The following is a 54,869-nucleotide window of genomic DNA, read 5'->3' on the forward strand; positions in this document are numbered from 1 at the left end:
TTCAGCAACGCGATATACGTCGGCATGGTCCTTCACCTCCATGAAGAGACTCATCGTAAGGTCAATACTGGGCATAATGGCTGGAATCGGCATCAGGTGTGCACCCGCCGGTAGACCCTCGGCGCGTGCCGGGTGCGGCCGGCGCTCCTGGCAACGGGGGGCACACACGGGGCACAAGACACCGTGAAACGTCGTGAAGTAGCCATCAATGATGGAAGCCCGAGACGCCGTATGAGCAGGCGTCGCATGCTGTTTCTGCCGATGGCGGGACAGCCACTCTAAGTTCCGCTTCAACCTATGTAGGTGGGATGCCGGGGCAAGCAGACTTGGCCCAGACTGTCGGGATGGACGTTGAGCTGAGGCCGGTGCGTCGGGACGATGCAGCCCGCGTGGCGGTGCTGCTGACTCAACTTGGTTACCCGACCGAGGAGCCAGAGGCGTCGGTGCGGCTTTCCTACTGGCTCGACGACCCAGAAAGCGTTCTCATCGGTGCGGAGGTCCGGGGGGAGTTGGCCGGCGTCGTGGCCCTGCACGTGTGCCCGCTCCTCGAAGTCACGGGCAAGTGGGCTCGTCTCGTCGCCCTGGTCGTTGACGAGGGGAAACGCAGCAAGGGCATTGGACGGAGGCTCGTTGCGGCTGCCGAGAGTCGTGCGAAGGAGCTCGGCTGTCTTCGCATGGAGGTCACAAGCAGTCGGAAGCGAGACGACGCCCATCGTCTCTATCGCCGGCAGGGATACGAGGATGTCTGCGAGCGATCGGCGCGTTTCATGAAGCTCCTGCGGTAGACCTCTATGTATCCGGCAGTCGGCAGCAACACTGCCAACAAGATCATCAGGCACAGATCCGACACAAGTGCGGGTGAGAAGGCATATCAACCGTCGAGAAACGTTGAGCGCGACACGCCAGGTCAGCGGGACGACTAGTCCAGATTCAGCCGATCTTCGAGCCACTTGCGTCTTAGGGGTTCAAGTCCGCGCCAGCGCGGGAGGGGGCTAAGGCTCAGCGGGTGTCGGGTTTGGTTGGAAACGTGTGCGGGCAGCGAGGAACCAATGCGCGGCGACCAATGGGATGACGCCGACGGGGTACCAGGCAACATCAATGAGGTCGAACTGGGCGCCTAGCAGCTGGCGGGCGAGCCAGCTGCGTTGGGAGAGTGCCGCGGGTATGGGGGTGAGCTGTGCAAACTCGATGAACCAGCAGTATGCGATCGCGGCGCTGCCGGCGGGAAGTGGGGAGATCAGCGGCCATATGAAGATCACTATCGTGTAGACGATGGCCGCGGACAAGGCGGCGCCTGAGTACTGTTCGATAGGCCCGTCCATCGCGGCGCGGATTGCGAAGGCCGCGCCTATAAAGCCGGCTGCCGATACCACCATCAGCAGCCGAGTCCAGCGCACTGCGAGCGACATCGGGCAATCATAAGTGGCAGCGCAGGAGAAGTGCCTCCCACAGGTGAGCCTGGGTCAGACGGGTGAGTGAGGCAGCCAGGAGGCAGCGAAAGCAGCAGCAACGGCCAGCGGCGGCCGACACGGGATGGCGAAACAACCATGGCCGGCACCACAGAACGGTGCGCGACAGCACCCAACGGTGGGCCCCACCCGCGTTCACACCGAAGAGGTCACTGGTTTCGATCCCAGGGATCACGTCGTTTGGGCTATCTCCGCCGCTTCGGACACAAGTTGAACCTCGGGCCTGGCGCGGCAAGATCGTCGTCGCTGTGAGGTCCAGGGCTGCTCCGCTCGCCGTCGGATGGCAAGATCGCGTCTCGTGATCGATGATTTCGCTAAGGACGATCTGCACGGCCAGCTCAGGTCGATACGTCAGGCGCTGATCTGGAAGCTCGGTGGGGACGCCGTGAGAAATCCGGATCTCGTGGAGGTTCGCCCGTGAGGGCGGTCATCGTCGCGGCCGCGGTCGCGTTCATCATCTCCCTGTTCGGCACGCCGGTGGCGATTCGCGTTTTCACCGCGCTCAAGGCCGGCCAGCCGATCCGATCCATCGGGCTCGCCAGCAACCAGGGCAAGAAGGGCACGCCCACGATGGGCGGCGTCGTCTTCATCGTGGCGACCGTCTTCGCCTACGTCGCCGGGCACCTCGCCCTGACCACCCTGCCGGAGCGGCAGATCGCGCAGGAGGGGCCGACCATGACGGCCCTGGTGCTGCTCGGGCTGTTCGTCTTCTGCGGCGCGGTCGGCTTCTTCGACGACTTCCTCAAGGTACGCCAGCGCAACTCCGACGGACTGTCCGCCAAAGGCAAGCTGCTCGGCCAGGCGATCGTCGGCGGCGGGTTCGGCATCGCCGCGCTCTACGTGCCGAGCACCAACGGCCAGACCGTGGCCAGCGAGCACATCTCGCTCATCCGCGACATCAGCTGGCTGAACGTCGGCAAGGTCGGCGCGGTCCTGGTCATCGTCTTCGTGATCACGGCGATGTCGAACGGCGTGAACCTCACCGACGGCCTCGACGGCCTGGCCACCGGCGCGTCGATCCTGGTGCTCAGCGCGTACGCGCTGATCGGGTTCTGGCAGTACCGGCACTGGTGCGCCGACGACGCGTACGGCCGCGTGAACGAATATTGCTACCAGGTCCGCGATCCCCTGGAGATCGCCATGATCGCGGCGGCGGCGGCCGGCGCGTGCGTGGGCTTCCTGTGGTGGAACACGTCCCCGGCGCGGATCTTCATGGGTGACGTGGGCTCGCTCGGGCTCGGCGCCCTGATCGGCGGGCTCGCGGTGGCAACCCGCACCACGCTGCTTTCGATCATGATCGGCGGGCTCTTCGTCATCATCACGACGACCTGGGTGATCCAGATCGTCTCGTTCCGGACCACCGGTAGACGTGTCTTCCGGATGGTGCCGTTGCACCACCACTTCGAGCTGGCCGGCTGGAGCGAAGTCAATATTGTGGTCCGGTTTTGGATCGTGGCCGGCGTCTGCGTGGCGGTCGGCCTGGGCCTGTTCTACTCGGATTTCTTGGCGGTCGTTGGATAAAAGCCACGCGACAAGCCTGTGTCGTGCCACCGACGGTGATCCGCCGGGCAGCCTGGTTCCCCACCGGGGTGCCAGCGTCTGACAGCAGCATTGCCTAAGCCGGTGAGCAGACTGGGAGCGCCACGCTCCTGCCCTTGGGTTAGGCACATCGCCATGACCCTCGGCGTGCGTTCGTTGGGATGTCCTGCCTCGGATCCGTCGATTGGCAACGCCCACACGCGATGGCTTGATCGCAGGTCGCCCCGTTTTCGCAGGCCCTGACCCATCCGGTACCGATGGAGGAGACGACTGGGCGGCTGACCAACCGTCCGATCGAACACCTCCCGGAGGGTCCCGTTACGCAATCGTGACACGCCATCCGGTCGGTCGACTCCTCGCAGGACCTGCGCAAAGGCCTCGGCGCGGCGAAAGGTCGAAGCCCCGGACACCTGAGGTATTTGTACGGCCTGTTGACGGCAAAAAAAGTCCTACACATGCTGTTTTGCGCCATGGCAGCCATGGACGGCCCTCTACACATCCCGGGCGCAAGCACGAAGCGCCGTACCCGAACCACCTCGCAGACGTCCGATTCGGCCGGAGCGGGTTCCACGACCTCAGCGGGCGTCCAGGACGTCCACGGCCCCACCGACCTGGCCGCCCCCAGCGGCATGTGCCCAATCGTCGACAGGGCACGCACCAGAGACAGCAGGCACCACTCCCGTCGGGCAGGTATCGGCATTCCGGACAACGAAGGAGCACGTGACTGATGACCAGCACCAAGAGCGGGTTGCGCCGACGGACCCTGCTGGCCGGTGTCGCCGCCCTGGGAGCGGCGGCGGGCCTTCCCGTGGCTACCGCGCAGGCAGCGCCTGACTCCCCGGATGGCGCGCCGGGGCGCTACCCGTCGAACTGGCCCGACCCCGAGCCGTATGGCCTCGCGGACACCCGCAAGGACCTGTGGCCGCGGGAGGACAACTCCTTCGTCCTCCCCCTCGAGTTGCGCCCCCGCGACGAGGAGCTCGGCCGGGTCTGGATACGGGACACCTACGTCAACTGCTTCGTCGTCGACGGCCGTCCCCTCTACGTCGCCACCGGCACCAGCCGCGTACCCGGGCTCACCGCAGCCACCCCGTGGAACGACGGCATCTTCCTGTGGACGGCGCCGTCCCTGCACGGCCCGTGGCGGCTGGCCGACACCACCGGCATCCGGCCCGACGCCGAGAAGGGCAAGGTCTGGTCGCCGGAGTTCGCCGGCGAGAACCGGCCCGGGCGCACGGTCGTCGCCCCGTGGCAGGAGTACTGGTACGACGACCAGTTCGGCAAGCGGGGCAACGTCTGGGCGCCGGAGGTGCACTACTTCCGCGGCACCTGGTACATCGTCGCGTGCATGGGTGACCGCGCCCGCAAGGTCGGCTCGTTCCTGCTAGTGAGCCAGGGCGGCGTCGAGGGACCGTACCGCCTCGCCGACGGCAACCTCGACAAGCCCTTCGGCGACCCGCTCCCCGACGCACCGCACATCGAGCCCGGGGCGCGTTTCCGCATCGACGGCAGCCTCTACTCCGAGGGCGACGACGCGTGGCTGGTCCTGCACAACAACGTGTACGCCAAGTTCCGGGACGACATGGAGGACATCGTCCCCACGACCGACCTCCCGGCGTTCCAGCAAAAGCCCTACGCCCCTGAGCCCTACCTGGAAGGCGCGTACGTCTTCAAGTACGGCGGCAAGTACTACCTCCTGCACGCCGCGTGGGACCGCACCTCGACAGCCGCCGACGGCAGCACCCGCCACGCCTACGACCCGCCCGGCCTCGGCCGGACCCAGTACCAGTACGACGCGATCGCCGCCGTCGCCGACCACTTCGAGGGCCCGTACTCCCCCCGCTGGACCCTTGGCGTGGGTGCCGGCCACAACAACATCTTCGAGGACGCCGACGGCGGACTGTGGGCGACCTTCTTCCGCAACCCGAACTTCGGCTACTGGGCCGACCCGGCACGCATCGACGACGCCGCGGTGCCCGGCGTCGTCCGCCTGGAATGGACCGGCCCTCAGGGCAACCGCCTGTACGTCCGGCGCCAGAGCCGAGCCCATGCCATCAGCGAGTGAAAGCCCAAGACGACGTGATCTCCCCGTGCGGGGCGTCCGCCCACGCAGCGCACGGGCCAACTGATCCGCGTCTCCGACCGATTGCTCCGATCGCCTTCTCCTACCGGAAGGGGACACTGTGACCTGCCCGACCGCTCCGAACATCGTGTTCGTGATGACCGATCAGCTCCGCGCCGACTTCACCAGAGGCGTGGGCTTCGACCTGGACACGATGCCCTTTCTCGACTCCATCGCCGCCCAAGGCACCCGCTACCGCCGCGCGTACACCACCGCCCCGGCCTGCGTCCCGGCGCGCACCAGTCTGCTGACCGGCAGATGGCCCAGCACCCACCGTGTACGGCAGAACTCCAACACCAGCCCGGAGGATGTCGCGCGCGGCGACGACCTGCTCGATGTGCTGCGTGGCGCCGGCTACCAGCTGTTCTACGCCGGCAAGACGCACATGTACCGCAACAAGGCGGAGGAGTACGACGCCTTCTCCGAGTACGGGCACACGATGGCGCCGGACACCACCACCGAGCAGCGCGCCTTCACCGACTGGCTGAAGTCCATCGACATGGGCCCGACGAGCGCACCCACCCCGTTCCCGGTGGAGCTGCAGTATCCGTACCGGATCGTCTCCGACGCCATCCAGCAGATAGACGCCCGGGACCCCGACAAGCCGTTCTTCGCCTTCGTCTCCACGCCCGAGCCGCACAACCCCTACCAGGTGCCGGAGCCGTACTTCTCGCTGTTCGACGAGGACAAGATCCCCAATCGGCTCGCTGGCCCCGAGGCCGCGGAGGCCAAAGGCGGCGCCTACAAGTGGCTACGCGACCTGGTGGAGGAGAAGCGTCCCGGCTACGACAAGCTCTGGCGCCGCTACCGCGCCACCTACTGCGGCATGCTCCGCCTCATCGACGACCAGCTGCGCCGGCTCGTCGACCACCTGAAGGAGCAGGGCCTGTGGGAGAACACCCTGCTGATCTTCCTCGCCGACCATGGCGACTACGCCGCCGACTACGGCCTGCAGCGCAAGGGTGCGGGAATGCCGGAGGCACTGGCGCGCGTCCCGATGATCGTGCACGGCTGCGGCGTCGAAACCCAGGACAACAAGAAGGACTTCGTCTCGATCGCCGACATCCTGCCCACCGTGTGCGAGGCGATCGGCCGCCCCATCCCCCTGGGTGTCCAGGGCCGCAGCCTGTGGCAGATGCTCACCGGCGCCGACTACCCGGCCGCGGAGTTCGCCGACATCGTCACCGAGCGCGGCTACGGCGGCCTGCCCTATCCCGACGACGCCCGGCCACCGTTGCACTTCCCCTACGAAGGCACCAGGTACGACGAGCTGAACAGCGTGACCCAGAGCGGCTCGTCACGGATGATCCGGCACGACCACTACAAGCTCTACGAGCACGTCTCCGACCCCGGTGAGCTGTACGACCTCGAGAAGGATCCGATGGAACTGCACAACCGCTTCGACGATCCGAGCCTGCGCGACGTCAAGGCCGAACTCATGCGGCGACTGCAGCGATGGTCGGTCCGGCTCACCGACGACCTGCCGAAGGGGAAGTACGACGCCAGGCTCGCCCAGCACAACTGGTACCGGACCTCGGAGGTGCACGGAGCATGACCGAATCGATCCGCCGCAGCGACGGCAACCGGCAGCCTCCCCTCTCACGCCGTACGTTCCTGCGCGGTGCCGCCGCCGTCACCCTGGCCACGGCGGCCACCACCGCGGCCACCGCCAAAGCCGCTTCCGCGGTCGGAACCAGCCCTTCCCTCGCGGTCGTCGACTACCCCGGCGCGCAGTGGCTACCAGCCTCTCCCGCCAGCTATCGCCCCGCGCGGCGCCCTCACAACCATTCGATCGACTACGTGGTCATCCACGTCACCCAGGAGCACTTCGACGACGCCGTCGCCGTCTTCCAGAATCCCGACCGGCAAACCTCGGCCCACTATCTGGTCCGCTCGGCAGACGGCCACATCGGCCAGTGCGTCCGGGAGAAGGACATCGCCTGGCACACCGGCAATCCCGACTACGACAACCGCAGCATCGGCATCACCCACGAGGGCTGGGTCAATTCCACCGCATGGTTCACCGAGGAGATGTACGCCTCGTCCGCGGCGCTCACCGCGGCCGTGTGCGCACGCCATGCGATTCCACTGGAGCGAACCCACATCCTCGGTCATAACGAGGTGCCCAACGCCATCCACACCGACCCCGGAGCCAACTGGGACTGGGATCACTATCTCGAACTGGTCCGGAAGGTGAGAACCGAGGGGTGAGGCGGACCCCGAGGGGGCGGCGCGACCGCGCCAACCCGGGCGGCCCGGGGTCCTGCCTGCCGGCCAGTCTGCCACTCGTGGCATCTCCCTGTTGTTGTCTTGATCGATCGGACCAACTGCCTGTTGGCCGCGAAGCTCCCCGGTGCGCGGGAGTCCGCGGCCAGCAGTGTCTTCTAGAGGGCCCGGTCGAGGGCTTCGGTCAGTGCGACCGGGGTGACTACGAGGCGGTCGAAGCGCCAGCCATCCTCGGTGCGGCGCGCCCCGTAGCGGTGGAACCCGGCCGCGAGGGCCTCGGTCTTGTCGTCGATGACGAACACGGCGATGTCGTGGGCCCGCACCGTGGCGGTCTCGCCGTCGACCTCAATGATGAGGTTGGACTTGCTGTGCAGGGTGCGGACGTACGTGTCGTGGCCCGAGCGCACGAGTTCGATGAGCGCCGCGATGCCGCGGGCCTCCCCGCGCGGGGATTTGACGACGACATCCTCGGTGAAGAGCCGGTCGGTCTCGTCGTAGCGGCCCTCGTCGATCCACAGGCTGTGGCGGGCGACCAGGTCGGCGAGTTCGGCGCGGTCGGCGAGTGCGCGGATCAGCGTTTCGGTGCTGGTCATAATGGCCTCCTCAGGTAGTTGGACCAGCTGACGTTCGTGTCACTTGATGTGGTTGAGGAAGAAGTCCCGGATGTCCTCGGCGAGCAGGTCCGGCACCTCCATTGCGGCGAAGTGGCCGCCGCGCTCGAACTCCGACCAGTGCCTGATGTCGTACAGCCGCTCGGCCAGCGGTCGCACCGACTGCGTGATGTCGTGCGGCAGCACCGCCACGCCAACCGGTACCGGGCACGGCTCGATCCGCCGCGGGGTCTCGCGGGTCAGCCGGGCCGAGGAAGCGGCGGTGGCGGTCAGCCAGTACAGCGAGATGTTGGTGAGCATCCGCTCGTCACTGATCGGCGAGTGAGGGTCCGTCCACTGTGCGAAGCGCTCGGCGATCCAGACCAGCTGACCGACTGGCGAGTCGGTCAGCGCGTACCCGATGGTCTGCGGGGTGGTGGCCTGCAGCGTCTGGTACGGCGGGCGATTCGCCATCAGCTGCCTGACCTTGTCCAGCCGAGCTTCATCCGTTTCGGACAGCTCGATGTCGGCGTCCGGGATCGGCCGGGTCGGCAGGTAGTTGACGTGCACCCCGACGACCTGCTCGGGTGCTACCGCACCGAGCGCCATCGAGATGCCCGAGCCGAAGTCGCCACCCTGCGCGCCGTAGCGCTCGTACCCGAGCCGGCGCATCAGCTCGGCCCAGGCCCGCGCGACCCGGACGATGTCCCAGCCGCGCTCGTGGGTCGGCCCGGAGAAGCCGTAACCCGGGATGGACGGAATCACCAGGTGGAAGTCGCGCGACAACGGCTCGATCACGTCGAGGAACTCCAGGAACGAGCCGGGCCAGCCGTGGGTGAGGATCAGCGCGAGCGCGTCCGGTTTCGAAGACCGGACGTGGACGAAGTGGATGTTCTGGCCGTCGATCTCGGTGGTGAAGTGCGGAAGCTCGTTGAGCTTGGCCTCGTGCTCGCGCCAGTCGTAGCCGGTGCGCCAGTATTCGGCCAGTTCCTTGAGCCGTGCCAGCGGGAAGCCGTAGTCCCACCCGGCGTCGGCGACCTCGTTGGGCCAGCGGGTGCGGGACAGCCGGTCGGCCAGGTCGTCGAGGTCGGCCTGGGGGATGTCGATGCGGAACGGCCTGATCATGGCTACCTCCGGGAATCCATTCGGCGTCCAAACGTTCGCACGCCTAACGTTCGGTGCCCAAACGTTAGCACGATCATTAGTGCTCCGAACGGTTCGTTAGACTTGTCACATGGAGAACCCCGAGAAGACGGCCACCAGCTGGGAGAGCCTGCCCAGCTGGCTGCTCACCCAGACCGCCAACCACGCGCACCGCCTGGTGGCCGAGGGGTTCTCGTCCGTCGGCGCCCGCGGCTACCACTACCGCCTGTTGGCGACGCTGGAGCAGTTCGGCCCGGCCAGCCAGGCCGATCTGGGCCGCCGTAGCGGCATTCACCTCAGCGACATGGTTGCGGCGATCAACGAGCTCGCCGACCGCAAACTGGTCGAGCGCGCCCCGGACCCCGCCGATCGGCGGCGCAACATCATCACGCTGACCGCCACGGGCAAGCGGCAGCTTCGGCGACTGGAGAAGCGGCTGGCCGAAACCCAGGACGAGCTGCTGGCTCCGCTCTCACCCGAGGAGCGACAGCGGCTGATCGAGCTGCTGTCCAGGCTGTTGAACCACCACAACCGGCGAACCGGCACCCCCGACGAGCCGTGGCGCTGACCGGGAACGCGCCCCAGAATTTCTCGTAAGGCCCGCGCGGGTCCGCGAAGCCGTTGTCAGCGTTCTGCGTACCCTGGTGCGATCCGACAACTGATCTGCGCCGGATCTCCGTCAACTGATGCGCGACAGGTAGTGCGCGTGATCATGAGTCGCGTCTGGTGGTGGAAGCGCCGGCCCCAGGCGGGCGAGCGGGGACAGAGCCATCAGCACGGGTGACAGCATCATGCCGGCGGCCGTGACCAGTAGAGCCACGCGTATCCCGCAGTGTTCTGCGAGGATGCCGCCGAGCAGCGAGCCGAGTGGCGTCAAGCCCATGCCGGCGAAGGTGATCGTCGCGGCGACGCGGCCTTGCATCGTGTCCGGGGTGACGGCCTGCCGGACGGCCATGATGGCGACGTTGACCAGTTGGCCGAACGCTCCGAACACGATGTTGATGGCGATGAGCGCGGAAATGGTGGCCGTAGAGGTGCCGTGCAGCGCGGGCACGCACAGCATCACGCCATCACCGATGACCGCCGCCGCGACGAGTACCGCTCCGTAACCGAGGCGGCGCGGAAGGCGGGCGGCGAGCAGGGTGCCCACGAGCGCGCCCGGCCCCGTCGCGGCGAGCGCCAGTCCGATGGCGGTGCCGGACAGATGCAGTTCCCGTGGCAAGAAGAGCAGGTAGGTGGTCATCATGGCCGCGAAGGACAACTGGAACGCGGCCGAGGCGAGGCACACGGTACGGAGCAAGGCGTCGCGGACGACGAAGCGGAGGCCCTCATTGATCTGCCGCCAGATCCGCTGGGGACCGCCCGGGTGCTCCGGGATCGACTCGCGGTGACGGATACGGGAGATGGACGCGAACGACACCACGAAGAACAGGGCGCTGGCCGCGGCGGCGATCGGCGCCGAGAGCAGGGACGCCATCGTTCCGCCAAGGGCGGGTCCGCCGATCTGGGCCGCGGACCGGCTTCCCTCGATCGCGCTGTTGCCCTGCAGCAGCTGATCGCGTTTCACCAGGCGTACGAGAGAGGCTTGGTAGGCGACGTCGAAGAACACCGACAGGGCCCCGATGGCGAAGGCGACGGCCAGCAGTGCTGGCAGGTCGAAGCCGCCCGCGAGGGCGGCCACGGCGACTCCGCCCAGCGCCAGGGCTCGGCCAAGGTCCGCCAGGACCATGACGGTTCGGGTCCGCCACTTGTCCACCCACACGCCGACGAACAGCGCGAGCAGCAGCTGCGGTGCCTGCCCCACCGCGCGCAGGACGCCGAGTTCGTCCGCGCCGACGTCGAGCGCCAGGACGGCGATCAGCGGCAGGATCACCAGGCTTGCCTGCTCACCCAGCTGAGAGGCCGTCTGGCCTACCCACAGGCTGCGGAAGTCGGAGTTGCGCCACAGGCTCGGCGTAACGGATCGAGCGGAATCGGAGACGGCGAGGTAACCGGACGGCACAGAGACCCCTTGGATTGCTGAGGACGAGGCGCACCCACCGCCGTGCGACCAACGCACTGGCGGTGTGGGTGGGGAAGCTCGCTGTGCCGCGCGATTCAAGGGCAGCACGCGATGACCGGCCGATCACGGCCTAAGACGTCAACGCGTGCTCGGACGACCGGGCATGTCTCAGCTCCTCGTGGGTCACTCGCCGCCCCACACTAGCCACGGGGGCTCCGGCGGGAAAGGCGAATAGGAGTCCCAGGTCACCCGGCTGCCGCGACGCCTTCGGCATGGTGCGGAGGGGACACCAAAGCGATCTCGGCACCCCGGCGGAGGACATCACCAGCTTGGCCGCCGTGGCCGCGCGGGACGTACCGGTCAAGCTGGTGACCGATCCCAAGCCGCGGATGGGCGTTCCCGGTGTACTCAGTCAAGGCAGAATCTCGACGTACCCGTCGGTTCCGTGCACGCGGATCCGCTGCCCATCGAGGATCAGTCGGGTGGCATCCACCACGCCGACGACGGCCGGCAGGCCGTACTCACGTGCGATCACCGCGCCGTGAGTCATCAATCCTCCGACCTCCGTCACCAAGCCTGCGATGGCGACGAAGAGGGGCGTCCAGCTGGGGTCCGTGTGGGTCGTGACGAGGATGTCGCCCGGTTCGAGATCGGCCCGGGCCATGTCCAGGATGACGCGGGCCCGCCCTTCGACGGTCCCGGCGGAGACCGGTAGGCCGATCAGCGCGCCGGCCGGCGCATCGTCGCGTCGGTACGCCCCGGCGATGACCTCGCCATCCGACGTGAGCACCCGGGGCGGCGTGAGCGCTTGATACGACCTGAACGCGTCCTTGCGCCGGCCGATGAGCTGGTCATCTACGCGGTTCGTGCGCACGACGTCGTGGAGCTCCTGGAACGTGAGGTAGAAGATGTCTTCCTTCTCGCGGAGTACGTGGGCCTGCACGAGGCGCTCGGCTTCTTCCAACAGGGCCTGCTTGTACACGAAGTAGCGGCTGACCATGCCGTACTTCGGATACTCCCGGTACCCGATGAAGGTCCGGACCCGGTCGATCATCCGCTTCGTCTCTTCGGCCTTGCGCTCCCCGTCCGGCAGGGCCCGCAGGCGTTCCAGCAGCTCCTGCTCCTTCTGCCAGGCCTCCTGCCGCCCTTGTTCGAAGCGCCGCTCGCCGGCTCCCGGCTCGAAGTTCCTGATGTTGCCGAGGATCATGGGCACGAGCGTGGAGGGGCGTTCGCTCCAACGCGGCCGCGTGGTGTCGATCTCGCCGACGCAGCGCATGCCGTACTTGTCGAGCCAGGCCTCGATGGCGTCTCGCGCTTCCCGCCCGCCCGCGAGCTTGGGCAGCTCGTCCAGGAAGCCCTCGTCCTCGACGTGCTGCAGAAACGCCACCACGTCGGGATGCGGGCGGATCACGTCAGCGACGGCCAGGAGCGCCAGCCCCATCTCCGACGTGACGTTGTGGGGCACGGACTGCGTGAGCGTGTCCGCCGCGTTCTTCTCGCCCAGCCACGCCTCCAGCTGCTCGTTGAGCCACCACGTGGCCTCCAGCGCCGACATGAACACCTGGTGGCTCCGCGGATCGAACAGGATCCGCTTCAGCTCCTGCATGTCCTCCCGGATGAAGTCGAGCAGCGCCTCGCCGGACTTCGTCCGGATGTCGCGTGCCGCGGCGGCGACGGAGGCCTCGCTGCGCGCTATCAGCTCGGTGACGATGGCCGGGTCGGTCTCGATCGTGGCCGGCGTGCCGCCGGGCAGTGGGCCGGGGGCACCCTCGTGCGGGAGCGGCCGGATGAAGCCGTCGCGGTCCAGGACGGTCTGCACGGCGTCCCTGGTCAGCGGATCGGACCTGCCCATGAGCTCCAGGAGGGCGGCGCGGCTCGCCGGCGCGGCCAGCCGCTGGGTGACGTCGACGAACAGGCGGCCGCCGGCCTCCGCCATCGGCGCGGGGGTCGTCATCTGCCAGAAGGAGAGCCCCAGGGGCCGCATGGCGTCGGTCATCATCTGCTGATGGCCGACGGAGAGATAGACGTGGTTCTCCCGGTCGCCGGACTCGGGGATGGGGAACAGCGTGGTGATCGGCCGGCTCTGGACGATCTGGAAGCCGTCGTCGACCAGGCACCATTCGATGTCCTGAGGGCGGCCGAAGTGCGCTTCGATCCGCCGGCCGAGCTGCGCGAGCCGCACGACCTGCGCATCCGTCAGCGCTGGCTGCTCCTGCCGCTCCGGGTCGATCGCCTGTTCCTGCGTCCCGCCCGCCGGCGAGGCGTGAACCGCACGCTGCTTGGCGGCGATCGACTTGGCGACGACCTCGCCGTCGCGCACCTTGTAGACGTCCGGGTTCACCAGGCCGGAGACCAGGGCCTCGCCGAGGCCGAAGCTGGCCTCTACGGAGGCGACCTTTCGGTTGGACGTGACGGGGTCGGCGGTGAACAGGATGCCGGCCGCGTGCGGGAAGACCATCTGCTGCACGACCACGGCCATGTGGACCGTACGGTGGTCGATGCCGTTGCGCTGGCGGTAGGTCACGGCCCGCTCGGTGAACAGCGAGGCCCAGCACCGGCTGACGTGCTGGACGATCGAGGCCGGGCCCACGACGTTCAGGTACGTGTCCTGCTGGCCGGCGAAGGAGGCCGTCGGCAGGTCCTCTGCCGTCGCGCTGGATCGGACGGCGTAGGCGGCCTGCTCACCGAGCTGGGCGAGAGCGCGGGTGATCGCCGCCGCGAGATCGTCGGGGATGGCGATCCCTTCGATGGTCCGGCGGATCTCCGCGCTGAGCGTGCGGATCGCCTCCCGGTCGTCCGGGTTCAGGCGCGACAGCTGATCGAGCCGGCTGTCGATCGACGGCGCCTCCGCCATGATCCGCCGGAAGGCGTCCGTCGTCACGCAGAAGCCGGCCGGCACCCGGATGCCGTCGATCTGCGACAGCCCGCCCAGGTGCGCGCCCTTGCCGCCAACGACCGCGACCTGCAACTCGTCAACCTCTTGAAGATCCAACACGTACTGCTCGATCATCGCGACACCTCCGGGACCGCCGTGCTCCGTTGCCCTGCGCTGGCCGGTCGAATCACCGGCGTCTCGAGCTTTGTCGAACCTCTTGTCGGGCACGCCCACATCTCTCGTTGCCTTCCCTCTTTTGGTCCGGCCGACGATTCTGCAGCGCGCCCCGGGTCTTGCGGCAAGTCCCCCACTCCGCTATACGTTAAAAGTGGCAAGGAGTGTCCGACCGCTAGGCGATCCGGGCGTCACCTGCGAACGGTTCGACGGCTGACAGAGCCGCACTCCCTACTTGTCGTGCTGTCGGCGCACCATCTCGGTGATCCAGATGGGCGCGAACGGAGACGTGCAGCCCGGGGACGTCGGGTAGTCCTTGAGCACCTCCAGCCGCTCCCCGATGTCGATCGCGCGGGCGCGGTGCTCGGCGTGCTCGATCCCGATCTGAGCCAGGCAGTGGTTCATCGCCCACTGCAGGCGATCCGGAGCGTCTTTCATCTCCGCCTCGATGACGTCGAGCAGTCCTGCGAGGTCGAGGCCCTCGGGCTTCTTCGCCACGCGTTCGGTGGTCAGCGCCCAGCCGGCACTCGCGACCACTGGATCCGGGTCGGCGGACCAGGCCAGGCGCAGCTCCTCGGAGTGCGGGTTCTTCTTCACCACGTAGTTCACGAGCCAGTCGTGCACCTTGGGGGTGCGTGCCTCGCGCAACATGACGTCCAACTCGTCGCGCTCGAACGCCTTCGGGCGGCAGATCAGGATCGCCAGCAGTCTCGCCGCGCTGTCATCCGTCTCCCAGAGCTGGCGCGCGAGTTCCTGCTGCGTCTTCAGCCGCTTCGCGAGCGCGCGCAGCTTGCCGAGGTTCACACCGTGGTCGTCACCGTGCTTCTCGTTCACCTCGCGGGTCCTCGGGTCCGCGAGCTCGGCCAGCTCGGCCATCACCTCGGTCAGCGTCGTCCCGGCCACCTCAGGCTCCTGTCCATCACGTGCGAGATGCGGTCGAGGAGCCGATGAAGGTCGCCTTCGGTCCGTACCTCGCGGCCATCGAATTCGACGAGCACTCGGCTCATCCTCCTCCACCGGCAGTGAGCGGGACGAGTCCGGCGCGGCGTGGCCGACGCCGGCCCGTCGTCCTCCTGGTAGTCGCAGGCTGGTGCGGGGCGATGCCCCGCACCGTCTGCTATCGCCAGTCGGTGTCCGCGGTCTGCTTGCGGCCGACCGCCACCCGCATCACGACCACGGTGTACGCGCAGAGCACGGCGAGCCCGGCCCACCACGGCAGCGGGAAGTAGCCGGCCGACGGCGCGTAATGCGCGGTGACCTGCGGATACTCCTCCATCGTCTGCTTGACGGCGAAGGCGGCGGCCGGGGTGAGCCGCAGCAGCCACTCGGCGACCGTGTCGGGCAGTAGCGGGAACGCCGTGACGGCGTAGGGCAGAGCGACCAGCGAGAACCCGATGAGGATCGCCGCCCAACCGCGTCGCAGCCACACGCCGAGCCCGTACGCGAGGACGGCACAGAGGGCGAGCACCGCCGGCACGCCGACGATCACCCGAGCCGCGGTCAGCAGCGGCAGCGGCTGCACCGGGATGCCGTTGCCCTTCAGGATCGCCGTGCCCACCGGGAGGACGACGCCGACGGCGGCCAGACCGGCGACGAGGGTGGCCGCGCCGACGACGGCCGCCCGGGCGGCGATCACCTGCCGGGAGGCCGTCTCGCGAGCTGTCCGGGCGCCGTAGCGAGCCGCGACGATGAGCCCGATGATCAAAGCGACCAACAGGCCGGGCAGGGTCTTCTCGACGGTACGCCCGCCCTCCTCGCCGAGCGGCCCGATGTCGCCGGTCCCGCTGACCGTGATGACGCCGTTCCGCTCGGCGGCTCCCGAGGCGTTGTGGTACTTCTCCCAGTCGGTGTGGTTCATCTCGCCGACCGCGTCGCTGTGCCACGCGCCGGTGGCGCCGCCCTCGACGGCGACGTTGTCGAATACGCCGACGGCCTGGGTGAACCGGACCTCCTCGATCCCGCCGCCGAGGCCGACCTTCCGGAGCGTGAGGTCGCCGGGGGAGGTGGCGAAGAGGCCCACCTGCACGGTGTCCGGCAGCCCGTCGAGCTTCGCCGCCCCGACGGTGTGCCACAGCTCGCCGTCGGTCGACTCCGAGCCGGTGATGGTGTCGCCCGAGCGGGTCAGGCGCAGCCAGCGGGGGGACTGCTCCGAGACACCGCCTGCGCTTCCGGCGACGTCGTGTCGGTAGTCGTACTGGAAGCGCACGCCGTGGCTGCCGGTCATCATCACCGCCGCGTACCGCGAGCCCTGCCGCGCGCCGTCCTTGACGATGATCCCCGCCTTCGCCCACGGCACCAGCCCGGACACGATCCGGTCGTGGTTCGGCGGGGGGTAGGTGATGGTGCCGGTCATCGCGGTCATCCGGACCGTGATGCTGCCCTCGCGGCCCAGGTCGCGATGCAGGAACCAGAACCTGTCGCTGACGGTGGCGCCGTCGCTGGCCACGGGAGCGACCGGGCACGGCCCGGGGCAGGACGACCGGTTGCCGAAGGCGTACAACAGGCCCAGCGCGATGACGGTGAGGGCCGCGGCGGCCAGGGCGATCAGGCGGCCCGGGCGGCGGAACGCGGACCACTCCCGGCGGAGGAGTTGGATGGTCGACATGCCGTCGGTTCTACGGATCGGCGGGTAACGCGGCCCGAACCGGCTCTGTCATCCGGTTGTTAGGTCGCTCGGGGCATGCTGGAGGCATGCTCAGGCTGCCCAGCGGGACCGTGCGGGTCAGGTTCACGGTCCTCTATGCCGCGGTGTTCCTCGTGTCCGGTGTCGGGCTGCTGGGCCTGACCTTCCTGCTCTCCGGCGGCAGCATCAGCAGCGTCGCCCCCGCCGGAAATCCCCCGGCCCAGGGCAGCCCTGCTCCGGCGCAGCGTATCCGGCAGCTGGAGGAACAGCTGGCCGCCGTGCACACGCAGCAGGCCCGCCAACTGCTGGCCGGCTCGCTGGTGGCGCTGATCGTGATGGCGGTCGTGTCACTGCTGCTCGGTCGGCTGCTGGCCCGGCGCGTCCTGCGACCGCTGCGGCTCATCACCAGCGCCACGCGGCGCATCTCCGCCGACAGCCTGGATCGGCGGCTGGCGGTGAACGGCCCGGCCGACGAGGTGAAGGACCTCGCCGACACCATCGACGAACTGCTCGAACGACTCGAAACATCGTTCGCCGCGCAGCGCCGCTTCGTCGCCAATGCCTCCCATGAACTGCGTACGCCGCTGGCGACCATGCGGGCGTCGCTGGACGTCGCGGTCGCCAAGCCCGACCCGGCCCCCTCGACGGTGGCGCTCGCGGACCGTCTGCGCAGGCAGCTGGACCGGGTCGATCACCTGCTCGACGGGTTCCTCGTGCTGGCCCGCGCACAGCACGGCACGCTGGCCGACGCCACCACGGTCGACCTCGGCGACCTCATCGGCACGGCCCTGCGGGAAAGGACCGCCGAGAGGCAGACGAAGCGGCTGAGCGTGACGGTGGACGTACCACCGGGAACGGCGACCCACGGCAGCCCGGCGCTGCTGGCGCGGCTGGTGGCCAACGTCGTCGACAACGCCGTGACCCACAACGAGCACGGCGGATGGATCGGAATCACCGGATCCGCGAGCGAGGCGGAGACCGTGCTGGTTGTCGAAACCGGTGGTCGAGTTCTCGACCAACGGGAGGTCGACCGGCTGGCGCAGCCCTTCGAGCGGCTGGGCGGCGAGCGTATCGGCTCCTCAGGCCTGGGACTGTCCATCGTGGCCGCCGTCGCCGCCGCCCACGGTGGCCGGCTCGCCCTGCTCGCCCGGCCGGAGGGCGGCCTGCGTGTGTCGATCACGCTTCCGGTCGCGAAGGTGCCGGTGGCGGCATGAGGGTCCTCGTCGTCGAAGACGATCACGCTCTCGCCGAGGTCGTCGCGGAGGGGCTACGCGACCAGGGGATGGCCGTCGACCTCGCGCACGACGGGCTGACCGCCAGCGCCAAGCTCGACCTCACCGCGCACGACGTGGTGGTCCTGGACCGGGACCTGCCCGGCCTCCACGGCGACACGCTGTGCCAGATGATCACCGAGCGGGCGAAGCGGCCGATGGTGCTGATGCTGACCGCGGCGGGCGCGCCCGGTGACCGGGTCAGCGGGTTGACCCTCGGCGCGGACGACTATCTCGCCAAGCCCTTCCACTTCCCGGAGCTGATCCTGCGTATCCAGGCGCTGGCCCGCCGCAAGCCGGACGCGCGGCCCCGGACGCTGCACGCAGCCGGGATCGCACTGGACCCGGTACGGCGGACCGCCGTTCGCGACGGACGGCAACTCAACCTCTCGGTGAAGGAGTTTGCCGTGCTGCAGGCGCTGCTCCGGGCCAGCCCGGGCTTCCTGAGCACCGAGGCCCTGCTCGAGCAGGTCTGGGACGAGAATGCCGACCCGTTCACCAACACCGTCACCGTGACCGTGGGCCGGCTGCGACGCAAGCTCGGCAACCCACCAGTCATCGCGACGACGCCGGGAGTCGGCTACCGGATCGCCTGATCCACCGCCGGGCAGCGACACTCAAGCGACCGCCGGCCGGCTGGTCATCACGATTCTGAGGCGCTGCGGAAGGTGCGCCGGTAGGCGTCCGGAGGTACGCCGACGGTGCGGTGGAAATGCCGGCGCAGGGTCGTGGCGGTGCCAATGCCGGCCGCCTCCGCGATGGCGTCGATGCTGTCGTCGGTGTTCTCCAGCAGCTCCTGGGCCCGGCGGATCCGCTGCGTCGACAGCCACTGCAGCGGGGTGGTGCCGGTTACCGACCTGAAGTGGCGGGCCAGGTTGCGCGAGCTCATGTTCGCCTGGCGAGCCAGGTCCTCCACGGTCAGCGGACGGTCCAGCCGTTCCATCGCCCACGGGAACAGGTTGCCGAGGGGATGGTCGTCGCGGGCGGGCACCGGGGTGGTGACGAACTGGGCCTGGCCGCCGGCGCGGTGCGGCGGCACGACCAGGCGGCGGGCGACGGCGTTGGCGACCGTCGAGCCGTGGTCGCGGCGGATCAGGTGCAGGCACAGGTCGATCGCGGCGGCCTTGCCGGCAGAGGCGAGCACGTTGCCGTTGTCGACGTAGAGCACGTCCGGGTCGACCTGCACCCGGGGATAGCGGGCGGCCAGCGCCTCGGTGTGGGCCCAGTGCGTGGTCGCGCGCAGCCCGTCCAGCACCCCGGCGGCGGCCAGCACGAACGCGCCGGTGCACAGCGAGACCATCCGGGCGCCCGCCCCGTGGGCCGCACAGACGGCGTCGAGCAGGTCGGGTGGCAGGTCCGCGTCGATGTCCTCCACGGCCGGGATGATCACCGTGTCGGCGTGGGCGAGCCGGTCCAACCCGGCGTCGGGTTCCATCCGGAACCTGCCGATCCCGACCGGGCCCGGGCCGCAGACCACGAGGTCGTACCAGGGGTCGGCCAGGCCGGAGGGGTCGCGGACGAAGACCTCGCAGGCCATGGCGAGCTCGAAGTGCAGCATCCCGGCGGTGGCGGCGAGCGCGACAGTGGCCATGTCCGAAATTGTACGGGGCATGGCGTTCCAGACACTGGCCCGGGTCGGCCGCCGCCGGGAGGATCTCCTCAGTCGATCTTTCGAGGGGAAACTGCAGATGGGTACCGGTCAGACTGTGGCGGTGTTCGGTGCGTACGGACACACCGGGCGGTTCGTGGTGACGGAGTTGCGCGACCGTGGGTTCGTCCCGCTGCTCCTCGGGCGCGACGCGGGCAAGCTCCGGGCGCTGGCGGCGGCGCATCCGGGGCTCGAATACCGGGTGGCGTCGGTCGACGATCCGGCCTCGCTCGACCGGGCACTGACGGGCGCGGCGGCGGTCGTCAACTGCGCCGGCCCGTTCGCCTCGACCGCGGCCCCCGTGATCGAGGCCGCCCTGGGGGCCGGGATCCCGTACGTGGATGTGGCGGCCGAGATCGAGGCCAACCTCGACACGTTCACGCACTTCACCGACCGCGCCCGGGCCGCGGGCGTCGCGGTGGTCCCGGCGATGGCCTTCTACGGCGGACTGGGCGACCTGCTGGTCACGACGGCGATGGGCGACTGGACGGCGGCCGACGAGGCGCACGTCGCGTACGGACTGAGCAGCTGGCACCCCACGGCCGGGACCCTCGCCTCCGGCACCGTCTCCCGCGAACGGCGCGCCGGCCGGCGGGTCCGCTACACCGGTAGCCGGCTGGAGTACTACGCCGCCGAGCGCGACCTGCCGACCCTGGAATGGGACTTTCCCGCTCCGGTGGGCCGCCGCACCGTCCTCGGCGAGTTCACGATGGCCGACGTCGTCACCGTCCCCAGCCACCTGGCCATCCCCGAGGTACGCACGTACATGACCACCGACGCGGCCACGGACCTGGCCGCTCCGGACACACCCGCACCGACCGCCGTCGACGAGCGCGGCCGGTCCGCGCAGACGTTCACCGTCGACGTCGTCGTGCGCTCCGGCGACACGCAACGGCGCGTCGTCGCCAGCGGCCAGGACATCTACGCCATCAGCGCACCGCTGGCGGTCGAAGCGGTCCGCCGCATTCTCGCCGGTCAGACGAGGACGAGCGGCGTCGCCTCCGCCGGCAAGATCTTCGACGCGCCCGACTTCCTCCGCGCGTTGTCCGCGTACCTCTCGGTCGAGCCGCGCCACGGCGCCGGCGATCTGATCAGGAATCGAGAAGCGGCCGGGTGTCGTCGGGCCTAGCCTTCCTGGTGGCCGGCAGTTCGCCGAGCCTGGAACGTCGAAAGGCAGCCCGGAGATGTCCGCGAAGAATTCCACGACCGTGACCGCCGGCTTCAGCGCCGAGGAGCGCGCCGCGATGAAGGAGCGCGCCGCCGAACTGCGGGCAGAGGGCAAGAAGGGCGCCAAGAAGGCCGACGGGCTGGAGGCGGTCCTCGAGGCGATCGCGAAGATGGCGCCGGAGGATCGGGCGCTCGCCGAGCGCGTGCACCTGACGGTGACCGCGGCCGCCCCCGACCTGTCGCCGAAGACCTGGTACGGGATGCCCGCCTACGCGAATGCCGACGGCAAGATCGTCGTCGCCTTCAAGAACTCGGGCAAGTTCAACACCCGCTACTCCACCCTGGAGTTCCAGGACGCGGCCAACCTCGACGACGGGGACCTGTGGCCGGTGTCGTACGCCCTCCAGCAGTGGAGCCCCGCGGTGGAGAAGAAGGTCACCGAACTGGTGAAGGCGGCGGTCTCCTGACCGTCGGCGTCCGGCCGCCGGCCGGGCGCCGACGCCGCCGCAACCAATCGACGGTGGCGCTAAGCAGCCAGCCGGTGTGCAGCCGCGTTGAGCCGGCCGACCCAGGCGTGCGCCTCGGCGGACCCTTCCGCGGTGTCGGCGAAGCAGAGCAGGCCCTGTACGACGACCGCGGGTAGAACCGTCGTCAGGTGTTCGGCCGGTCCGTAGGCGGCAGTGACGGCGGCCCATTGGGAGGGGTCGACGGAGGACAGCAGGAGCCAGGCGAGGTCGGTGACTCCCGGGGCGGCGGAGACGTCTTCCCAGTCGAGAAGGGCCAGCTCCCCGGTCGGGCCGGTGCGGACGTTGACCGCGGACGCGTCGCCGTGCACGAGGGTGAGCGGGCCTGCCGAGGCGATCTCCTGCTCGACCTTCGGCACCTGTCCGACCAGTCGCTCAGCCAGCGTTCGCAGATCAGCGGGCAGGTCAGGGCGGGCTGCCAGGGTCGGCACCGTCCGGTCGAACAAGGCGCCGACCAGGTCGGCGGCGGCACCCACCGGGCGCAGCCACGGCCACCTCAGCGGAGCCAGCCCGGCCCAGCGCTGATGCAGGCGTGACAACAGCTGGGCATGGGCGATCGGATCGGCTCCCGGTTGCCACGAGGAGAGATCTTCGAGGACCAGCGTCGTGCCTTCCGGGGTCACCTCGGCGTGCAGACAGGTGGGCACCCGGACGCCCACGACCGGCGCGATCTCGCGATAGAAGCGCACCTCGGCACGGAACATGTCCAGGGCCTCGGGAATCGACCCCGGCTCCGGCACACCTCGACGCTTCACGAACCCCCGCACCGCGCCCATGCTACGAGACCTGCCCGAATCAGGCTGACCGTGCGACATGCCGCCGAGGGCGGCTCCGCGGTGACGGGCCCGATTTGAGCTTCCCGATCGTCCGTGGTTACGGAAGGAGGTGACGGGCCGCCGGCTGCGGCCCGTCACCTCCGCACTGCGCCTGTCAGGGCTTGGTTACTAGACGCCACCGGCCCGGAAGGCCAGCCAGGCGTCGCTCATGCGGTCCGCCTGGCCGGCGGTGAACATGTCCATGCAGGAGTCCTGCGTGTAGTCCATGAAGTTGTGGATCGGGTCCAGCCCGGGCGCCGTGCAGGTGTCCGCGCCGACGGGGCAGTTGAACTGCGGCGCCGCCTCCCGCGGGGTGTCCGCGACGTAGTCGCCGGAGGCGGAGCACCCGTGCGCGAAGGTGTGCTCCAGCATCAGCCAGTGCCCGACCTCGTGCGTGAGCGTGTCACCCAGGGCGTACTTGCCCGCCGTGCCGCCCGGCATCGACTCGTCCAGCATCACCACGCCGTCGATGTAGTCCCGGCCGTTGTTGTAGCCCTTGGGGAAGTACGCCCAGCCGAGGAGCCCACCGCCGATGTTCGCCGCGTACACGTTCAAGGTGCGGGCGTCGCCGGTGTACAGCGCGTGCTTCATGTCCCGCTCGTTCTTGCCCGGCACGACGGTGTACCAGTCGCTGTTCACCGTCCACGTCGTGTCGACCAGCGAGAACCGGAACGGCGTGTCGGAGGCGTCGGCCGCCGTGCGGCCCGCGAACGAGTCGTTGAGCACCGTCATCTGCGCCGCGATCATGGTGTTCCACCGGTTCGTCTCGGCCGCGGTGAGCGCGTGGTCCGAGATCATGTGGAACACCGTGGGGATGGTGACGCTGCCGTTGGACAGGCGCGGCGAATCCTTGATCACGCCGTAGGCGTTCGCCTCGTTCTTGGAGTACAGCTCCGGCTCCTGCGCGGTGGCGCCTTCGGCGACCCGCGCCGCGCTGTGCCCCTCGGCGCCCGGCGCACACGCCGCGACACCCGGCGAGGCGGTCACGGGCGCTGCCGAGGCCACCGCCCCGGAGGCCCCGCCCGCCGCCAGGAATGTCGCCGCGGTAGCCGTCAGGACTGTCAGTTGGAACGTCGATCTCTTGCGCATCGTTGCACCTTTCACGACTGGGGATCGACGGGTCAGCGAGCGGGACGGACGAGGCGTCGCCGCGACCAGGTCACTGACATCGTCGTCTCGGTATGAGAACACGCCATTGGCGTCGACGACAGCCCCACAAGCTGGTGGTCGACCTGGGCGGTCCGGGGCGGCGGTTGGACAGCGCCGGTCACCATGGCGACATGCGTGGATGGCACCGCCCCTACTCCCTCGACGTCGCGACGGGTTTCGCGGTGCTGGGACTGGTCGCGGCCGCTCCGGTCATCACGTTCCTCGTGATCGTGTATCTGCACGGGTGGATGCCGGCGCCGTCTGCGATCCTCTTCGGGGTATGGCTGGCCGGTGGCCTTGCCGCCACGGCGCGGCAGGCGATGCTCGGGGTCTACGTCAGTGACCACGGCCTCCGGTCCCGGTCCCTGCTGCGTACGACCACGGTGCCGTGGGCATCGGTGGCGGACATCCGCAGCGGCACGGCCAGCGTGGCAGGCCTGGACATGGGCCGCGTCGCGATCATCATCGAACGAACCGACGGGGTGCGGATCCAGACCCCGCTGCAGCGCGGCGACCTGTTCCGGCCGTTCACGTTCCGGCCCGAACTGGGCCGGCTGGCCACCTGGCCGGAACACTACGACGAGATCCTGGCGACACTGCGGGCACACCACCGCGACGCGCAGCGCCACCGGCAGGTCCCGGCCACCGGTCGCCTGGCCCAGCCCTCCGCCGCCGACAGCCGGCCGGCCAGCCCGCCGGCCGGAGGCAGCCGAATGCGCGTGGCCCGCGACGCCGCCCCCGCCGACAAGCGGCGCGACCTCCACGTGCTGACCCGGCAGCACCAGCGTGGCGAACTCACCGACGCGGAGTTCGCCGCGGCACTCGCGAAGATCCAGGGCGAGCCCACCCGCCAGGGCCGCGACCGCCGGTGATCCGCGCGCCGCGGTGCGGCGCGGGATGCCTTCGGGGGATCGCTCTTCCCGGCCGGGTCAGGTCAGCCGGTCGAGGAAGGCCCGCGAGCGCTGCACCACCAGCGCCGTCGCGTCCGCGTCGTACGACGGCAGCGAGCTGTCGGTGAACAGGTGCTGGTCGCCCGGGTAGACGTACAGCTCGCCCCGCTCGGGCCCGACGATCCCGACCAGCTCGCGGGCGGCGTCGAGGTCGCCCTCCAGCGCGAAGAACGGGTCCTTGTCCATGCCGTGGATCTGCACCGGCACCCCGTCGGGCCACGGCCCGAAGGCCCAGTCGCCGGTCACCGGGATGCAGGCCTCGTAGAGCAACGCCCCACGGGCACCCGGCCGGGTCTGCGCGAACCGCTGCGCCGTCGCGGCGCCCCAGGAGAAGCCGGCGTACACCACCCCCTCGGGCAGGTCGGCCACGGCCCGGTCGGCGCGCTCGGTCAGCGTCTCGTCCCCGATGCGGCGGGTGAGCGCGAGGCCGTCCTCCACGGTCGCCGGTCGCTCGCCGTCGAACAGGTCCGGCGTGTGCACGGTGTGCCCGCCGGCGCGCAGCTCGTCGGTGAACGCCCGGATGCCGTCGGTGAGTCCCTGCACATGGTGGAACAGCACGACCTCGGCCATCTCTACACTCCTGTCATCGGACGACAGTGATCGAATGATCCAGAATTCTAGAACGGTCGAGAAATGTCGGTCAATCAGCAGATCCCGGACTACGACCTCGACGACCTGCTCGTGGTCACCGCGCCCGAGCAGTTGCGCGCGCTGGCCGACCCGCTGCGCTCCACCCTGCTGGAGCTGCTGCTCGAGCGGGCGGCCACGGTCGGCGAGCTGGCGCAGGCGGTCGACCGTCCCAAGAGCAGCGTCGCCTACCACGTGAACCTGCTCGTCGACGCCGGCCTGCTCCGTGTCGTGCGTACCCGGCGGGTGCGGGCGATCGAGGAGCGCTACTACGGCCGGGTCGCCCGCACGCTCTACGTCGGCGTACTCAATCGCCCCGAGGACAAGCGCGTCGTCGCCGCCATCAACGGGCTCGCGGAGGCCGCCGCCGAGTCCGCCGCGGCCCACGCGGCCGACGAGCTGCGGTGCACCCTCGTGCACGCCCGCATCCCGATCGAGGAGGTACGGAACTTCTGGGCGGAGGTCCAGGAAGTGGCCCGCCGCTTCGCCCAGATCCCCCGGGCCGGCGACCAGGTGTACGGCTTCGTCGCCGGCCTCTATCCCACCGACGCGCCGACTCTCCCCGACGCCGAGCCCGCCGACCAGCCGGAGCGGCCGGGGTCGTGACCGTCGTCAGCGTCCCGGCGGTGGCAGGAAGAGGTGGCCGCGCCAGGCGCCGCGGGCGGTGCGGGCGGCGACGGTGGTCCACGCGGCCAGCAGGAGCAGGTACAGCGCGACGGCGAGCGCGGCGAGCAGGTCCGCACCGGTCCGCGTGGCCAGCCCCGTGGTGCCGGTGACCAGGGTGCCGACGGGGAAGGTGAAGCTCCACCAGGTGAGCGTGAACGGCAGCCCGCCGCGGGCGGCCCAAACCGTGATGGCGGCGGCGAGGGCGAGCCAGACCAGCGCGAAGCCGAGCGCGGGCACGCCGTAGAGCAGGGCGAGGACCTGCGCGCCGCCGGCGTACGGGGCGGGCAGGACCCCGCTGGCGGCGGCGCCGAGCAGGTGCACCGCGGTGATCGACTGGCCGAGCGGCCCGAGGACGATCCACAGCGTCGGGACCATCCGGGCGGCGCCGACCCGGTGGTGGACCAGCCGGCCCCAGAGCTGGGTGACGATGATCAGGGTCGCGAACAGGCTGATCCCGACCATCGCGTAGCAGGCCAGCAGCAGGTTCAACCGGGCCTGCCCGGCGGGCAGGTGGGGGACGAGCAGCGCGCCGTTCGCCGCGGACACCATGGGCGGCACCACGGGCATCAGCCAACCGCCGAACGCGGCGTCGGGACCGACCCGGTGGCGGGTCATCATCAGGTACGGGACGGCGACGGCGGTCACCAGCCCGCCGATGGTGCCCAGGGTCCAGAGCACCAGGTCGACGGCGACGGCGGTGGGCAGGCCGAGCCAGTCGCGACCCAGCAGCAGCGCCCCGCCGCCGACGGTCATCGCGGCCATCGGTGGCGCGCCCCAGAACTGCGCCAGGACGGGGTCGGCGGCGTACCCGAGGGCCGTGCCGCGATGGCGGCGCAGGTGCACGGCCCACGCGGCGGTGAGGGCCACCAGCAGCACCGCGGCGAGCGCCCACACCACGGTCGCGGCCGTCCGCAGGCCGCCGGGGCGTACCGGCAGGCCCGCCCCGGCGGTGCCGACGATGCCGGTGCCCATCACCACGGCGAACCAGTTCGGCGGCAGGTGGGCGAACAGCTCCCGCGGTTCCCGCAACGCGGCCAACGGCCCGCCGCGCCGCCGGCCGGGGGACCGGGACGGCGGCGTCCGCCCGGCGGTGGGGGAGTCGAGTACGACGCTCATGCGGTAACCCTGCGCGGGCGGCCGCCGGCCCGGTAGCCACCGGTCGCCTCTCGCGTCATAACCTGAGCTGATGCCTCTGCCGCCGCAGGTCACCGACCTGACCAGCTTCGACCTGCTGCTGTCGGTGGCCCGGCTCGGCAGCGTCGGACGGGCCGCCGCAGCGCACGGGATCTCCCAGCCGGCGGCCAGCGCCCGGCTCCGTCATCTGGAACGGCGCCTCGGGGTCACCCTGCTGCGGCGCAGCCCGCGCGGCTCCACCCTCACCGACGAGGGGGCGCTGGTCGCCGACTGGGCCCGCACCGCCGTGGAGGCCGCCACCGCCCTGGCCACGAGCGCCGCCGCGTTGCGGGCCGCCGCCGACAGCCGCCTGGTCGTGGCGGCCAGCCAGACCGTAGCCGAGTACCTGTTGCCGGGCTGGCTCGTCGCCCTGCACGGCGGGCAGCCCGGCCTGAGCGTGGCGTTGCACGCGGGGAACTCCGCCGATGTCGCCGCGCGGGTGCTGGCCGGCGACGCCGCGCTGGGCTTCATCGAAGGGCCGGACACCCCGGCGGGCCTGCACGCCGAGACCGTCGCGGAGGACCGGCTGATCGTCGTGGCCGCCCCCGGCCACCCGTGGGCCCGCCGCCGGCGCGGGATCACCCCGGCCGAACTGGCCGCCTGTCCGCTGGTGGCCCGGGAGGCCGGCTCGGGCACCCGCCGTGTCCTGGAGGCCGCGCTGCGCGCCGAGGGCATCGAGGAGATCGCCTCGCCGTCGCTGCAGCTCTCCTCGACCACGGCGATCAAACACGCGGTCGCCGCCGGCAGCGGCCCGGCCGTGCTCAGCTCCCTGGCCGTCACCGCGGAGCTGGCCGCCGGCATCCTCGTCGCCGTGCCGGTGACCGGGCTGCCGCTGCGCCGTCAGCTGCGTGCCGTGTGGGCGGCCGGGCAGCAGCTCACCGGCCCGGCGCGGGATCTTCACGCCATCACCGCCCGGCCAGCCCCGTCGGCGCCCGCCGGCCGGAGGTGACCCGGGCGCGGTGACGGCCGGCGGGACCGGTCAGGCCCCTCTCGCGGCCTCAGCGCAGCGGGCCGTCACCCGGGCCGTTCGGGTCGTCGACCAGGTGCATCGCGGCTTCCTCCGCGCTGGCCGCACCGCCGTCGATCCCGGCGTCCCAGGCGAACGAGTCCGCCTCCTCGTCCGCGCCGAGGCCCTCGTCGGGGGCGACCAGGCGTCCCGTCCGGGCCTCCCGCTCGTACCCCCGGCGGGTCAGCTCGTCCTCGTCGTCGGCCGCCTCGGCGTACGGATCGACATCCGGTTCCTCCTGGGCGAGCAGCTGCGCCAGGGACTCGCCGGCGCGCTCCTCGGCCGGGGTGGTGCCGAACCGGTTCGCCGCCGTCCAGTGATCCCCGGCGATGATGCCGGTGTCGAGGGGATCGCCGACGCGGTCGTCGTCGAGGGTGTCCGACGCGTCCAGGACGCCGTCGTCCTCGACCACGTTCCACTCGTCGGCGAAGTCGGTCCGCTCGGTCTGGCTCATGGCGCTCCCTTCCTGGTCACCGCCCCCGCGCTGACACCCCAGCCTAGGACCGTCCCGGGGACGAGGAAACCTCGGCTCGCCCGGTTCCGGAGAACGCCGCGAGGGCTCGGCCGCCCCGCTGTTGGTCCTGACCGGTGGGCGGCAGCAGACGCGCGGTGACGCGGCGCAGTAGCACGGCCGGCGTTCACCTGACGGTGATGACGACCTTGCCGAAGGGACTGGCCGACTCGTAGTAGCGGAACGCCGCATCGGCCTCCTCGAACGGGAACACCCGGTCGACGACCGGCCGGAGCCGATGGGCGGTGATCACCTCGTTCATGTGCAGGAACTGGGCGCGACTGCCGACCGCGAACGCCCGGACGGTGGCGGCGGCGCCGAACAGCAGGCGGGGGTCGACCGGCGGCCAGTCGCCCGACACCGAGCCGACCAAGGCGACGTGCCCGTCGACGGCCAAGGACCGTAGCGACCGGTCCAGGGTGCCTGCGGTGTCCACTACCCGGTCGACGCCGCGTCCGCCGGTGAGCTCACGAACGGCGCTGTGCCAGTCCGGCACGTCCCGGTAGTTGACCACCTCGTCGGCCCCCAGCTCGCGTAGCCGCTGCTCCTTGTCTCGGCGACCGGTCGTGGCGATGACCCGCGCGCCGAGGAGCTTGGCGAACTGCACGGCGAACAGGGACACCCCGCCGGAGCCGGTGGTCAATACGGTCTGCCCGCGCTGCAGCGCCCGGCCGTCGCCGGTGAGCGCGTTCCACGCCGTGACGGCGGCGCAGGGGAGCGTTGCGGCCTCGGCGTACGAGAGGTGCTCGGGGACCGGCACGAGGGCGTCCTCCGGGAGGACGGCCAGCTCGGTCAGCATGCCGTCGAGCGACCCGCCCAGCTGCGGCAGCCGCGCCGGGTCGAGCGGGCCGTCCAACCAGTTCGGGAAGAGCGTGGCGGCGACCCGGTCGCCGGGACGTACCCGCCGCACGCCCGGCCCCACGGCGACCACCTCGCCGGCGCCGTCGGAGACCGGGACCACGTCCGGCTTCACCGGCAGGACGTACTGGCCGCGCAGTACCAGCAGCTCACGGAAGCTGAGTGAGGTGGCGCGGACCGCCACCGCCACCTCGCCGGCCCCCGGCGGGCGTGGTTCGTGGGTCCGCAGCGACAGCCCGTCGATGCCGTCGCCGCTGGTGACGTGGTAGGCCCGCACGACCGGGGGCAGTGTCGTCGTCATCGCCGTCAGTCCTCGATGAACTGATAGTCGCCGACGATGCGACCGTCCGGGCCGAGCAGGAGGATCTCCAGCCCGACGCCGGCCACGCCGCCGCCGGCGCGCGGCACCATCTCCCAGTGGAACTTGACGACGTCGTGCAGCCGGTCCGCGTCGTCCCGGGACCGGAAGACGAAGTCGCCCGGCGCGACGAACTCCTGGTACGCGCGCGCCACCCGCACCTCCAACGCGTCGTGCCCGCGCGCCTCCAGCACCGGGCGGTCGAAGCCGAGGCCGGCAGCGATCTCGCGGATCTCCTGGGGCGGCTGCAGCACGTGGACGGCGTCGGCGGTCCACAGCTCCCGGATCGCGGCCCGGCGCTGCTCCGGATCGGGCTCGTTCCATACGGCGACGTACCGGTCGGTGAGTTTCCGCAGGTCGATGTCGGTCATCATGACTCCTCAGTCGGGGCGGGTCGGGACCGCCCACGACTGTGCTGCGCCGGCCCCGGCGCGACAATTCCCCGTAGGGAATCGCCGGGCACCGGCGACACCGGCTACACAGGAGGCGTGATCATCGAGTCGACCGGGGCCGGGTTCGCCGGCGCGTTGCGGCAGTGGCGCACCCGACGGCGGGTCAGTCAACTGGAGTTGGCCGTCCGAGCCGGCACCACGCAGCGGCACGTCAGCTTCCTGGAGAGCGGGCGGTCGACGCCGGGACGGTCCATGATCATCCGGCTGGCCGAGTCGCTGGAGATGCCGATCCGGGAACGCAACGAACTGCTCCTCGCGGCCGGGTTCGCGCCCGCGTACCCGCAGAGCCGCCTCGACGACCCCGGGCTGGAACCGGTCCGCACCGCCCTGGAACGGATCCTGCGGGGGCATCTGCCGTACCCGGCGGTCGTCGTCGACCGGCACGGCGACCTCGTCTCGGCCAACGCCGGCTTCCACGCCATCACCCGCGGCGTGGACCCAGCTCTGCTCGCCCCACCGGCGAGCGTCCCACGGGTCCTGCTGCACCCCAAGGGTCTCGCGCCGCGCATCGTCAACCTCGACGAGTGGGCCTGGCACATCGTCGACCGAGTGCAGGCCGAGAGCGTGCGGAACCCGGACGACCGCCTCCGCCGCCTCGCCGCGGAACTCGTCGGCCTGGCGCCGCCGCGTCCGCGCCGACCCGCGCCGCACCATCTCGGCTTCGCCGTGCCGCTCCGCCTCCGCGCCGGCGACGGGGACGACCGCGAGCTGCAGCTCATCACCACCCTCACGCACTTCGGTACGGCCGTCGACGTCACCGTCGCCGAACTGCGGCTCGAGGCGTTCCTGCCCGCCGACCAGGCCACCAGCGCCATCCTGGCCGAACTCGTCGCCGACTAGACAACCGTCCAGGGCGCGAGTGGGCCCCACGGCTCGGACGGTGGCGGGGCGCGGGTTCGACCGTCATCGACATCAGGTCGACGAATCCATAGACTCCGGTCTTTCTGGTACCACGAGTCCAGGGAGGACCCACGTGTCGAGCGAAACCCGACCGCACGCCGTCCCGCTGCTGTCCCGCCTCGCCGGCGTGGCGGTGATCTCCGCCGCGCTGGTCGCCACCGCGGGCGCCGCCGCGAGCGCGGCGCCGGCCGTCGCGCCGGAGCCCACGAAGGGGCCGTGCGCGTACACGCCGACGCCGGACGAGCCGGCCGCCCGCCCGGTGCCGCTGCCGCCGGACCCGCGGCGAACGCCCGACCACGGCACCGTCCGGGTCACCCTGCACACCAGCCAGGGCCCGATCGGGCTGACCCTCGACCGGGAGCAGGCCCCGTGCACCGTGCAGAGCTTCCTGCACCTGGCCCGGCACAAGTTCTACGACCGGACGCCCTGCCACCGGCTCACCGCGTACCCGACGTTGAAGGTGCTGCAGTGCGGCGACCCGTCGGGCACCGGCGAGGGCGGGCCGGGCTACCGGTACGCCGACGAGCTGCCCACCGACCTGCCGCCGGCGCCGACCGACCCGACCGGGGTCCGCCGGCTCTACGCAAGGGGCACCCTGGCGATGGCCAACGCCGGCCCGGACACCAACGGCAGCCAGTTCTTCCTGGTCCAGTCCGACTCGGCGCTGCGCCCCAACTACACCGTCTTCGGCACGGTCGACGAGGCCGGGCTGGCCACCCTGGACCGGATCGCGGCCGGCGGGATCGCCGCCACCCCGGAGAACCCGGCGCCGGTCGACGGCGCGCCGGCCCTGCCGGTGGAGATCTGCCGGGCCACCCGGGGACACTGACCTGCCACCCGGCGGGGCGGACCACCGCCCCGCCGAGCGGTTCAGGGTCAGTGGTGGGCGTGCGGGGCGAAGCCTTCCGGCGCGCGGTCCAGGAACGCGGTGACCTCGCTGATCCGGCCGTCCGCGTCGAACACCAGCAGGTCGGTGCCGGTGGCGAAGGACTTCCCGTCACCCACCTCGATCTCCCACATCAGGCGGGCCCGGTCGTGGTGGAGCTGCGGCTCCGCCCGGCGCTGGAACACCGCGTCGGTCATGTGCCCGGTGAACTGGTCGTGGAAGTCGATCAACGCCTGTCGGCCGGTGAACACCCCGATCACCGCGTGGTACCGGACGTCGTCGGTGAACGTCTCCGCGGCCAGTTCCTGCTGCTCGTCGGGCTTGCCGGTGTTCCAGAACCGTACGTAGCGCTCGACGGCGGCCTCGTAGGTGGACGTCATGGTGGTTCCTCTTCCTGTCGGCGGTGTGGTGCGGCGGTTGCCACGCCTGGAACGGTGCCTTCCGGCCCCGGCGGGTGTCGATTACCTACGAGGTCATTGCCCCGCGTCACCCCGGCGGGTGAGGCTGGTGCCATGACGAGGACCGAACCGGTGGGCGTGTTGATCCGGCGCTGGCGGGAGCGGCGCGGCCGTTCGCAGCTCGACGTGTCCGTGTCGGCGGAGCTGTCCACCCGGCACCTGAGCTTCGTCGAGACCGGGCGGGCCAACCCCAGCCGGGGCATGATCGAACGGCTCTGCGACGAGTTGGACGTGCCGCTGCGGGAACGGAACGCGCTCTACCTGGCCGCCGGGTTCGCGCCGGTGCACACCGAGCGGCCGTTCACCGACCTGGGCGCCGCGCGGGCGGCCGTGGAGGCCGTCCTCGCCGGCCACGAGCCCAATCCGGCGCTGGCCGTCAACGTACGGTGGGAGCTGCTGGCCGCCAACCGGGCCATGACGGTGTTCCTGCAGGGCGTGCCGGAACAGCTGCGGAGGCCGCGGATCAACGTGCTGCGGGCGACGCTGCACCCGGACGGGCTGTCCCGGCGGATCGTGAACCTCGCGCAGTGGCGGGCGCACGTCCTGCGCCGGGTCCGCCGGCAGCTCGCCCGCACCGCGGCGGAGGGCCTGGCGGAACTGCTCGCGGAGCTGGAGAGCTACCCGGCGCCGGCGGCGACGCCGGTCGCCGCCGCGCCGGCCGAGGACCTGGTCGTCCCGTTGCGGCTGTCCACGGAGTACGGAGAGCTGGCGCTGCTCTACACGATGACGATGTTCGGCTCGCCCCGGGACGTGACGCTGGACGAGATCTCCATCGAGACGTTCTTCCCGGCCGACGCCGCGACGGCCGAGCTGCTGCGCGCCGTCTCGGACATGACCGCCGAGCCGCCGTCCCTGGTCGGGGCCGTGGAGAGCGGCGTCGGCTAGTCGCCACGGCCGGACAGCAGGGGGTGTCCCGCGTCCGTGGACCGGGCGGCTCGGCGCTCCTGCTTGACCCGGTAGAGGCGCTGGTCGGCGGCCCGGATCAGGGCGTCGAGGGTGTCCCCGTCGCCCGGGGCGGTGGCGGCGCCGATGCTGACGCCGGCGATCGTCCGGACCGCCGCGTCGAGCCGGGCGGCGACCGTCCGGGCGGTGCCCTGGTCCGTGTCCGCCAGGACGACGACGAACTCGTCGCCGCCGACGCGGGCGATCGCGTCCTCGGCGCGCAGCACCTCGCGGGCGGCCGCCACGACCCGGCGCAGCAGATCGTCCCCGGCGGCATGGCCGTGGCGGTCGTTGACCAGCTTGAAGTCGTCGAGGTCCAGGCAGAGCAGCGAGGGGCCGGGCCGGCACCCGTTGTGGAACAGGTGCCGGGCGAACTCCGCCAGGCCACGCCGGTTCAGCGCCCCGGTGAGAGGGTCCAGCGAGGCGAGCGCGCGTAACTGGGAACGTTGCCGGGCCAGCGCCCGGGTCTGCGTGGCGCAGACCGAGACGAGAACCAGCATGCCCGCGACGTAGACGAAGACGTACCCGGGCGGGGCCGGTCGGGCGGCGGCGACGGCGAGGTACGAGCCGAGGGTGAGCGCCTCGAGGCCCACCGTCCGGCGTAGCACGGGGGTGTAGCTGGCGACGAAGACGGACGTGGTCACGAAGCCCAGGGCGGCCGGGGACGTCACCCCGCCGTCCCAGTACGCGCCGAGCGCCGCGACGGCCAGCGTGATCAGCAGGAGGGTGAACGAGACCCGGTAGCCGGACGCCTTCGTGGTCACCCGTGTCGCGGCCCACGTGCCGACGATGCCGGACAGCAGGCCACAGCCGTAGACCACCAGCATGAGGTCGCGGTGCGATTGGTCGAGCGTCAGCAGGCAGTAGACGACGGCGACCCCGTGCGAGACGACGTGCAGCGCCGCGCTGAGCACGGTCCTCCGGCGACGCTCGCGCACCCCGCTCTCCACCGCACTCACCGCACCCCGACGACCACTCCGGTGGGAACATGACTTCGATCAGTCGACGCGGCTTCGCCGACTGTTCGAGTGGGCGTCACCGTGACGTGGCACGCCGCCATGTCGAGATTCAATGGTGTGTATCAGGTCACCGTCAATACCTGTACCGCTCCGGCCGCCCGCTCGTAGCGGACCGTGACGATCGACATCACCGATGGTTTCCGAAGCTCCCTCGGTGGCGGCGGTCACCGCGGCACGGACACCGCCGTGAGGATCAGCCCACGGGCGACCAGCCAGCGGCCGCGCAGCTCGGTCAGCGGCCGGCCGCCGTCGGCCCGGGTGCCGTCGACCAGCACCCGCGCGGTGAAGCTGCCGGCGGCGGGGTCGATGGAGAGTTCGGCGTCCTCGAAGCCGAGCCAGCGCCCGGTCAGCGGGTACCACGCCTTGTAGACCGACTCCTTGGCGCTGAACAGCAACCGGTCCCAGTGGACGGTCGGGTGGCCACGTCCGAGGCGGCGCAGCAGATCCGGCTCGCCGGCCACGGTCACCGTCTCGCGTACCCCCTCGGGCAGCGCGTCGTGCGGTTCCGCGTCGATGCCCAGGCCGGCCAGGTCGGTGACCCGGGCGACCGCCGCCGCCCGGTAGCCGGCGCAGTGGGTGATGCTGCCGACCACCCCCGCCGGCCACACCGGCTCCCGGCGCGGGCCGGAACGGATCGGGCCCGGGGGGTGGCCGAGCTTGTCGAGCGCCTCGCGGGCGCACCGGCGCGCGGTGACGAACTCGCGGCGGCGGGTCTCCACGGCCTTCGCGACCAGGTCCTGCTCACCGGGGTACGGGGCCTCGCCGGGCAGGTCGGCGAACGCGTGGACGGCCACGACCGTCGGCGGCAGCAGCGTCTCGATCACTGCTTGCCGCCCAGGATCCGGCGCATCGGCTGCGGCTCCCCGCCCCGCCGGCGCCACTCGCGCGGGTAGCCCAGCGACACCTCCTCGAAGCGCACCCCGTCGTACTCGGTGGTGCGGGGGATGTGCAGGTGCCCGTAGACGGCGGCGACGGCCCGGTGCCGGACGTGCCAGTCGGCGGTGCGCTCGGTGCCGCACCACTGGGCGAACTCCGGGTACCAGAGGATCTCGGTGGGTTGGCGGACCAGCGGCCAGTGGCTGACCAGGACGGTCGGCAGGGTCGGGTCGACGGCGGCCAGCCGCCGTTCGGTCTCGGCCAGCCGGGCCCAGCACCAGGACTCCCGGTCCGGGTACGGGTCCGGGTGCAGCAGCACCTCGTCGGTGCAGACCACCCCGGCGTCGTACGCCCGGCGCAGCGACTCCTCCTTGCTGCTGGTGCCGGGGGCGCGGAACGAGTAGTCGTAGAGCTGGAACAGCGGGGCCACCACCACCGGCCCGTCCTCGGACTGCCAGACCGGGTACTCGTCCTCCGGGGTCAGCACGCCCAGGTCACGGCACATCCCGACGAGTGCCGCGTAACGTTCCTGCCCGCGCAGGGTCACCGGGTCGGACGGGTGCGTCCACAGCTCGTGGTTGCCCGGCGCCCAGATCACCTGGGCGAACCGGTCGCGGAGCAGCCGCAGCGTCCCCTCGATCGCGCCGAACAGTTCGGCCACGTCGCCGGCCACGATCAGCCAGTCGTCCGCCGACTCCGGGTGCAGGCGGTCGACCACCTTGCGGTTCTCCTCGTACGAGACGTGGAGATCACTGACCGCGAACAGCGAACCCGTCACCCGCCTGATCCTGCCATCGTCGGTTGGTGGCTGAACAGATCACGAGGGGCCGTCCGGACGACGGAAACCCGACCGCTACGTGGTCGGGCAGGGGGTGAACCAGGCTGAGCTGCCGTCCCCGGTCGACCCGCCGCACCACGCGGCCCAGCGACGCTTGAAGGGACGGCGGTGGGCGGGCCAGAATGGGCGGCATCGGTGTCGCGACCCCGGCGGCGGTGCAGGGCCGTACGGGCTGAAACGTCGACTCTTCACGGAAGGGACGACGGATGCACCCGATGCTGCGTCGACTCGACGACCTCGCCGCCCACCTCGCCACCCGGCCGGACACCCTGGCGCTGCTCGGCCTCGGCTCGGCCGGTGCCGAGTACGACCGCCTCGACGCCCACTCCGACCTGGACTTCTTCCTCGTCGTGGCGGACGGGGCGGTGGCCCGCTACGTCGACTCGGTCGACTGGCTGGCCGTGCCGTGCCCGGTGGCGTACAGCTTCCGCAACGAGCGCAACGGGCGCAAGGCGCTCTACGCGGACGGCATCTTCGTGGAGTACGCGGTCTTCACCGTCGACGAGCTGGCCCGGCTGCCGTTCACCGGGGCCCGGGTGGTGTGGCAGCGCTCCGACGCCCCGGCCGGGCTGGCCGAGTGCGGTCCGCCGTCCGGGCCGGCGACGCCGTACGACACCGTCGAGTTCCACCTCAACGAGGCGCTGACCAACCTCTACGTCGGCCTGCACCGCGAGCTGCGCGGGGAGCGGCTCACCGCGGCGCGGTTCATCCAGTCGTACGCGGTGGACCGGGTGCTGGCGCTGCTGCGGCTGACCGTCCCCGAGGCGGCGGCGCACCGGCGGGACCCGTTCGACCCGAGCCGCCGGGTGGAGCGGGCGTACCCGCCGGAGGTGTTGCCGCTGGCCCGGATGGTCCCCGGTTACGAGCGCAACCGGGAGGCGGCCCGGGCGACGCTCGACTGGCTGACGGCGCGCTTTCCGGTGGACCCGGTGATCGGCGACGCGATCCGCGCGCTGCTGGCCGGCGCCGCGAGCGAGGTTCACTCTCGGTGAGCTGGTCCGGAGTCCCCCTGCCTTGCCGGTAGGCCGAGTGTGTGTCCGCTGACCAGGGGATCTGGTCGGTCGCCCGTCTCGGCCAGATAGTGGTCCGCTCCGCCTTTGCTCTGCAGCCACATACGCAGCGGTCACTCTTCGTGCCCCTGCTGCGCCGATGGCTGCAGAGCAAAGCGGCCAGCGGAGGGAGGGGAGCGGCGAGCGGTGGAGGAGGGTTTCCGGGCGCGAAGACGGAAGCCTCCGCTATACCGGGCAGCCCGAGGGCAGTGAGCTGACCCAGGCGAGACCGACCGCGAGCAGGACGGCGGGGAAGGCCGACCCGGCTGCCGCCGCGCCGAGCGCCGCCCGCAGGTCGTGCCGCTCTCGCCGGACGACGGCCACCAGCAGCCAGCCGGTCAGCAACAGCCCCACGACGGCCGCCCCGAAGAGCGCGCCCGCCTTGCTGTCCCCGTCGTCGCAACCGTCCATCGGCACGACGACCAGCGCGGCGAACAGCAGCCCGGCCACGATGGCGACACCCACGCCCCCGAACAGGCCGGCGGGGACCGGCCCCCGGCGGCGCCGCAGCGCCGCGTACCACCTGCCCATGCGTCGCCTCCGTCAGCCGGCGAGCCGGGCGGCGAACTCGTCGGTGGCGCGCAGCAGCTCCCGGGCGATGGCCGGTTCCGCCGCCGAGTGGCCGGCGTCCGGCACGATCCGCAGCTCCGCCTCCGGCCAGCGCCGCGCCAGGTCGTACGCCGAGAACGGCGGGCAGCAGAGGTCGTAGCGGCCGTTGATGATGACGGCCGGCAGGTGCCGGATGCGGTCCACCCCGTCGAGGAGCTGCGTCTCGCTGGTGAAGAAGCCGCCGTGCCAGGCGTAGTGGGAGAGGATCCGGGCGATCGGCAGGGCCTGCTCGTCGGCGGTGAAGTGGCCGATCAGCCCCGGATCCGGCAGCAGCGAGGAGTTCACCGCCTCCCACCGCCCCCACGCCGCCGCGCACGCCCGCGCCTCGGCCTCGTCCGGCCCGTGCAGCCGCCGGTGGTACGCGGCCAGCACGTCGTCCCGCTCCGCCTCGGGGATCGGCGCGACGAACCGGTCCCACTCCTCCGGCTGGAGGTGCCGCAGCCCGCCCTGGTAGAACCAGTCCCGCTCGGATCGGCGCAGGAGCAGGACACCGCGCAGGATCAGCCCGGTGACCCGGGCGGGATGGGTCTGCGCGTACGCCAGGCCGAGGGTGACGCCCCACGACCCGCCGAACACCAGCCAGGAGTCGATCCCGAGCCGCTCGCGGATCACCTCCAGATCCTCGACCAGGTGCCAGGTGGTGTTGCCGCGCAGCCCGCCCAGCGGGTTGCTCTGGCCCGCGCCCCGCTGATCGAACAGCACGACGCGGTAGCGGTCCGGGTCGAAGAACCGCCGGGCCGCCGGGACGAGGCCGCCGCCGGGGCCGCCGTGCAGGAAGACCACCGGTACGCCGTCCGGCCGGCCCACCTCCTCCACGTACAGCTCGTGGCCGTCGCCGACCGCGACCCGATGCGTGGCGTACGGCTCGACCGGCGGGTACAGGATGGGCTCGTTGCTCATGCCGAGCCATCCTGCCCGCTGGAGGCGCGGTGTGCGGGGACGGTCAGCAGGCGATGCCGCTGCCGAGGCCGTCGAGCAGGGCGTCGGCGACCCAGCCGGACACCCCCGTCGTGGTGTCCTTCAGGTAGGTCCAGGTGTAGGTGGTGTACCCGTTCGCGCTCACCCGGTCGCCGTTGGTGAAGCAGTGGAAGTCGACGTAGTGGCTGAGCTGGCCGTAGCCCAGCGAGGCGCAACTGGTGTGCGGGCCGGTGCGGATGTTGACGTTGCTGGCGTTGAAGAGCTGGCCGTACTTGGTGTCGATGTTGGTGTGGTAGTGGCTGCAGGTCGCGCTCGCCGGCGCCGCCACGCTGACCACCGCGACACCCGTGCAGGCGGCGGTCAGTGTGACGGCCGCCGCGATCGAAGAAGTCTTCCGCACGTCGATCAACCCCCCGAAGTCAGAGACACACGCACAGTGATCAAATATTGACATGTCTCGTGATCCGCGGCAAGGGGCCTCAGGCCGCCGGTTGCCCGGCGCATGTGCCGTCCGGCATTGCCACCTCGACGTCTGCCGGGTGACGCCGGGCGGCAACCGCGAACCAGAAGACCGCCGGGACCAGGAACGCGCCGGCGGTCACCACGCCGGCGCCCAGCGAGACCCGCTGGCCGACCCAGCCCGCCGGCGGGCCGCCCGCGATCTGGCCCGCCGCGTCCACCTGCGACCAGATCGAGAACACCGTCGCCCGCGTACCGGACGAGGTGTTCGCCACCAGCCAGGCGTTCAGGACCGGCGCGGCGGCGTGCCGCAGCACCGCCGCCGCCAGGTACGCCGCGACGGCCGGCCCGATCCCGTCGGCCAGCCCGAAGCAGATCACCGACCCGGCCGTGGCCGCCTGCACGGCCACCAGCAACCGGGCGACCCGGCGCGGGCGGGTCACGTCCACCAGCCGGCCGAGCAGCCCGGTCAGCGGGACGGCGCCGAACGCCGCGACCACCGCGAACGCCCCGAGCCACACCGGCGGGGTGAGCGTCCCCGGCAGGGTCAGCTCGGTGACGAACCGGGGCTGCGCCAGCCGGTCGAAGCCCTCGCTGCCCAGGCCGAGGAAGAGCGTGCCGGCCAGCACGTACCCGAGGACCCGGTGGCGACGGACCACGCCGGCGGTCGCGACCAGGTGGGCCCGCATCGAGCCGACGATGCTCCGCTGCCCTGCGGCCGGCGGCGACCAGCCGCGCTCGGGCATGGCCACGGCCAGCGTCACCCCGAGCGCCAGGGTGGTGGCGGCGCCGACCAGGATCGGCGCCGCCAGGTCCACGCCGGCCAGCGCGACCGCCGCGGCGATGCCGAGCACGGTGCCCACCTGCGCGAGCTGCCCGGCCCGGACGAACGCCCGGCCCACCCGGGCCGCGCCGATCTCGTCGGCGGCCCAGGCCTCCAGCGCGCCGTCGACGCAGACCGCCCCGACCGCCCAGACCGCGTTGGCGGCCAGCAGCGCGACGTACGTCGGCACCAGCCCCCAGAGCAGCAGGCCGAGGCCCATCAGCAGTTGGCCGACGACCACCGACCGGCGCCGGCCGTACCGGTCGGCGATCACCCCGGTGGGCACCTGGGCGGCGCAGCAGACCAGCTCCATCACCGTGCCGACCAGGACCAGCTGCCACGGTCCCAGGCCGACCACCTGGCTCTGGTAGACGAGGTTGAGGGTGAAGGCGGCGTTGCCGGCGAAGGCGCCGACGCCGCTGAGGACGAGAAAGAGACGGTACGCGGACACGCGCGGACTCCCGGGACGGCTGGCGGTGTCCCGGCGCCGGAGGTGCGACCCGTTCCTGGAAGGTCAGCGGCCCTGACGAAGACGCACGGCACCGGGGGAGGGGAGGCTGCGCGGCGCTGTCATGCCGGTCAGCATGCCGACCGTCCCCGGCACCCGTCAACGCGGTTGCTCACCGGGCCAGCAGCGCCCGCAGCTCCTTCACCACCTCGGCCGGCGCCTCCTCCGCCATGAAGTGGCCGTACGACACCGGGACGTGCCGCAGGTCCGGCGCCCACGCCCGCCACAGCGCCGCCGCGTCGAAGCCGAGCGCCGACCCCCAGTCCTGCTGGAGCACGGTCACCGGCATGCGCAACCGGTTCCCCGCCGCCCGGTCGGCCCGGTCGTGTTCGACGTCGACGCCGGCCGAGGCCCGGTAGTCCGCGACGATCGAGGGCACCGCCTCCCGGCAGGCCCGCAGGTAGGCGGCCCGGACGTCGGCGGGGATCGCGTCCGGGTCGCCGGCCCAGACGTCCAGGAAGTGGCCGAAGAAGGCGTCCGGTGCCGCCCCGATCAGCCGCTCGGGCAGGCCGGGCGGCTGGGCCATCAGGTAGAGGTGGAACCCGACGGCCGCGCTCACCCCGTGCATGATCTCCCACATGTCGAGGGTGGGCAGCACGTCCAGCGAGGCCAGGTGGGTGACCGCGTCCGGGTGGTCCAGGCCGGCGCGGATCGCCACCAGGGCACCCCGGTCGTGCCCGGCCAGGGCGAACCGCTCGTGCCCCAGCTCCCGGGCAAGGGCCACCACGTCGGCGGCCATGGTCCGCTTCGCGTACGCGGTGCCGTCGGTGTCGGCGGGCTTGTCGCTGGCGCCGTAGCCCCGCAGATCGGGGCAGATCACGGTGTGGTCGGCGGCCAGGTCGGCGGCGACGTGCCGCCACATCAGGTGGGTCTGCGGGAAGCCGTGCAGCAGCACGATCGGGCTGCCGCTGCCGCCCACCGCGGCGTGCAGGGTCACGCCGTCGGCGACGGTGACGCGGCGCTGGTCGAATCCACTGATCGTCGGGGTCACGGGAAGTTCCTCTCCGGGTGTCGTCGGGTCTGCCCCGACCCTGCCCGGTGCGGATCAGCAGCGGATCAGCGTCGGATGAGTGCCCTGGTCGGAGCGCCGGCCCGGCGGCCGGCCGGCTGCCTAGAGTGGCGGGGTGACCAGCCCGCCGCGCGCACCCGGGGTGACCTTCGGCGTGCTCGGGCCGGTGCGGGCGGCCGACGACCGGGGCCCGGTGCCGCTGAAGGGCACCCGGCAGCGTGCGGTGCTGGCCCGCCTGCTGGTCGCCCGGGGCCGGGTGGTGCCGGTCGACCGGCTCGTCGCGGACCTCTGGGCCGAGCCGCCGGAGGGAGCGGTCGCGGCCGTACGGACCTTCGTCGCCGACCTGCGCCGCGCCCTGGAACCCGACCGGCCGCCCCGGCAGCCGGCCCGCCTGCTGGTCACCGCCCCGCCCGGGTACGCGCTGCACGCCGCCCCGGACGCGGTCGACGCCGGCCGGTTCGAGGCGGCGGTGGGCGAGGCGGGCGAGCTGCGCGCGGCCGGCCGGGCCGGGCCGGCCCTCGCCGCCCTGGACGACGCGCTCGCCCTGTGGCGCGGGCCCGCGTACGCCGAGTTCGCCGACGAGCCCTGGGCGCGGGCGGAGATCGACCGCCTGGACGAGCTGCGGATGCTGGCCGTCGAGCGGCGGGCCGAGGCGCTCCTGGCGCTGGGGCGGACCGCCGAGGCCGCCTCCGACCTGCGCGCCCACACCGCCGCCCACCCGTTCCGGGAGGAGGCCTGGCAGCTGCTCGCCGTCGCCCTCTACCGCTCAGGCCGGCAGGGCGACGCCCTCGCCGCGTTGCGGCGGGCCCGGGCGGTCCTGGTGGCGGAGCTGGGGGTGGACCCCGGACCCGGGCTGCGCCGGCTCGAGGCCGACATCCTCGCCCAGGCCCCGCACCTCGACGCGGCACCTGCCGGTGCGGTCTCGCCGCCACACGCCGTTCCGGCGGCCGGGACGCCGCCGGTCACCGGCGTTCCAGCCGCCGCCACATTCCCGACGCCCGGTGGGGTGTCGGCGATCGGGACGCCGCTGCCGAGCACCCCGTCGGCGGTCTCGGCGACCCCGGTGGTGGGCGGCGTCGGCGTGGCCGAGCCGGCCGGGAAGCGGCAGCGTCCCTTCGTGGGGCGTGCCGCCGAGCTGACCGCGCTGGCCGGGGTTGCCGAGGAGGTGGCCCGGCAGGCCCGGCCCGCCCTCGCCCTGGTCTCCGGGGACGCCGGCGCGGGCAAGACCGCGTTCGTCGAGGCGCTCACCGACCGGCTCGTCCGGTCCGGGTGGACCGCCGCATGGGGGCGGGTCCCCGAGTACGAGGGCGGCCCCGCCGCCTGGCCGTGGACCCAGATCGCCGCCGCCCTGCCCGGACCGCACAGCGCCCCGCCCAGCGGGGCCGGCGAGGAGCCGGCCGTGGTCCGGTACCGGCTGCACCAGGTCGCGGCCGGGCACCTGACCAGGGCCGCGCGGCAGGCCCCGGTGCTGGTGGTGGTCGACGACCTGCACCGCGCCGACGAGGACACGCTCGACCTGCTGACCGCCCTGTTCACCGGCCCGGAGCCGGTCACCGGGCCGGTGCTGGCGGTCGGCACGTACCGGGCCACCGGGATCACCCCGCAGCTGACCTCGGCCCTCGCCCGGCTCGCCGGCACCGAACCCGTCCGGGTCTACCTGGGCGGGCTCTCCGAGGCCGAGACCGCCGACCTGGTCCGGGCCGTCGCCGGGGCGGAGCCGGACCCGGCCGCCGTCCGGTCGCTGCACCGGCGCAGCGGCGGCAACCCGTTCTTCGTCCGGGAACTGGCCCGGCTGCTCGCCGCCGAGGGCGCCGCCGCGCTGGACACCGTCCCGGCCGGCGTGCGGGACGTCATCCGGCACCGCCTGGCGCAACTGCCCGAGGCCACCCGTACGGTGCTGCGGCAGGCCGCCGTGCTCGGCCGGGACGTCAACGCGGACGTGCTGGCCGCCCTGGTCGGCGAGGACGCCATGCTCGACGCCGTCGACCGGGCCGTGCACGCCGGTTTCCTCACCCCGGACGGCACCCGGTTCAGCCACATCCTGGTCCGCGACACCCTCTACGCCGACCTGTCGGCGCCCCGCCGGGCCCGCTGGCACGCGGCCGTCGCCGCGGCGCTCGAACGACTCCGGCCGGACGACGTCGGCGCCCTCGCCCACCACTTCGGACAGGCCACCGGCCCCGCCGCCGCGACCGCCGCCGCCCGCTACGCCCGGCACGCCGCCGAACGGGCCGAGCGCCGCTGCCGCCCACACGAGGCGGCCCGGCTCTGGCAGCAGACCGTCACCGCCCACGACCGGGCCGGCGGCGACGACGTACGCGCGCGGCTGGCCGCGCTCATCGGCTGGGGCCGGAATCTCGCCGTCACCGGCCACCTGGACCGGACCCGGCGGCTGCGGGCCGAGGCCCTCGCCACCACCGAACGGCTCGCCGACCCCGAGCTGACCGCCGACGTGCTGGCCGCCTTCGACGTGCCGGCCGTCTGGACCCGCAACGACGACGAGGAACTGTCCCGGCGGACCGTCGACGCGGCCGAGCGTGCCCTCGCCGCGCTCCCCGCCGGCCAGGCGGAACGCCGCAGCCGGCTGCTCAGCACCCTCGCCCTCGAACTGCGCGGCGACACCACCGACCGGGGTCGGCGGGCGGCCGCCGAGGCGGAGACCATCGCCCGACGCGCGGGCGACCCGGCCCTGCTGGCCTTCGCTCTCAACGCCCGGTTCATGCACGCCTTCGGGCGGACCGGCCTGGCCCCCGAACGGGCCGGCATCGGCCGGGAACTGGTCGACCTGGCCGTCCGGCACCAGCTGGTGACCTTCGAGGTGCTGGGGCACCTCATCGCGCTCCAGGCGTACTGCGCCCGCGCCGACCTGGCCACCGCCGACGAGCACGCGGCCGCCGCCGACCGGCTCGCCGAGCGGTACGAGCTGCCGCTCGTCGGCGTGTTCACCGCCTGGTACGCCGCCCTGCGCCTGGCGGTCGAGGGACGCCGCGCGGAGGCGGAGGCCGCGTACCGGGCGGCGGCGGTCCGGCTGAACGGCGGCGGGATGCCGGGCATGGCGGCGGGACTGTTGCCGTTCGCCCTGCTCTGCCTGCGACTGTCCACCGACGACGACCTCCGGCCGGCGCTGACCGAGGGCACCGACTGGGGCCCGTACGCCCCGTGGGTGCGGCCGCTGGCGGCGCTGGCCGCCGGCCACCGGGACGAGGCCGCCGAGGCGCTGCGCTCCCTGCCGCAGTCACCGCACGACCTGCTGCGCGAGGCGCGGCTCTGCGTCGCCGCCCGCGCGGCGCTCGCCCTGGACGACCGCGCCACGATCGCCCGGCTGCACGCCGAGCTGCTGCCCGCCGCCGGCGAGCTGGCCGGCGCCGGCAGCGGCGTGCTCACCGCCGGCCCGGTCGCCCGGCACCTCGGTGACCTGGCCGCCGCGCTGCGCGGCGCCTGAACCGACGCGGCTCCTGACCGGCGCTCGCCACGAGCACCGGTCAGGAGGCCGCGCCGTCAGGCGGTGGCCGGGATCCCGGCGTCCGGGCCGGCGGTGGGTTCGCCCGTGCTCCCCGCCTCCGGGGCGGTCCGCTGCGTGGGCGTCCGCACCGCGAACGCGTTGAAGCTCGGGCCGTCCAGCGCCACCCGCTCGGGGACGGCCTCCAGGACGGGCCGCTCCGGGGCCGGCACGGCCGGCCGCTCGGCCGGGGCGGGGACCACCGGCTCGTCGACCGCTCGGGCCGCCACGGTGGGGTACTCGGCGGTCTCCGCGCCGCCCGCGGCAGCCGCCATGACCGCCGCCGCGGCCAGGTCGGCGACCCGCTTCGCCTCGCGCTGCACCCGGGCCCGGGTCTCCTTGGCGTGCTGCTCGGCCAGGTCCGCCGCCCGGCGCGCATCCTCCAGCCGCTTGCTCTCCGCGGCCAGGTCCCGGCGCACCTCGACCAGGCGCTCCTCCAGCGCGGCGCCCTGCTGCTCGACCGCGCCGATCTCCTGCCGGCTCCGCTCCAGCTCCTCGGCGACGGTGTCCAGCTCAGCTTGGAGCTGCGCCAGGGTCTCCTGCCGCTGCTGGATCTCCTGCTGCACCGTGGCCAATTGCTCCTGGTGGGCCGCGGTCTCCTCGTCGGCCCGCTCACGGACCTCGGTGGCGTACTGCTGGGCCTCGGCGACCAGCGCGGCGATGTCCCGCTCGGCGGCGGCGGCCCGGTCGGCCAACTCCTGCTCGGCCGCGGCCCGCCGCTCGTCCAGCTCGCGGGCCATGGTGGCCTGCCACTGGGCCAGCTCCTGCTGGGCCTTGCTCCGGTTCGCCTGCACCTCCTGCTGGATCTGGGTACGGGCGGCCTTCACCAGCGCCTCCGACGCCGAGCGGGCCTGCTCCACCTGCTGGGCGCTCTGCTCGGCGATCCGCTTCGCCTCCTGCTGCGCCCGGTCGTGGGCGGCCTGCCCCTCCGAGCGCAGCTTCTCCGCCAGCTCCCGGATCGCGGTCAACTCCGCCTGCGCGGCGGCCCGCCGCTCCTCGTCCGCCCGCTCCGCCTCGGTGCGGCGGTTGGCCAGCTCCTCGTCCAGCTCCCGGCGCTCCCGGGCGGCCTCCTCCTGGGCCGTGGCCAGCAGCTTCTCGGCCTGGGCCTGGAGGTCGGCGGCGCGCTTGGCGGCGTTGTCGGCGATCTGCCCGGCCTGCTTCTCGGCCAGGTCGAGGATCTGATCGACCATCGGGCCGAGGTCGCGGAAGGACGCCCGGTCCACCGCCGCCGGTCGCTGCCGCAGCTCGGTCGCCTCGGCCTGGATCCGCTGCATCTGCGCGGTCAGCTCCCGCGCCTGGGCGTACGCCCGGTCCCGGTCGGCCGTCACCGCGGACAGTTCGCCGTCCAGCTGCTCGACGTACCGGTCCACCTGACGTTTGTCGTAGCCACGCAGCGCCGTCTCGAACCTCGGCCGCCCGGACACGTCGTCGTGCGGTGCGAACGGTTCCTCGCCGTTGGACATTCGCCATCCTCCGTCGGTTCGCCAACGTCAGGGCGGCGGATGACCGCCCCACAGGGCATGATGAGGCGCAACGGTACCGTCGCCGGCGCGCGGGTCCCAGCCCCACCCCGGTCTTCGACGGGCCGGACCGAGCCGGGAGGGCTGGACATGCGGATCGCGCTGTTCGTGACGTGTCTTGCTGACACGTTGTTTCCGGAGGCGGCGAAGGCGACGGTGCGGTTGTTGGAGCGGCTGGGGCATGAGGTGGTGTTCCCGGCTGAGCAGTCGTGTTGTGGGCAGATGCATGTGAACTCGGGTTATCCGGGTGAGGCGTTGCGGTTGGTGCGTCGGCATGTGCGGGTGTTCGCGCCGTTTGATGTGGTGGTCGCGCCGTCGGGGTCGTGTGTGGGGTCGGTGCGGCATCAGCATGCGATGGTGGCCCGGCGGGCGGGGGACGAGCGGTTGGCCGGCCGGGCGGAGGAGGTGGGTCGGCGCACGTTCGAGTTGTCGGAGTTGTTGGTGGACGTGTTGGGGGTGACGGATGTGGGGGCGTACTTCCCGCATCGGGTCACGTATCACCCGACGTGTCATTCGCTGCGGTTGTTGCGGGTGGGGGACCGGCCGTTGCGGTTGTTGCGGCAGGTTCGTGGGTTGGATCTGGTGGAGTTGCCGCAGGCGGAGCAGTGTTGCGGGTTCGGGGGGACGTTCGCGGTGAAGAACGCGGACACCTCCACGGCGATGCTGGCCGACAAGATGCGTAACGTCCTCGCGACCCGGGCCGATGTCTGCACGGCGGGGGACTCGTCGTGTCTGATGCACATCGGTGGGGGCCTGTCGCGGTTGCGGGCGGGGGTGCGCACGGTGCATCTGGCGGAGATTCTGGCCAGCACGGAAGCCGCGGAGACCGCCGGCGAACGCGACCGGCTGGGGGTGAGGTCGTGACCGCCTCGGGTGGGCCGGCGGGTGCGGCCGGCGGCGGACGTGACCGGCTGGGGGTGAGGTGGTGACGGCCTCGGGTGGGTCGGCCGGCGGTGCCGGGCGGCGGGCGACGTTTCTGGGTATGCCGGTGACCGCGCCGGCCGGTGTCGGCAACCTGCGGGAGCAGGAGCCGTTCCCGGTCGCGGCCCGTCGGTCGCTCGCTGATGCGCAGTTGCGGGGGAATTTGCGGCATGCGACCAGCACGATCCGCGCCAAGTCCGGGGCGGTGATCGGTGAGGTGCCGGACTGGCAGGAGTTGCGGGCCGTGGGGGCGGCGATCAAGGCCGACACGATGGCCCGGCTGCCGGAGTTGCTTGAGCAGTTGGAGGCGGCGGTCACCGCCGCCGGCGGCAGCGTGCACTGGGCGACCGACGCGGTGGAGGCGAACCGGATCGTCACCGACCTGGTCCGGGCGGCCGGCGCGGATCGGGTGATGAAGGTCAAGTCGATGGCCACCCAGGAGATCGGCCTCAACGAAGCCCTCGAAGCCGCCGGGATCACCCCGGTGGAGACCGACCTGGCGGAGCTGATCGTGCAGCTGGGCCACGACCGGCCCAGCCACATCCTGGTACCGGCGATCCACCGCAACCGGGCCGAGATCCGGGAGATCTTCCTACGCGAGATGCCCGGCGTCGACCCGCACCTGACCGACGAACCCGCGGCCCTCGCGGCGGCGGCCCGCCGGCACCTGCGGGAAACGTTTCTGAACACGCGGGTGGCGGTCTCCGGGGCGAACTTCGCCGTCGCGCAGACCGGCACCCTGGCGGTGGTGGAGTCCGAAGGCAACGGCCGGATGTGCCTGACCCTCCCCGACATGTTGATCACGGTGATGGGCATCGAGAAAGTCATCCCCACCTGGCAAGACCTCGGCGTGTTCCTGCAACTGCTGCCCCGCGCCTCCACCGGGGAACGGATGAACCCCTACACCTCCCTGTGGACCGGCGTCACCCCCGGCGACGGCCCCCAACAGGTGCACCTGGTGCTGCTGGACAACGGCCGCAGCGCCGTGCTCGCCGACGAGACCGGCCGGCAGGCGTTGCACTGCATCCGCTGTTCGGCCTGCCTCAACGTGTGCCCCGTCTACGAACGCACCGGCGGACACGCCTACGGCTCGGTCTACCCCGGCCCCATCGGCGCCGTCCTGTCCCCCCAACTGACCGGCCCCACCGACAACCCCACCCTCCCCTACGCCTCCTCCCTCTGCGGCGCCTGCTACGACGCCTGCCCCGTGAAAATCAACATCCCCGAACTCCTCGTCCACCTGCGCGCCCACACCCCCCACCCCCGCGCCGAAGCCACCGCCATGGCCGCCGCCGCGTACACCATGGACCACCCGCTGCTGTACGCCGCCGCGCAACGCGCCACCCGCCTCACCAAGATCACCGGCCGCGCCCTACCCCCACCACTGAACGCCTGGACCACCAGCCGCGACCTACCACCCCCACCCCCACAAACCTTCCGCCAATGGTGGGCCGAACGAGAGAGCGGATCATGACCGGCCGGGAGGAGGTGCTGGCCCGGATCCGCGCCGCCCTGGCCGCGGCCCCGCCGGCCGTGCCCGCGCCGGGGCCGCCGCCGCGCCGCACCGGGGACCGGCCGCCCGGCCATCCCGAGCTGGTCGAGCTGCTCCGGCGCCGGCTGGTCGACTACCGCGCCGAGGTCCACCAGGTGGCCGGGGCGGAGATCGCGGAGACGGTCGCCGGCATCCTGGCCGCCGCCGGTGCCCGGACGGTGGTGGTGCCGGCCGGGCTGCCCACCGAGTGGCGGCCCGGGACGGTCGAGGTGGTGGTCGACGAGGACCTGCCCGCCGCGCGGCTGGCCGGGCTGGACGCGGTGCTCACCGCCGCCGCGGTCGCCGTCGCCGAGACCGGCACGATCGTCCTCGACGCCGGGGCCGACCAGGGACGGCGGGCCATCAGCCTCCTGCCCGACCTGCACGTCTGCGTGGTCCGGCCGGATCAGGTCGTCGCCGGCGTGCCGGACGCCCTCGACCGGCTCACCCCGGACCGCCCGCTCACCTGGATCAGCGGCCCGTCGGCGACCAGTGACATTGAGCTGAACCGGGTGGAGGGCGTGCACGGGCCGCGCCGGTTGCACGTCGTGCTGACCGACGACTGAGCCGGTCAGACCGGGAAGGTCGGGTTTCCGGCGGTCAACCGGACGGTGAAGCCGTCGTCGTCGCGGTAGAGCCTCACGTGGTTGCAGGACTGGTGGCTGATCCACAGCCCGAGACCGCCGGACGAGCCGTCGCCCGACGGCAGCAGACCGGCGTACGGGTTGGTCGGGCCGGTGCCGCGGTCGTGGACCGTCGTCACGATCCGGTCCGGGCCGTTCCACAGCCGCATCCGGACCGGCCCGCGACCGTGCCGTACCGCGTTGGCCACCACCTCGCTGACCGCCACCATCAGGTCCTCGACGTCGTCGGCGGGGAGCTGGCCCCGGTCGGCGGCCCGGACGGCGGCGCGGGCCTCGGCCGGCGTCGGGTCGGTCAGCTCCACCAGCGGCGCCGTGCGCTGCACCGGGTCGAGCAGCACCGGCCGGGGCTCGGTCAGGTAGGTCGCCGGCTCGGTGTAGACGCCGGTGGGCAGGTGACTGCCGTCCGGCCCGGCCACCCGGGGGTGGGTCCGCGCCACGTCCGTCAGCACCCCGGGCGAGGCGACCCGGGTGTCGTACGCGCACATGCTCCACAGCGGGAAGTCGTCGTAGGCGTGGTTGATGGCCGACTCGTAGCGGGCCCACCAGTCCCAGGTGGCGCCCAGGGCGGCCGGGGGCAGCTCGCCGACGATCCGGATCTGCCGCGCGCCCTCGCCGACGTACCCGGCGAGCAGTTTCCGGTACGACCGGAGCGCGGCAGTCGGGCGGGCGTACAGGTCACCCCCCGGCAGGAAGGTCACCCCGGAGCCGGCCGGCAGGGCCCGGCGGACCAGCGCGGCGTTACGGTCGCCGAAGCCCACCACGGCCGGTTCGCCGGCCTCGACCCCATCGAGCAGGAACGGCACCACCACGGCGAGCAGGTGCTCGTCCGAGTCGAACAGGATCGCCTCGTGGTAGTAGCCGACGTGGCCGGCGGCCGCACCGGTCCTCATCGCCCCACCTGGACCCCGTGGCCTGCCATCGAGCCCGCGCTCGTGCGGGTCACCGGGACTGCCTCACGCGGCCAGTCTATTCGTGTCCGGTGGAACGGCCATTCCTGAGGTTCCCGGGCCGGCCCGGACGGATGCCGCCGGACCGACCCGGAGCGGGTTCAGAGGCTCTCGGCGTACTCGCGCAGCAGGCCCGCCCAGCCACCGTCGCCGCCGACCGCGTCGCGGATCTGCTCCCAGCCGGTGCCGTGCACGTCCAGCCGGTCGTGCACCAGGTCGACCCGGGTGCCGCCGTCGACCGGGGTGAAGGTGACGGTGACCCGGCTGCCGTCGGCGTCGGCGTCGGGCACCTCCCACTGCGGGCCGATCAGCCAGGAGAAGGCGAAGGTGCGCGGTGGGTCCCAGGTGAGCACCCGACCCCAGGTGCAGGTCTGGCCGGCGACGCTCTCCTCGCGGAGCGCGCCGCCGACCCGGGGCTCGACGACGATCCGCGCCAGGTCGTCGGGGAGCAGGTGGTGCGAGCGGATCCACCAGCGGTCCATGCCGGTGGTGAAGACCTCGAACGCGCGTTCGGGGCCGGCGGTGACCCGCACGCTGTGGCGTACGGCGGTGTCGGTTTCTGCGGTGGTCACGGCTCCTCCTCGGGAGGGTTCTCGACGGCGTCCGCGAACGCCGCCAGGGCCTGCTGCCAGAACTGGTCGAAGTAGCCGCGTACGGCCGCCAGACCCTGCGGGTCCAGCGCGTAGACGCGGCGGGTGCCGACGGCCGTCGACGAGACCAGGGCGGCCTCCTTGAGCACCTTCAGGTGCTGGGACACCGCGGGACGGCTGACCGGCAGGTCGGCCGCGATCTCGGCGACCGAGCGTGGCCCGGCGGCGAGGAGCTCGAAGACCGCGCGCCGGGTCGGGTCACCCAACGCGTCGAGCATCCGTCCTTGGTAAGTGGCCACGAACGGTAAGTCTAGACTTTCCGATGCTCCTGTCAACCGGCCGGCGGGCCCGGCCTCGGCGTCCCGACCGGACCGGAGCGGGGTCGTGAGCGCCTGTGGAGCTGATATCGCAGACGACTCATCGAGTGCTGGCGGCGGGGCTCACGGGATGATCACCTCGGCCGTGGGGGCGGTCGCTGAGTCGTTGACGACATCAGCTCCAAAGGCGGGGCAGGAGAGGCCCCCGCCGCTGTCGGCGGGCACGCGCCGACCGCCTGGCGGTCAGGGGAGCGGGTGGGAGATGCCCCGGGCGTGGTCGGTGACGGACGCGCCCACCACGGTGGCGGTCAGCGGCAGCACCTCCAGGCAGCGGCGCACCGCGGCCGCCATCAGCACGTTCGGCACCCGCATGGAGAGCGTGCAGTGCGGCACCCAGCGCCCCGGCTGGTAGTGCTCGACCAGCTCGATGCCGGCCCGGGCGAGCCGGTGGTGCACCTGGGCATGGTGGGACAGCAGTTCGGTCGTGGGGGTCGGCCCGAGCCAGAGCACCCGCCCGACGAACTGGCCGGCGTGCTGGAACTCCAGCCGCAGGGGAGCGGCCACCACCATCCCGGCGAGCGCCTCGGCGACCCGGTGCGGGTCGAAGCGCGGGGCCACCGCGAGCGAGACGTGCGGCCGGTGCCGCTGTTCCAGCAGGGACCTCATGCTCTGCACGCCCTCGGACTCCAGCGCGTCCCAGAGCACCCGGATCCGCCGGGTGGCGTCGGTGTCGAGATACAACTCCAGCGCCGCGACCACATGATCAGCGTAGGGCGAGGTTTGCCGGCCCGTGTGCGCGGTACTGCCCCGGGTGGCCCCCACTGGCGGAGGAGCGTGGACCCGTGGACGTGAACGACCTGCTGACCGACGCGTACGGCCGGCTGCCCGACCTGGTGGAGTCCGCCGTCGACGGGCTGAGCCCGGAGCAGCTGCGGCAGGCCCCGGCGGCCGGGGCGAACCCGGTGGGCTGGCTGGTCTGGCACCTGACCCGGATCCAGGACCAGGGCGTCGCCGACGTGCTGGGGGAGGAGCAGCTCTGGGTCGGCGGCGACTGGGCGGGGCGGTGCGGCCTGACCGCCCACCCGGGCGACACCGGCTTCGGGCACGGACCCGCGCAGATCGCCGCCGTCCAGCCGGAGGACGGCCGGGTGCTCGTCGACTACCACCGGGCGGTGGTGGACCGGACCCTGGCGTACCTGCGCGGGCTGCGGCCGGCCGACTTCGACCGGGTGGTGGACGAGAACTGGGACCCGCCGGTCACCCTCGGCGTACGGCTGGTCAGCGTGCTGCACGACGACCTCCAGCACGTCGGCCAGGCGGCGTACGTGCGCGGGCTCATCCAGCGGGGGTGACCGCCCGCGCCCCACCGCGGCAGCCCTCACCCGGAACGGGTGAGTTGGACTCACCCTCCCCCCGGGGACCCTGCGGGGACGACCGGACGGCGGGAGGGGACAGATGGCCATGTCGGCGGCGGAGTACCTGGCGGACCGGGTGGCCGGCCGCCACGCCGACCTGCCGGAGAACACGGCCGGCAGCCTCCGGCTCGACCTGCGCGACGGTGCGCGGACCGAGCACTGGTACCTGCTCATCGAACAGCAGGAGGTCCGGGTGCTCCGTTCCTCGGCCGACGCTGAGCTGGTGGTCCGCGCCGACCGGGAGGTCTTCGACCGGATCGCCGCGGGTCGCCTGCACCCGGCGGCGGCGCTGCTGCGCAACGACCTCACGGTGCAGGGCAACCTGCGACTGCTGCTGGCCCTGCGTCGGCTCTTTCCGGGCCCGTCCGGGGCGCGGCACCCGCACGCGGCGAGCTGCGGAGGGGGCGGTCGATGAAGCAGGAGCTGGTCCACGTCCTCGCCGGCAACTCCTTCGCCATGAGCGACGCGCAGGGCGACATGGAGATCGACCCACGCTCCCCCATCGGCCTGTGGTCCTTCGACACGCGGTTCCTGTCCCGCTGGGTGCTCACCCTCGACGGGGAGCGGGTGCACGCCCTGTCCCGGGACGAGCTGGCCTCCTTCGAGACCCGGTTCGTGCTGGTCCCCGGCACCGCCAGCCACTACATCGACGCCGACGTCTCGGTGATCCGGCACCGGTCGATCAACGACAGCTTCAACGAGCGGATCACCGTGCTCAACCACTCGTCCGCGCCGGCCGAGTTCACCGTCCGGATGGAGATCGGCACGGACTTCGCCGACACCGCCGAGATCCTCCGGCCGGTGCCGCGCCGGATCGCCACCACCGCCGACTCGGTCCGCTGCCAACTGCGGCTCTGCTACCAGCGGGATCGGTTCTGCCGGGAGACCGTCGTCACCAGCACCGAGCCGGTGGAGGTCGATTCGCACGGGATGACCTTCCGGATCCGGGTCGCGCCCGACGGTGAGTGGCACACCGACCTGCACATCGGCATGATCATCCATGGGGCCGGGGGCCGGGACCTGCGGGCCAGCCTGGAGGCCCACCGGCAGCACGTCCGGCGGGACATGCGCGAGGACCTGGCCCGCTGGTTCGACCACGCCCCGCAGCTCGAGGCCGAACGGGAATCCCTGCAGTCGGCGTACCGGCGGGCCCTGACCGATCTGGCCGCGCTGCGGTACAAGCCGCTGGCGTACAACGAACGGGTGCCGGTGGGCGGCCTGCCCTGGGCGATGGCGCTGTACGGCCGGGACGCGATGATCACCTGCCTGCAGACGCTGCCGTTCACCCCCGAGCTGACCCCGGCGACGCTGCACCTGCTCGCCCTGCTCCAGGGCGGCCAGCTCGACGACTACCACGACGAGGAGCCGGGGAAGATCCTCGCCGAGCTCCGCTACGGCGAGGCGGCCGCGTTCGGCGAGCAGCCCACCGCCATCTACTACGGCGCGGCCGACACCACCCCGCTCTTCGTGATCCTGCTCGACGAGTACGAGCGCTGGACCGGCGACGCCGACCTGGTCCGCCAGCTGCGCCACCCGGCCCGGATGGCACTGGACTGGATCGACGAGTACGGCGACCTGTGCGGCGACGGCTACCTGCGCTACCAGCCGCGCAACACCATCAACGGGGTGGCCAACCAGACCTGGCGGAACTCGCCGGACGCCATCGTGGACCGGCACGGCCGCGAGCCGCCGTTCCCGCGGGCCACCTGCGAGCTCCAGGGGTACGCGTACGACGCGAAGCTCCGTGGCGCCCGGCTGGCCCGGGAGTTCTGGGGCAACCCGACGTACGCCGAACGCCTGGAGGCCGACGCGGCGCGGCTGCGGGAGCGGTTCAACCGTGACTTCTGGCTGCCGCACCGGGGGTACTACGCGCTCGCGCTGACCCCGGACGGGGAGCCGGTCGACGCGCTCACCTCCAGCCTCGGGCACCTGCTCTACACCGGGATCGTCGAACCCGAGCGTTCCGCCTCGCTCGCCGCGCACCTGTGCGGGCCGGAGCTCTTCACCGGCTGGGGGGTGCGCACGTACGCCGATGGGCAGCGGGCGTACAACCCGGTCGGCGCGCACCTCGGCGCGGTCTGGCCGTCCGACAACGCGCTGATCGCGGCGGGCCTGCGCCGCTACGGTCACGACCGCGAGGCGGTCCGGATCGCCGACGGCATGTTCGCCGTGGTGGAGACGCTCGGCGGCTCCATTCCCGAGACGATCGCCGGCTACCCCCGTGCGGTGACCAAGTACCCAGTCCAGCTCCCG

The 54,869-nt window shown here is 72.1% G+C and carries 54 protein-coding genes (1 of these 54 running past the window's edge); 25 read left to right on the top strand and 29 right to left on the bottom strand.

Going from position 1 to position 54,869, the window contains the following annotated elements; genetic code table 11:
• Nucleotides 1–344: 344 nt before the first annotated feature.
• Nucleotides 345–785 carry a GNAT family N-acetyltransferase gene (locus ACGFI9_RS24460; RefSeq protein ID WP_393181284.1) on the top strand — a complete coding sequence of 147 codons (441 nt, stop codon included), beginning with the start codon at nt 345–347 and terminating at the stop codon, nt 783–785.
• A 207-nt stretch (nt 786–992) separates the two neighbouring features.
• Here the strand turns inward: ACGFI9_RS24460 and ACGFI9_RS24465 are convergent, their stop codons facing one another.
• Nucleotides 993–1,409, bottom strand: a complete 417-nt coding sequence (locus ACGFI9_RS24465; protein WP_393181285.1) for a DUF2809 domain-containing protein — start codon at nt 1,407–1,409, stop codon at nt 993–995.
• A gap of 358 nt (nt 1,410–1,767) precedes the next feature.
• Between ACGFI9_RS24465 and ACGFI9_RS24470 the strand changes: the two genes are divergently transcribed.
• The 5 genes from ACGFI9_RS24470 to ACGFI9_RS24490 all read left to right on the top strand — a co-directional run bounded on the left by ACGFI9_RS24470 (nt 1,768) and on the right by ACGFI9_RS24490 (nt 7,341).
• Nucleotides 1,768–1,890, top strand: a complete 123-nt coding sequence (locus tag ACGFI9_RS24470; RefSeq protein WP_393181287.1) for a hypothetical protein — start codon at nt 1,768–1,770, stop codon at nt 1,888–1,890.
• Nucleotides 1,887–2,990 (top strand): phospho-N-acetylmuramoyl-pentapeptide-transferase, encoded by a 1,104-nt coding sequence (mraY, locus tag ACGFI9_RS24475; RefSeq protein ID WP_393181289.1) that lies wholly within the window; start codon nt 1,887–1,889, stop codon nt 2,988–2,990. The genes ACGFI9_RS24470 and mraY overlap by 4 nt, the downstream gene beginning before the upstream one ends.
• A 745-nt stretch (nt 2,991–3,735) precedes the next feature.
• Nucleotides 3,736–5,073, top strand: coding sequence for a family 43 glycosylhydrolase (locus ACGFI9_RS24480; protein ID WP_393181291.1), 1,338 nt, complete (start codon nt 3,736–3,738; stop codon nt 5,071–5,073).
• A 145-nt stretch (nt 5,074–5,218) separates the two neighbouring features.
• Nucleotides 5,219–6,685 carry a sulfatase-like hydrolase/transferase gene (locus tag ACGFI9_RS24485; RefSeq protein ID WP_393181740.1) on the top strand — a complete coding sequence of 489 codons (1,467 nt, stop codon included), beginning with the start codon at nt 5,219–5,221 and terminating at the stop codon, nt 6,683–6,685.
• Nucleotides 6,682–7,341: an N-acetylmuramoyl-L-alanine amidase gene (locus tag ACGFI9_RS24490; RefSeq protein ID WP_393181293.1), complete on the top strand. Its 660-nt coding sequence runs from the start codon at nt 6,682–6,684 to the stop codon at nt 7,339–7,341. Before ACGFI9_RS24485 ends, ACGFI9_RS24490 begins: the two co-directional genes overlap by 4 nt.
• 173 nt (nt 7,342–7,514) lie before the next feature.
• On the opposite strand, the gene ACGFI9_RS24495 is transcribed toward ACGFI9_RS24490, so the two are convergent.
• Nucleotides 7,515–7,949 (bottom strand): nuclear transport factor 2 family protein, encoded by a 435-nt coding sequence (locus ACGFI9_RS24495; protein ID WP_393181295.1) that lies wholly within the window; start codon nt 7,947–7,949, stop codon nt 7,515–7,517.
• A gap of 39 nt (nt 7,950–7,988) precedes the next feature.
• A complete protein-coding gene (locus ACGFI9_RS24500) occupies nt 7,989–9,071 on the bottom strand; it encodes an epoxide hydrolase family protein (protein WP_393181296.1) in 1,083 nt (360 codons plus the stop codon).
• A gap of 109 nt (nt 9,072–9,180) precedes the next feature.
• Between ACGFI9_RS24500 and ACGFI9_RS24505 the strand changes: the two genes are divergently transcribed.
• Nucleotides 9,181–9,657 carry a MarR family winged helix-turn-helix transcriptional regulator gene (locus ACGFI9_RS24505; RefSeq protein ID WP_393181297.1) on the top strand — a complete coding sequence of 159 codons (477 nt, stop codon included), beginning with the start codon at nt 9,181–9,183 and terminating at the stop codon, nt 9,655–9,657.
• A 111-nt stretch (nt 9,658–9,768) separates the two neighbouring features.
• On the opposite strand, the gene ACGFI9_RS24510 is transcribed toward ACGFI9_RS24505, so the two are convergent.
• The 4 genes from ACGFI9_RS24510 to ACGFI9_RS24525 form a co-directional block, all read right to left on the bottom strand.
• Entirely contained in the window at nt 9,769–11,091 is a 1,323-nt protein-coding gene (locus tag ACGFI9_RS24510; RefSeq protein ID WP_393181299.1) for an MFS transporter, read from the bottom strand.
• A 412-nt stretch (nt 11,092–11,503) separates the two neighbouring features.
• Nucleotides 11,504–14,101: a rifamycin-inactivating phosphotransferase gene (gene rph / locus ACGFI9_RS24515; protein ID WP_393181301.1), complete on the bottom strand. Its 2,598-nt coding sequence runs from the start codon at nt 14,099–14,101 to the stop codon at nt 11,504–11,506.
• Nucleotides 14,102–14,371: 270 nt separating this feature from the next.
• Nucleotides 14,372–15,016: a DNA alkylation repair protein gene (locus tag ACGFI9_RS24520; protein ID WP_393181742.1), complete on the bottom strand. Its 645-nt coding sequence runs from the start codon at nt 15,014–15,016 to the stop codon at nt 14,372–14,374.
• Nucleotides 15,017–15,257: 241 nt separating this feature from the next.
• Nucleotides 15,258–16,745 carry a hypothetical protein gene (locus tag ACGFI9_RS24525; RefSeq protein ID WP_393181303.1) on the bottom strand — a complete coding sequence of 496 codons (1,488 nt, stop codon included), beginning with the start codon at nt 16,743–16,745 and terminating at the stop codon, nt 15,258–15,260.
• 86 nt (nt 16,746–16,831) lie between these two features.
• On the opposite strand from ACGFI9_RS24525, the gene ACGFI9_RS24530 reads away from it, so the two are divergent.
• Nucleotides 16,832–17,977 carry a sensor histidine kinase gene (locus ACGFI9_RS24530; protein WP_393181304.1) on the top strand — a complete coding sequence of 382 codons (1,146 nt, stop codon included), beginning with the start codon at nt 16,832–16,834 and terminating at the stop codon, nt 17,975–17,977.
• Nucleotides 17,974–18,630 (top strand): response regulator transcription factor, encoded by a 657-nt coding sequence (locus ACGFI9_RS24535; protein ID WP_393181306.1) that lies wholly within the window; start codon nt 17,974–17,976, stop codon nt 18,628–18,630. Before ACGFI9_RS24530 ends, ACGFI9_RS24535 begins: the two co-directional genes overlap by 4 nt.
• Before the next feature lie 47 nt (nt 18,631–18,677).
• Here ACGFI9_RS24535 and ACGFI9_RS24540 read toward each other — a convergent pair whose 3' ends face one another.
• Nucleotides 18,678–19,625 (bottom strand): helix-turn-helix domain-containing protein, encoded by a 948-nt coding sequence (locus tag ACGFI9_RS24540; protein WP_393181307.1) that lies wholly within the window; start codon nt 19,623–19,625, stop codon nt 18,678–18,680.
• 19 nt (nt 19,626–19,644) lie between these two features.
• Between ACGFI9_RS24540 and ACGFI9_RS24545 the strand changes: the two genes are divergently transcribed.
• Both ACGFI9_RS24545 and ACGFI9_RS24550 read left to right on the top strand, forming a co-directional pair.
• Complete coding sequence (locus ACGFI9_RS24545) at nt 19,645–20,811, top strand: saccharopine dehydrogenase family protein (protein ID WP_393181309.1); 1,167 nt, start codon at nt 19,645–19,647, stop codon at nt 20,809–20,811.
• Nucleotides 20,812–20,866: 55 nt separating this feature from the next.
• Nucleotides 20,867–21,316 (top strand): iron chaperone, encoded by a 450-nt coding sequence (locus ACGFI9_RS24550; RefSeq protein ID WP_393181310.1) that lies wholly within the window; start codon nt 20,867–20,869, stop codon nt 21,314–21,316.
• A gap of 59 nt (nt 21,317–21,375) precedes the next feature.
• Here ACGFI9_RS24550 and ACGFI9_RS24555 read toward each other — a convergent pair whose 3' ends face one another.
• Both ACGFI9_RS24555 and ACGFI9_RS24560 read right to left on the bottom strand, forming a co-directional pair.
• Nucleotides 21,376–22,149, bottom strand: a complete 774-nt coding sequence (locus tag ACGFI9_RS24555; protein WP_393181312.1) for a phosphotransferase family protein — start codon at nt 22,147–22,149, stop codon at nt 21,376–21,378.
• Between the two features lie 168 nt (nt 22,150–22,317).
• Nucleotides 22,318–23,277 (bottom strand): zinc metalloprotease, encoded by a 960-nt coding sequence (locus ACGFI9_RS24560; protein ID WP_393181314.1) that lies wholly within the window; start codon nt 23,275–23,277, stop codon nt 22,318–22,320.
• Between the two features lie 191 nt (nt 23,278–23,468).
• Between ACGFI9_RS24560 and ACGFI9_RS24565 the strand changes: the two genes are divergently transcribed.
• Nucleotides 23,469–24,209: a PH domain-containing protein gene (locus tag ACGFI9_RS24565; protein WP_393181316.1), complete on the top strand. Its 741-nt coding sequence runs from the start codon at nt 23,469–23,471 to the stop codon at nt 24,207–24,209.
• 57 nt (nt 24,210–24,266) lie between these two features.
• On the opposite strand, the gene ACGFI9_RS24570 is transcribed toward ACGFI9_RS24565, so the two are convergent.
• The gene (locus ACGFI9_RS24570) at nt 24,267–24,857 is read right to left on the bottom strand and encodes a dienelactone hydrolase family protein (protein ID WP_393181318.1); all 591 of its coding nucleotides are present in this window, start codon (nt 24,855–24,857) and stop codon (nt 24,267–24,269) included.
• A 63-nt stretch (nt 24,858–24,920) separates the two neighbouring features.
• On the opposite strand from ACGFI9_RS24570, the gene ACGFI9_RS24575 reads away from it, so the two are divergent.
• The gene (locus ACGFI9_RS24575) at nt 24,921–25,520 is read left to right on the top strand and encodes a helix-turn-helix domain-containing protein (RefSeq protein WP_393181320.1); all 600 of its coding nucleotides are present in this window, start codon (nt 24,921–24,923) and stop codon (nt 25,518–25,520) included.
• Between the two features lie 6 nt (nt 25,521–25,526).
• Here the strand turns inward: ACGFI9_RS24575 and ACGFI9_RS24580 are convergent, their stop codons facing one another.
• Complete coding sequence (locus ACGFI9_RS24580) at nt 25,527–26,696, bottom strand: TDT family transporter (RefSeq protein WP_393181321.1); 1,170 nt, start codon at nt 26,694–26,696, stop codon at nt 25,527–25,529.
• A 70-nt stretch (nt 26,697–26,766) separates the two neighbouring features.
• Between ACGFI9_RS24580 and ACGFI9_RS24585 the strand changes: the two genes are divergently transcribed.
• On the top strand, nt 26,767–27,702 hold the full coding sequence (locus ACGFI9_RS24585; protein WP_393181323.1) for a LysR family transcriptional regulator: 936 nt from the start codon (nt 26,767–26,769) through the stop codon (nt 27,700–27,702).
• 49 nt (nt 27,703–27,751) lie between these two features.
• Here the strand turns inward: ACGFI9_RS24585 and ACGFI9_RS24590 are convergent, their stop codons facing one another.
• The 3 genes from ACGFI9_RS24590 to ACGFI9_RS24600 all read right to left on the bottom strand — a co-directional run bounded on the left by ACGFI9_RS24590 (nt 27,752) and on the right by ACGFI9_RS24600 (nt 29,857).
• Nucleotides 27,752–28,213, bottom strand: a complete 462-nt coding sequence (locus ACGFI9_RS24590) for a DUF5709 domain-containing protein (RefSeq protein ID WP_393181325.1) — start codon at nt 28,211–28,213, stop codon at nt 27,752–27,754.
• Nucleotides 28,214–28,397: 184 nt separating this feature from the next.
• The gene (locus ACGFI9_RS24595) at nt 28,398–29,429 is read right to left on the bottom strand and encodes an NAD(P)-dependent alcohol dehydrogenase (RefSeq protein ID WP_393181327.1); all 1,032 of its coding nucleotides are present in this window, start codon (nt 29,427–29,429) and stop codon (nt 28,398–28,400) included.
• A gap of 5 nt (nt 29,430–29,434) precedes the next feature.
• Nucleotides 29,435–29,857 (bottom strand): hypothetical protein, encoded by a 423-nt coding sequence (locus ACGFI9_RS24600; protein WP_393181329.1) that lies wholly within the window; start codon nt 29,855–29,857, stop codon nt 29,435–29,437.
• Nucleotides 29,858–29,974: 117 nt separating this feature from the next.
• On the opposite strand from ACGFI9_RS24600, the gene ACGFI9_RS24605 reads away from it, so the two are divergent.
• Nucleotides 29,975–30,778 (top strand): helix-turn-helix domain-containing protein, encoded by an 804-nt coding sequence (locus tag ACGFI9_RS24605; RefSeq protein WP_393181331.1) that lies wholly within the window; start codon nt 29,975–29,977, stop codon nt 30,776–30,778.
• Between the two features lie 133 nt (nt 30,779–30,911).
• Nucleotides 30,912–31,667: a peptidylprolyl isomerase gene (locus ACGFI9_RS24610; RefSeq protein WP_393181333.1), complete on the top strand. Its 756-nt coding sequence runs from the start codon at nt 30,912–30,914 to the stop codon at nt 31,665–31,667.
• A gap of 47 nt (nt 31,668–31,714) precedes the next feature.
• Here the strand turns inward: ACGFI9_RS24610 and ACGFI9_RS24615 are convergent, their stop codons facing one another.
• A complete protein-coding gene (locus ACGFI9_RS24615) occupies nt 31,715–32,104 on the bottom strand; it encodes a nuclear transport factor 2 family protein (RefSeq protein ID WP_393181335.1) in 390 nt (129 codons plus the stop codon).
• A gap of 132 nt (nt 32,105–32,236) precedes the next feature.
• Between ACGFI9_RS24615 and ACGFI9_RS24620 the strand changes: the two genes are divergently transcribed.
• Nucleotides 32,237–33,067, top strand: a complete 831-nt coding sequence (locus ACGFI9_RS24620; RefSeq protein ID WP_393181336.1) for a helix-turn-helix domain-containing protein — start codon at nt 32,237–32,239, stop codon at nt 33,065–33,067.
• Here ACGFI9_RS24620 and ACGFI9_RS24625 read toward each other — a convergent pair.
• The 3 genes from ACGFI9_RS24625 to ACGFI9_RS24635 form a co-directional block, all read right to left on the bottom strand.
• Nucleotides 33,064–34,062, bottom strand: a complete 999-nt coding sequence (locus ACGFI9_RS24625; protein ID WP_393181338.1) for a GGDEF domain-containing protein — start codon at nt 34,060–34,062, stop codon at nt 33,064–33,066. The two genes, ACGFI9_RS24620 and ACGFI9_RS24625, sit on opposite strands and share 4 nt — an antisense overlap.
• Before the next feature lie 245 nt (nt 34,063–34,307).
• A complete protein-coding gene (locus ACGFI9_RS24630; protein WP_393181339.1) occupies nt 34,308–34,967 on the bottom strand; it encodes a 4'-phosphopantetheinyl transferase in 660 nt (219 codons plus the stop codon).
• Entirely contained in the window at nt 34,964–35,797 is an 834-nt protein-coding gene (locus ACGFI9_RS24635; protein ID WP_393181341.1) for a metallophosphoesterase family protein, read from the bottom strand. The genes ACGFI9_RS24630 and ACGFI9_RS24635 overlap by 4 nt, the downstream gene beginning before the upstream one ends.
• A gap of 275 nt (nt 35,798–36,072) precedes the next feature.
• Between ACGFI9_RS24635 and ACGFI9_RS24640 the strand changes: the two genes are divergently transcribed.
• Nucleotides 36,073–36,849, top strand: coding sequence for a hypothetical protein (locus tag ACGFI9_RS24640; protein ID WP_393181343.1), 777 nt, complete (start codon nt 36,073–36,075; stop codon nt 36,847–36,849).
• A 243-nt stretch (nt 36,850–37,092) separates the two neighbouring features.
• Here the strand turns inward: ACGFI9_RS24640 and ACGFI9_RS24645 are convergent, their stop codons facing one another.
• From ACGFI9_RS24645 to ACGFI9_RS24665, 5 genes are all read right to left on the bottom strand, one after another.
• Nucleotides 37,093–37,437 carry a hypothetical protein gene (locus ACGFI9_RS24645; protein ID WP_393181345.1) on the bottom strand — a complete coding sequence of 115 codons (345 nt, stop codon included), beginning with the start codon at nt 37,435–37,437 and terminating at the stop codon, nt 37,093–37,095.
• Between the two features lie 12 nt (nt 37,438–37,449).
• Nucleotides 37,450–38,415: a prolyl aminopeptidase gene (gene pip / locus ACGFI9_RS24650; protein ID WP_393181347.1), complete on the bottom strand. Its 966-nt coding sequence runs from the start codon at nt 38,413–38,415 to the stop codon at nt 37,450–37,452.
• Between the two features lie 43 nt (nt 38,416–38,458).
• Nucleotides 38,459–38,833, bottom strand: a complete 375-nt coding sequence (locus ACGFI9_RS24655) for a hypothetical protein (RefSeq protein WP_393181349.1) — start codon at nt 38,831–38,833, stop codon at nt 38,459–38,461.
• A 79-nt stretch (nt 38,834–38,912) separates the two neighbouring features.
• Nucleotides 38,913–40,166 carry an MFS transporter gene (locus ACGFI9_RS24660; RefSeq protein ID WP_393181350.1) on the bottom strand — a complete coding sequence of 418 codons (1,254 nt, stop codon included), beginning with the start codon at nt 40,164–40,166 and terminating at the stop codon, nt 38,913–38,915.
• A 169-nt stretch (nt 40,167–40,335) separates the two neighbouring features.
• Nucleotides 40,336–41,214 (bottom strand): alpha/beta fold hydrolase, encoded by an 879-nt coding sequence (locus tag ACGFI9_RS24665; protein ID WP_393181352.1) that lies wholly within the window; start codon nt 41,212–41,214, stop codon nt 40,336–40,338.
• A 133-nt stretch (nt 41,215–41,347) separates the two neighbouring features.
• On the opposite strand from ACGFI9_RS24665, the gene ACGFI9_RS24670 reads away from it, so the two are divergent.
• Entirely contained in the window at nt 41,348–44,674 is a 3,327-nt protein-coding gene (locus ACGFI9_RS24670) for a BTAD domain-containing putative transcriptional regulator (protein ID WP_393181354.1), read from the top strand.
• A 56-nt stretch (nt 44,675–44,730) separates the two neighbouring features.
• Here the strand turns inward: ACGFI9_RS24670 and ACGFI9_RS24675 are convergent, their stop codons facing one another.
• Nucleotides 44,731–46,194, bottom strand: a complete 1,464-nt coding sequence (locus ACGFI9_RS24675) for a hypothetical protein (protein ID WP_393181356.1) — start codon at nt 46,192–46,194, stop codon at nt 44,731–44,733.
• 147 nt (nt 46,195–46,341) lie between these two features.
• Between ACGFI9_RS24675 and ACGFI9_RS24680 the strand changes: the two genes are divergently transcribed.
• From ACGFI9_RS24680 to ACGFI9_RS24690, 3 genes are all read left to right on the top strand, one after another.
• On the top strand, nt 46,342–47,115 hold the full coding sequence (locus tag ACGFI9_RS24680; RefSeq protein WP_393181357.1) for a (Fe-S)-binding protein: 774 nt from the start codon (nt 46,342–46,344) through the stop codon (nt 47,113–47,115).
• Nucleotides 47,116–47,233: 118 nt separating this feature from the next.
• A complete protein-coding gene (locus ACGFI9_RS24685) occupies nt 47,234–48,646 on the top strand; it encodes a lactate utilization protein B (protein ID WP_393181744.1) in 1,413 nt (470 codons plus the stop codon).
• Complete coding sequence (locus tag ACGFI9_RS24690) at nt 48,643–49,269, top strand: lactate utilization protein C (protein ID WP_393181358.1); 627 nt, start codon at nt 48,643–48,645, stop codon at nt 49,267–49,269. Before ACGFI9_RS24685 ends, ACGFI9_RS24690 begins: the two co-directional genes overlap by 4 nt.
• A gap of 5 nt (nt 49,270–49,274) precedes the next feature.
• Here ACGFI9_RS24690 and ACGFI9_RS24695 read toward each other — a convergent pair whose 3' ends face one another.
• The 4 genes from ACGFI9_RS24695 to ACGFI9_RS24710 all read right to left on the bottom strand — a co-directional run bounded on the left by ACGFI9_RS24695 (nt 49,275) and on the right by ACGFI9_RS24710 (nt 51,960).
• On the bottom strand, nt 49,275–50,237 hold the full coding sequence (locus ACGFI9_RS24695; protein WP_393181360.1) for an anti-sigma factor RsbA family regulatory protein: 963 nt from the start codon (nt 50,235–50,237) through the stop codon (nt 49,275–49,277).
• Nucleotides 50,238–50,395: 158 nt separating this feature from the next.
• Nucleotides 50,396–50,866, bottom strand: coding sequence for an SRPBCC family protein (locus ACGFI9_RS24700; RefSeq protein ID WP_393181362.1), 471 nt, complete (start codon nt 50,864–50,866; stop codon nt 50,396–50,398).
• Nucleotides 50,863–51,183, bottom strand: a complete 321-nt coding sequence (locus ACGFI9_RS24705) for an ArsR/SmtB family transcription factor (RefSeq protein ID WP_393181363.1) — start codon at nt 51,181–51,183, stop codon at nt 50,863–50,865. Before ACGFI9_RS24705 ends, ACGFI9_RS24700 begins: the two co-directional genes overlap by 4 nt.
• A gap of 261 nt (nt 51,184–51,444) precedes the next feature.
• On the bottom strand, nt 51,445–51,960 hold the full coding sequence (locus tag ACGFI9_RS24710) for a 2'-5' RNA ligase family protein (RefSeq protein ID WP_393181365.1): 516 nt from the start codon (nt 51,958–51,960) through the stop codon (nt 51,445–51,447).
• A gap of 83 nt (nt 51,961–52,043) precedes the next feature.
• Here ACGFI9_RS24710 and ACGFI9_RS24715 point away from each other — a divergent pair, with 83 nt between their 5' ends.
• From ACGFI9_RS24715 to ACGFI9_RS24725, 3 genes are all read left to right on the top strand, one after another.
• Nucleotides 52,044–52,553 (top strand): DinB family protein, encoded by a 510-nt coding sequence (locus ACGFI9_RS24715; protein WP_393181366.1) that lies wholly within the window; start codon nt 52,044–52,046, stop codon nt 52,551–52,553.
• Nucleotides 52,554–52,656: 103 nt separating this feature from the next.
• Nucleotides 52,657–53,031 carry an SCP2 sterol-binding domain-containing protein gene (locus tag ACGFI9_RS24720; RefSeq protein ID WP_393181368.1) on the top strand — a complete coding sequence of 125 codons (375 nt, stop codon included), beginning with the start codon at nt 52,657–52,659 and terminating at the stop codon, nt 53,029–53,031.
• On the top strand, nt 53,028–54,869 hold the 5' portion of the coding sequence (locus ACGFI9_RS24725; RefSeq protein WP_393181370.1) for a glycogen debranching N-terminal domain-containing protein. 216 nt of this gene lie beyond the right edge of the window; the window shows 1,842 of its 2,058 coding nt (coding positions 1–1,842); the start codon lies at nt 53,028–53,030; its stop codon lies beyond the right edge, outside the window. The genes ACGFI9_RS24720 and ACGFI9_RS24725 overlap by 4 nt, the downstream gene beginning before the upstream one ends.

The sequence above is a fragment of the Micromonospora sp. NPDC048930 genome (assembly GCF_043197935.1).
In the GTDB taxonomy this organism is placed as follows: Bacteria; Actinomycetota; Actinomycetes; order Mycobacteriales; family Micromonosporaceae; genus Micromonospora.

What these genes read in the sequence shown, in the direction of transcription:
- ACGFI9_RS24460 (WP_393181284.1), top strand. Translation starts at nt 345, where the DNA reads ATGGACGTTGAGCTGAGGCCGGTGCGTCGGGACGATGCAGCCCGCGTG.
- ACGFI9_RS24465 (WP_393181285.1), bottom strand. Translation starts at nt 1,409, where the DNA reads ATGTCGCTCGCAGTGCGCTGGACTCGGCTGCTGATGGTGGTATCGGCA.
- ACGFI9_RS24480 (WP_393181291.1), top strand. Translation starts at nt 3,736, where the DNA reads ATGACCAGCACCAAGAGCGGGTTGCGCCGACGGACCCTGCTGGCCGGT.
- ACGFI9_RS24490 (WP_393181293.1), top strand. Translation starts at nt 6,682, where the DNA reads ATGACCGAATCGATCCGCCGCAGCGACGGCAACCGGCAGCCTCCCCTC.
- ACGFI9_RS24495 (WP_393181295.1), bottom strand. Translation starts at nt 7,949, where the DNA reads ATGACCAGCACCGAAACGCTGATCCGCGCACTCGCCGACCGCGCCGAA.
- ACGFI9_RS24500 (WP_393181296.1), bottom strand. Translation starts at nt 9,071, where the DNA reads ATGATCAGGCCGTTCCGCATCGACATCCCCCAGGCCGACCTCGACGAC.
- ACGFI9_RS24505 (WP_393181297.1), top strand. Translation starts at nt 9,181, where the DNA reads ATGGAGAACCCCGAGAAGACGGCCACCAGCTGGGAGAGCCTGCCCAGC.
- rph (WP_393181301.1), bottom strand. Translation starts at nt 14,101, where the DNA reads ATGATCGAGCAGTACGTGTTGGATCTTCAAGAGGTTGACGAGTTGCAG.
- ACGFI9_RS24520 (WP_393181742.1), bottom strand. Translation starts at nt 15,016, where the DNA reads ATGGCCGAGCTGGCCGAGCTCGCGGACCCGAGGACCCGCGAGGTGAAC.
- ACGFI9_RS24525 (WP_393181303.1), bottom strand. Translation starts at nt 16,745, where the DNA reads ATGTCGACCATCCAACTCCTCCGCCGGGAGTGGTCCGCGTTCCGCCGC.
- ACGFI9_RS24530 (WP_393181304.1), top strand. Translation starts at nt 16,832, where the DNA reads ATGCTCAGGCTGCCCAGCGGGACCGTGCGGGTCAGGTTCACGGTCCTC.
- ACGFI9_RS24535 (WP_393181306.1), top strand. Translation starts at nt 17,974, where the DNA reads ATGAGGGTCCTCGTCGTCGAAGACGATCACGCTCTCGCCGAGGTCGTC.
- ACGFI9_RS24540 (WP_393181307.1), bottom strand. Translation starts at nt 19,625, where the DNA reads ATGGCCACTGTCGCGCTCGCCGCCACCGCCGGGATGCTGCACTTCGAG.
- ACGFI9_RS24545 (WP_393181309.1), top strand. Translation starts at nt 19,645, where the DNA reads ATGGCGTTCCAGACACTGGCCCGGGTCGGCCGCCGCCGGGAGGATCTC.
- ACGFI9_RS24550 (WP_393181310.1), top strand. Translation starts at nt 20,867, where the DNA reads ATGTCCGCGAAGAATTCCACGACCGTGACCGCCGGCTTCAGCGCCGAG.
- ACGFI9_RS24555 (WP_393181312.1), bottom strand. Translation starts at nt 22,149, where the DNA reads ATGGGCGCGGTGCGGGGGTTCGTGAAGCGTCGAGGTGTGCCGGAGCCG.
- ACGFI9_RS24560 (WP_393181314.1), bottom strand. Translation starts at nt 23,277, where the DNA reads ATGCGCAAGAGATCGACGTTCCAACTGACAGTCCTGACGGCTACCGCG.
- ACGFI9_RS24565 (WP_393181316.1), top strand. Translation starts at nt 23,469, where the DNA reads ATGCGTGGATGGCACCGCCCCTACTCCCTCGACGTCGCGACGGGTTTC.
- ACGFI9_RS24570 (WP_393181318.1), bottom strand. Translation starts at nt 24,857, where the DNA reads ATGGCCGAGGTCGTGCTGTTCCACCATGTGCAGGGACTCACCGACGGC.
- ACGFI9_RS24575 (WP_393181320.1), top strand. Translation starts at nt 24,921, where the DNA reads ATGTCGGTCAATCAGCAGATCCCGGACTACGACCTCGACGACCTGCTC.
- ACGFI9_RS24580 (WP_393181321.1), bottom strand. Translation starts at nt 26,696, where the DNA reads ATGAGCGTCGTACTCGACTCCCCCACCGCCGGGCGGACGCCGCCGTCC.
- ACGFI9_RS24585 (WP_393181323.1), top strand. Translation starts at nt 26,767, where the DNA reads ATGCCTCTGCCGCCGCAGGTCACCGACCTGACCAGCTTCGACCTGCTG.
- ACGFI9_RS24590 (WP_393181325.1), bottom strand. Translation starts at nt 28,213, where the DNA reads ATGAGCCAGACCGAGCGGACCGACTTCGCCGACGAGTGGAACGTGGTC.
- ACGFI9_RS24595 (WP_393181327.1), bottom strand. Translation starts at nt 29,429, where the DNA reads ATGACGACGACACTGCCCCCGGTCGTGCGGGCCTACCACGTCACCAGC.
- ACGFI9_RS24600 (WP_393181329.1), bottom strand. Translation starts at nt 29,857, where the DNA reads ATGACCGACATCGACCTGCGGAAACTCACCGACCGGTACGTCGCCGTA.
- ACGFI9_RS24615 (WP_393181335.1), bottom strand. Translation starts at nt 32,104, where the DNA reads ATGACGTCCACCTACGAGGCCGCCGTCGAGCGCTACGTACGGTTCTGG.
- ACGFI9_RS24620 (WP_393181336.1), top strand. Translation starts at nt 32,237, where the DNA reads ATGACGAGGACCGAACCGGTGGGCGTGTTGATCCGGCGCTGGCGGGAG.
- ACGFI9_RS24640 (WP_393181343.1), top strand. Translation starts at nt 36,073, where the DNA reads ATGCTGCGTCGACTCGACGACCTCGCCGCCCACCTCGCCACCCGGCCG.
- ACGFI9_RS24645 (WP_393181345.1), bottom strand. Translation starts at nt 37,437, where the DNA reads ATGGGCAGGTGGTACGCGGCGCTGCGGCGCCGCCGGGGGCCGGTCCCC.
- pip (WP_393181347.1), bottom strand. Translation starts at nt 38,415, where the DNA reads ATGAGCAACGAGCCCATCCTGTACCCGCCGGTCGAGCCGTACGCCACG.
- ACGFI9_RS24675 (WP_393181356.1), bottom strand. Translation starts at nt 46,194, where the DNA reads ATGTCCAACGGCGAGGAACCGTTCGCACCGCACGACGACGTGTCCGGG.
- ACGFI9_RS24680 (WP_393181357.1), top strand. Translation starts at nt 46,342, where the DNA reads ATGCGGATCGCGCTGTTCGTGACGTGTCTTGCTGACACGTTGTTTCCG.
- ACGFI9_RS24685 (WP_393181744.1), top strand. Translation starts at nt 47,234, where the DNA reads ATGCCGGTGACCGCGCCGGCCGGTGTCGGCAACCTGCGGGAGCAGGAG.
- ACGFI9_RS24690 (WP_393181358.1), top strand. Translation starts at nt 48,643, where the DNA reads ATGACCGGCCGGGAGGAGGTGCTGGCCCGGATCCGCGCCGCCCTGGCC.
- ACGFI9_RS24695 (WP_393181360.1), bottom strand. Translation starts at nt 50,237, where the DNA reads ATGAGGACCGGTGCGGCCGCCGGCCACGTCGGCTACTACCACGAGGCG.
- ACGFI9_RS24720 (WP_393181368.1), top strand. Translation starts at nt 52,657, where the DNA reads ATGGCCATGTCGGCGGCGGAGTACCTGGCGGACCGGGTGGCCGGCCGC.